This window comes from Brasilonema sennae CENA114, assembly GCF_006968745.1.
Lineage (GTDB): Bacteria > Cyanobacteriota > Cyanobacteriia > Cyanobacteriales > Nostocaceae > Brasilonema > Brasilonema sennae.
This window is the reverse complement of sequence record NZ_CP030118.1, coordinates 1,532,351-1,590,021: the sequence shown is the minus strand read 5'-3', so window position 1 is coordinate 1,590,021 and position 57,671 is coordinate 1,532,351. Positions and strand designations below refer to the sequence as shown.

At 42.7% G+C, this 57,671-nt stretch carries 48 protein-coding genes and 1 pseudogene (1 of these 49 cut by a window edge); 25 read left to right on the top strand and 24 right to left on the bottom strand.

Annotation, left to right across the window (positions count from 1 at the left end):
* Window positions 1–414: 414 nt before the first annotated feature.
* Window positions 415–1,611, bottom strand: a complete 1,197-nt coding sequence (dxr, locus tag DP114_RS06790; RefSeq protein WP_169263510.1) for a 1-deoxy-D-xylulose-5-phosphate reductoisomerase — start codon at window positions 1,609–1,611, stop codon at window positions 415–417.
* A gap of 100 nt (window positions 1,612–1,711) precedes the next feature.
* On the opposite strand from dxr, the pseudogene DP114_RS06785 reads away from it, so the two are divergent.
* The 3 genes and pseudogenes from DP114_RS06785 to DP114_RS06775 form a co-directional block, all read left to right on the top strand.
* Window positions 1,712–2,522, top strand: a pseudogene (locus DP114_RS06785) (hypothetical protein); the annotation flags it as partial.
* A 15-nt stretch (window positions 2,523–2,537) separates the two neighbouring features.
* A complete protein-coding gene (locus DP114_RS06780; protein WP_169263509.1) occupies window positions 2,538–3,953 on the top strand; it encodes a DUF2079 domain-containing protein in 1,416 nt (471 codons plus the stop codon).
* A gap of 865 nt (window positions 3,954–4,818) precedes the next feature.
* Complete coding sequence (locus DP114_RS06775; protein ID WP_171975750.1) at window positions 4,819–5,739, top strand: polysaccharide deacetylase family protein; 921 nt, start codon at window positions 4,819–4,821, stop codon at window positions 5,737–5,739.
* A gap of 613 nt (window positions 5,740–6,352) precedes the next feature.
* Here DP114_RS06775 and gltB read toward each other — a convergent pair.
* Complete coding sequence (gltB, locus tag DP114_RS06770) at window positions 6,353–11,065, bottom strand: glutamate synthase large subunit (protein ID WP_171975749.1); 4,713 nt, start codon at window positions 11,063–11,065, stop codon at window positions 6,353–6,355.
* Between the two features lie 907 nt (window positions 11,066–11,972).
* On the opposite strand from gltB, the gene DP114_RS06765 reads away from it, so the two are divergent.
* From DP114_RS06765 to DP114_RS06725, 9 genes are all read left to right on the top strand, one after another.
* Window positions 11,973–14,105, top strand: coding sequence for a phosphodiester glycosidase family protein (locus DP114_RS06765; protein ID WP_171975748.1), 2,133 nt, complete (start codon window positions 11,973–11,975; stop codon window positions 14,103–14,105).
* Between the two features lie 260 nt (window positions 14,106–14,365).
* Window positions 14,366–14,797: a phosphomannose isomerase type II C-terminal cupin domain gene (locus tag DP114_RS06760; RefSeq protein ID WP_171975747.1), complete on the top strand. Its 432-nt coding sequence runs from the start codon at window positions 14,366–14,368 to the stop codon at window positions 14,795–14,797.
* Between the two features lie 159 nt (window positions 14,798–14,956).
* On the top strand, window positions 14,957–15,343 hold the full coding sequence (locus DP114_RS06755) for a HesB/IscA family protein (RefSeq protein WP_169263505.1): 387 nt from the start codon (window positions 14,957–14,959) through the stop codon (window positions 15,341–15,343).
* A 96-nt stretch (window positions 15,344–15,439) separates the two neighbouring features.
* Complete coding sequence (gene rpsL / locus DP114_RS06750; RefSeq protein ID WP_169263504.1) at window positions 15,440–15,820, top strand: 30S ribosomal protein S12; 381 nt, start codon at window positions 15,440–15,442, stop codon at window positions 15,818–15,820.
* Window positions 15,821–16,722: 902 nt separating this feature from the next.
* The gene (rpsG, locus tag DP114_RS06745; RefSeq protein ID WP_169263503.1) at window positions 16,723–17,193 is read left to right on the top strand and encodes a 30S ribosomal protein S7; all 471 of its coding nucleotides are present in this window, start codon (window positions 16,723–16,725) and stop codon (window positions 17,191–17,193) included.
* A gap of 165 nt (window positions 17,194–17,358) precedes the next feature.
* Complete coding sequence (fusA, locus tag DP114_RS06740; RefSeq protein WP_169263502.1) at window positions 17,359–19,437, top strand: elongation factor G; 2,079 nt, start codon at window positions 17,359–17,361, stop codon at window positions 19,435–19,437.
* A gap of 22 nt (window positions 19,438–19,459) precedes the next feature.
* Window positions 19,460–20,689, top strand: a complete 1,230-nt coding sequence (gene tuf, locus DP114_RS06735; protein WP_169263501.1) for an elongation factor Tu — start codon at window positions 19,460–19,462, stop codon at window positions 20,687–20,689.
* A 197-nt stretch (window positions 20,690–20,886) separates the two neighbouring features.
* Window positions 20,887–21,204: a 30S ribosomal protein S10 gene (rpsJ, locus tag DP114_RS06730; protein ID WP_008232935.1), complete on the top strand. Its 318-nt coding sequence runs from the start codon at window positions 20,887–20,889 to the stop codon at window positions 21,202–21,204.
* A 252-nt stretch (window positions 21,205–21,456) separates the two neighbouring features.
* A complete protein-coding gene (locus DP114_RS06725) occupies window positions 21,457–22,107 on the top strand; it encodes an LON peptidase substrate-binding domain-containing protein (protein ID WP_169263500.1) in 651 nt (216 codons plus the stop codon).
* 56 nt (window positions 22,108–22,163) lie between these two features.
* Here the strand turns inward: DP114_RS06725 and pheA are convergent, their stop codons facing one another.
* Window positions 22,164–23,054 (bottom strand): prephenate dehydratase, encoded by an 891-nt coding sequence (gene pheA, locus DP114_RS06720; RefSeq protein WP_169263499.1) that lies wholly within the window; start codon window positions 23,052–23,054, stop codon window positions 22,164–22,166.
* Window positions 23,055–23,351: 297 nt separating this feature from the next.
* Between pheA and DP114_RS06715 the strand changes: the two genes are divergently transcribed.
* The gene (locus DP114_RS06715; protein WP_169263498.1) at window positions 23,352–23,939 is read left to right on the top strand and encodes a DUF1997 domain-containing protein; all 588 of its coding nucleotides are present in this window, start codon (window positions 23,352–23,354) and stop codon (window positions 23,937–23,939) included.
* 208 nt (window positions 23,940–24,147) lie between these two features.
* On the opposite strand, the gene DP114_RS06710 is transcribed toward DP114_RS06715, so the two are convergent.
* The 4 genes from DP114_RS06710 to DP114_RS06695 all read right to left on the bottom strand — a co-directional run bounded on the left by DP114_RS06710 (window position 24,148) and on the right by DP114_RS06695 (window position 31,045).
* Entirely contained in the window at window positions 24,148–24,831 is a 684-nt protein-coding gene (locus DP114_RS06710) for a ribonuclease HII (protein WP_171975746.1), read from the bottom strand.
* Window positions 24,832–24,838: 7 nt separating this feature from the next.
* Window positions 24,839–26,956, bottom strand: coding sequence for a ribonuclease E (rne, locus tag DP114_RS06705; protein ID WP_171975745.1), 2,118 nt, complete (start codon window positions 26,954–26,956; stop codon window positions 24,839–24,841).
* A gap of 902 nt (window positions 26,957–27,858) precedes the next feature.
* A complete protein-coding gene (locus DP114_RS06700) occupies window positions 27,859–30,579 on the bottom strand; it encodes a TIGR03936 family radical SAM-associated protein (protein ID WP_171975744.1) in 2,721 nt (906 codons plus the stop codon).
* An 88-nt stretch (window positions 30,580–30,667) separates the two neighbouring features.
* Window positions 30,668–31,045 carry an STAS domain-containing protein gene (locus tag DP114_RS06695; protein WP_169263494.1) on the bottom strand — a complete coding sequence of 126 codons (378 nt, stop codon included), beginning with the start codon at window positions 31,043–31,045 and terminating at the stop codon, window positions 30,668–30,670.
* A gap of 775 nt (window positions 31,046–31,820) precedes the next feature.
* Here DP114_RS06695 and DP114_RS06690 point away from each other — a divergent pair.
* On the top strand, window positions 31,821–32,027 hold the full coding sequence (locus DP114_RS06690; protein WP_169263493.1) for a hypothetical protein: 207 nt from the start codon (window positions 31,821–31,823) through the stop codon (window positions 32,025–32,027).
* Window positions 32,028–32,425: 398 nt separating this feature from the next.
* Here DP114_RS06690 and DP114_RS06685 read toward each other — a convergent pair whose 3' ends face one another.
* Entirely contained in the window at window positions 32,426–32,782 is a 357-nt protein-coding gene (locus DP114_RS06685) for a hypothetical protein (RefSeq protein WP_169263492.1), read from the bottom strand.
* A 203-nt stretch (window positions 32,783–32,985) separates the two neighbouring features.
* Between DP114_RS06685 and clpS the strand changes: the two genes are divergently transcribed.
* Window positions 32,986–33,267: an ATP-dependent Clp protease adapter ClpS gene (gene clpS / locus DP114_RS06680; RefSeq protein WP_169263491.1), complete on the top strand. Its 282-nt coding sequence runs from the start codon at window positions 32,986–32,988 to the stop codon at window positions 33,265–33,267.
* 14 nt (window positions 33,268–33,281) lie between these two features.
* On the top strand, window positions 33,282–34,106 hold the full coding sequence (locus tag DP114_RS06675) for a CPBP family intramembrane glutamic endopeptidase (RefSeq protein ID WP_171975743.1): 825 nt from the start codon (window positions 33,282–33,284) through the stop codon (window positions 34,104–34,106).
* 50 nt (window positions 34,107–34,156) lie between these two features.
* On the opposite strand, the gene DP114_RS06670 is transcribed toward DP114_RS06675, so the two are convergent.
* The 5 genes from DP114_RS06670 to DP114_RS06650 form a co-directional block, all read right to left on the bottom strand.
* Complete coding sequence (locus DP114_RS06670; RefSeq protein WP_169263489.1) at window positions 34,157–36,187, bottom strand: WG repeat-containing protein; 2,031 nt, start codon at window positions 36,185–36,187, stop codon at window positions 34,157–34,159.
* 99 nt (window positions 36,188–36,286) lie between these two features.
* The gene (locus tag DP114_RS06665) at window positions 36,287–36,688 is read right to left on the bottom strand and encodes a type II toxin-antitoxin system VapC family toxin (protein WP_171975742.1); all 402 of its coding nucleotides are present in this window, start codon (window positions 36,686–36,688) and stop codon (window positions 36,287–36,289) included.
* Window positions 36,688–36,852: a hypothetical protein gene (locus DP114_RS06660; RefSeq protein ID WP_246163079.1), complete on the bottom strand. Its 165-nt coding sequence runs from the start codon at window positions 36,850–36,852 to the stop codon at window positions 36,688–36,690. The genes DP114_RS06665 and DP114_RS06660 overlap by 1 nt, the downstream gene beginning before the upstream one ends.
* Window positions 36,853–36,929: 77 nt before the next feature.
* On the bottom strand, window positions 36,930–37,568 hold the full coding sequence (locus DP114_RS06655) for a pentapeptide repeat-containing protein (protein WP_169263488.1): 639 nt from the start codon (window positions 37,566–37,568) through the stop codon (window positions 36,930–36,932).
* A gap of 93 nt (window positions 37,569–37,661) precedes the next feature.
* The gene (locus DP114_RS06650; protein ID WP_171975741.1) at window positions 37,662–39,059 is read right to left on the bottom strand and encodes a DICT sensory domain-containing protein; all 1,398 of its coding nucleotides are present in this window, start codon (window positions 39,057–39,059) and stop codon (window positions 37,662–37,664) included.
* 363 nt (window positions 39,060–39,422) lie between these two features.
* On the opposite strand from DP114_RS06650, the gene DP114_RS06645 reads away from it, so the two are divergent.
* Window positions 39,423–41,318: a DUF3857 domain-containing protein gene (locus DP114_RS06645; RefSeq protein WP_171975740.1), complete on the top strand. Its 1,896-nt coding sequence runs from the start codon at window positions 39,423–39,425 to the stop codon at window positions 41,316–41,318.
* Between the two features lie 55 nt (window positions 41,319–41,373).
* Here the strand turns inward: DP114_RS06645 and DP114_RS06640 are convergent, their stop codons facing one another.
* Complete coding sequence (locus tag DP114_RS06640) at window positions 41,374–42,945, bottom strand: photosystem II high light acclimation radical SAM protein (RefSeq protein ID WP_211178287.1); 1,572 nt, start codon at window positions 42,943–42,945, stop codon at window positions 41,374–41,376.
* A gap of 847 nt (window positions 42,946–43,792) precedes the next feature.
* Here DP114_RS06640 and DP114_RS06635 point away from each other — a divergent pair.
* From DP114_RS06635 to DP114_RS06620, 4 genes are all read left to right on the top strand, one after another.
* Entirely contained in the window at window positions 43,793–44,185 is a 393-nt protein-coding gene (locus DP114_RS06635) for a DUF1830 domain-containing protein (protein ID WP_169263485.1), read from the top strand.
* 159 nt (window positions 44,186–44,344) lie between these two features.
* A complete protein-coding gene (locus tag DP114_RS06630) occupies window positions 44,345–44,782 on the top strand; it encodes a DUF4079 domain-containing protein (RefSeq protein WP_171978131.1) in 438 nt (145 codons plus the stop codon).
* 117 nt (window positions 44,783–44,899) lie between these two features.
* Entirely contained in the window at window positions 44,900–45,466 is a 567-nt protein-coding gene (locus tag DP114_RS06625) for a hypothetical protein (protein ID WP_169263484.1), read from the top strand.
* Between the two features lie 187 nt (window positions 45,467–45,653).
* On the top strand, window positions 45,654–46,433 hold the full coding sequence (locus DP114_RS06620) for an ABC transporter ATP-binding protein (protein WP_171978130.1): 780 nt from the start codon (window positions 45,654–45,656) through the stop codon (window positions 46,431–46,433).
* A 35-nt stretch (window positions 46,434–46,468) separates the two neighbouring features.
* Here DP114_RS06620 and DP114_RS06615 read toward each other — a convergent pair whose 3' ends face one another.
* Complete coding sequence (locus tag DP114_RS06615; RefSeq protein WP_169263483.1) at window positions 46,469–47,236, bottom strand: response regulator transcription factor; 768 nt, start codon at window positions 47,234–47,236, stop codon at window positions 46,469–46,471.
* A 562-nt stretch (window positions 47,237–47,798) separates the two neighbouring features.
* Between DP114_RS06615 and DP114_RS06610 the strand changes: the two genes are divergently transcribed.
* A complete protein-coding gene (locus DP114_RS06610; RefSeq protein WP_169156803.1) occupies window positions 47,799–48,041 on the top strand; it encodes a DUF6761 family protein in 243 nt (80 codons plus the stop codon).
* A 236-nt stretch (window positions 48,042–48,277) separates the two neighbouring features.
* On the opposite strand, the gene grxD is transcribed toward DP114_RS06610, so the two are convergent.
* From grxD to DP114_RS06575, 7 genes are all read right to left on the bottom strand, one after another.
* Window positions 48,278–48,601, bottom strand: coding sequence for a Grx4 family monothiol glutaredoxin (grxD, locus tag DP114_RS06605; protein WP_169263482.1), 324 nt, complete (start codon window positions 48,599–48,601; stop codon window positions 48,278–48,280).
* Between the two features lie 69 nt (window positions 48,602–48,670).
* The gene (locus DP114_RS06600) at window positions 48,671–48,922 is read right to left on the bottom strand and encodes a BolA family protein (RefSeq protein ID WP_169263481.1); all 252 of its coding nucleotides are present in this window, start codon (window positions 48,920–48,922) and stop codon (window positions 48,671–48,673) included.
* 363 nt (window positions 48,923–49,285) lie between these two features.
* A complete protein-coding gene (locus tag DP114_RS06595) occupies window positions 49,286–49,951 on the bottom strand; it encodes a hypothetical protein (protein ID WP_169263520.1) in 666 nt (221 codons plus the stop codon).
* Window positions 49,952–50,253: 302 nt separating this feature from the next.
* Window positions 50,254–51,027, bottom strand: coding sequence for a lysophospholipid acyltransferase family protein (locus tag DP114_RS06590; protein WP_169263480.1), 774 nt, complete (start codon window positions 51,025–51,027; stop codon window positions 50,254–50,256).
* 111 nt (window positions 51,028–51,138) lie between these two features.
* A complete protein-coding gene (tadA, locus tag DP114_RS06585) occupies window positions 51,139–51,624 on the bottom strand; it encodes a tRNA adenosine(34) deaminase TadA (protein WP_171975739.1) in 486 nt (161 codons plus the stop codon).
* 19 nt (window positions 51,625–51,643) lie between these two features.
* Window positions 51,644–51,958, bottom strand: coding sequence for a glutaredoxin 3 (gene grxC / locus DP114_RS06580; protein ID WP_171975738.1), 315 nt, complete (start codon window positions 51,956–51,958; stop codon window positions 51,644–51,646).
* Window positions 51,959–52,127: 169 nt separating this feature from the next.
* Window positions 52,128–52,355 carry a hypothetical protein gene (locus DP114_RS06575; RefSeq protein WP_169263477.1) on the bottom strand — a complete coding sequence of 76 codons (228 nt, stop codon included), beginning with the start codon at window positions 52,353–52,355 and terminating at the stop codon, window positions 52,128–52,130.
* 724 nt (window positions 52,356–53,079) lie between these two features.
* Between DP114_RS06575 and glpX the strand changes: the two genes are divergently transcribed.
* Both glpX and DP114_RS06565 read left to right on the top strand, forming a co-directional pair.
* Window positions 53,080–54,120 (top strand): class II fructose-bisphosphatase, encoded by a 1,041-nt coding sequence (gene glpX, locus DP114_RS06570; protein WP_171975737.1) that lies wholly within the window; start codon window positions 53,080–53,082, stop codon window positions 54,118–54,120.
* A 79-nt stretch (window positions 54,121–54,199) separates the two neighbouring features.
* On the top strand, window positions 54,200–55,486 hold the full coding sequence (locus DP114_RS06565; protein ID WP_169263475.1) for a glutamyl-tRNA reductase: 1,287 nt from the start codon (window positions 54,200–54,202) through the stop codon (window positions 55,484–55,486).
* Window positions 55,487–55,803: 317 nt separating this feature from the next.
* On the opposite strand, the gene DP114_RS06560 is transcribed toward DP114_RS06565, so the two are convergent.
* Together DP114_RS06560 and DP114_RS06555 are read right to left on the bottom strand one after the other, a co-directional pair.
* Window positions 55,804–55,947: a hypothetical protein gene (locus DP114_RS06560; RefSeq protein WP_169263474.1), complete on the bottom strand. Its 144-nt coding sequence runs from the start codon at window positions 55,945–55,947 to the stop codon at window positions 55,804–55,806.
* 55 nt (window positions 55,948–56,002) lie between these two features.
* Window positions 56,003–56,677 carry a hypothetical protein gene (locus tag DP114_RS06555; RefSeq protein WP_171975736.1) on the bottom strand — a complete coding sequence of 225 codons (675 nt, stop codon included), beginning with the start codon at window positions 56,675–56,677 and terminating at the stop codon, window positions 56,003–56,005.
* Between the two features lie 142 nt (window positions 56,678–56,819).
* On the opposite strand from DP114_RS06555, the gene DP114_RS06550 reads away from it, so the two are divergent.
* Window positions 56,820–57,671, top strand: the 5' portion of a protein-coding gene (locus DP114_RS06550; RefSeq protein ID WP_171975735.1) for a UPF0182 family protein. The gene runs 2,115 nt beyond the window's last position; only the first 852 of its 2,967 coding nucleotides appear in the window; its start codon is at window positions 56,820–56,822; the stop codon falls past the right edge of the window.

Genomic DNA, 57,671 nt, shown 5'->3' with positions numbered 1-57,671 from the left:
GAACCTCCACAGACAAAAAGCTCATCATTCCCCAGTACTGTTTTGCTGAGAATGTTGAGTTTACTTGAGCTTTTGCTGTAGTTGTTCTGGGTTCACTATACAATAAAAAGTTTTAAAAATTAGTATGCCGGAAAACCTTCTTTAAAAAAAATATTAAGTTTTTATTCTTGGTACATATAGGTTTTTAGCCAAACATATACGGAAAACTTATGGAATAAAAATAATTTATCTTTTTTTGTATAATAAAATATCAATGAATAACTAAATAGCGAAACTCATAAGCAACAAAACAACTATATGTTTATATTCTTATACATTATTATAAGTAAAAATTACGAATAAAAAAGTAGCGTTCAGGAGTAAGCTGAACGCTGGACAGAAATATAATCAAAACCTATGGTTGTGAGTCGTTTTTTATCGCAAAGATATTATGCGCGAATGATTTTCCAACTGTTGAGTTGCTTTTAAAACTTCTTGTCTTGCCCATTTGTCTGCTGTCAAAATGTCATCTAAAGAAGGATTTGCACGATTGTCACGTTCGTGGCGATCGCACACCCATTCGATACACCGAGGAATATCTAAAAACTGAATTTTTTCTTCTAAAAACAAAGCCACAGCTTGCTCATTGGCTGCATTTAACACAGCAGGCATGGAACCACCAGCCCGACCTGCTGCATAAGCTAATTTCATGCAAGGATACTTTTGATGATCTGGTTCACAAAAGCTTAAACTGCCGATTTTGACTAAATCTAGGCGTTCCCAGTTGGTGTAGATGCGATCGGGCCAAGACAAAGCATACAGTAAAGGTAAGTGCATATCCGGCCAACCAAGTTGGGCGAGAACAGAGGTGTCTTGTAGTTCAATCAGCGAGTGAATAATACTTTGGGGATGAATGACAATCTCAATATTCTCGTAATCCAACCCAAACAGGAAATGAGCCTCAATCACTTCTAGACCTTTATTCATTAAAGTCGCAGAATCGACAGTAATTTTACGCCCCATTGACCAGTTAGGATGCTTGATAGCATCAGCAACTGTGACTTCTGCTAACTTCTCTACTGCCCAGTCACGAAAAGCACCACCAGATGCAGTTAATAAAATTCGTCGTAAACCTCCATCTGGAAGACCTTGTAAACATTGAAATATAGCAGAATGTTCCGAATCTGCTGGCAGTAATTTCACACCGTGTTTTTTAATCAGAGGTAAAACAACCGGACCTCCAGCAATTAAGGTTTCTTTGTTTGCCAAGGCGATATCTTTACCAGCTTCAATGGCTGCAATGGTAGGTAGCAACCCAGCACAACCAACAATACCCGTAACAACGGTTTGGGCATCTCCGTAACGAGCAACTTCAATAACTCCAGCATCACCAGCCATTAAAATCGGCTGGGGAGCAACGTCTTTGATTGCTTCTTTGAGTTCTGGCAACTTCTCTTGTGAGCAGATAGCTACTATACTTGGTCGAAATTGCCGAATCTGAGAAGCCAACAAATCTACATTGTTTCCAGCCGCTAAGCCCACAATCCGGAATTGATCGGGGTATTGAGCGACAATGTCTAAAGTCTGAGTACCGATAGAACCAGTAGAACCAAGAAGAGTTATTGCTTTCACAATTTTTTCAGGATTGACAGACAACATTAATATAGATTGCTTGGTATACACAAATAAATTGATTTACCCTATATCCTTACGATGAAGTAGGTTGAAAGCCCCTACTTTTGGTTGGGAGGTGTTTGATGCATGGGATAATAGAAATTACCACGCCATTGTTACCACCGGATATGAATTTGTTAATGATGGCAAGTCACACATCCTTGCCTTCTTTCCCCTGTTTGCCTTAATCATTCGAGTTTTGATGAACTTGGGCTTGCCGTTTGAAGTGCCAGGAACATGACTCAACAATCTGGCTTTTTTGGCGGCGCTTTACTTTTTATACTTTTGGGTTAAGAAACAAGCCGGTGAAAGTGCAGCGCGGTGGCCAACAGCTGTCATTGCTTGGTGTCCATTATCGCTATTTGCAGGAGTCATTTACACTGAAGGGCTATACTTACTGTTAAGTACAGCAGCTTTGGCAGCTTTTGATAAACAACAGTATGGCTGGACTGCCTTTTGGGGTGCGATCGCAACAGCAACGCGTCCGACGGGATGGCATTGATCCCGGCGTTTGCCTTGGCAGCTTGGAAACAACACAAACCTTTTAAGTCTTTCTTTTGTGGATACTAGCAGGCGATCCATTGATTAACATAGTTGCTGTTTTCGGTAGTGCCTACTTATTATGGCAATTACGCGCTCAATTGACTCCAGTCACTGTTATCTATGGCTTCTGCGGTATAGGTTTGTTACTAGCATCTGGTGGTACCATCTCTTTAAGTCGTCTGGTCTACGGTATTGTGTCTCCAAGTGTCGCTCTCGGTGTATTATTATCTCGCTACCCTCGCTGGGGTTACCTAACGCTGTTGTTTTTTACTATCCTACTTGCAAGCTTTGCTGTTCGATTTGCCCAAAAACTTTGGGTAGGGTAAATGGAAAGTAGAGTCATGAAGAAAAAACTGATTTCGCCTAGTCTTATAAATTGGATGATTGGCGTGAGTGCCTTGATTTTATTTGGGTGTAGCACCTTAAGACATGAGCTTTTTCAATCAAATGCTTATGACTTAGGAATTTTTGACCAGGCAGTTTACTTAATTAGCCAAGGCCAATCACCTATTTCTTCTTTCCTTGGTTTCCACATTCTTGGTGATCATGCCGCTTTAATTTTTTATGTTTTAGCGTTATTTTACAAAATATACCCTAGTGTTTACTGGTTATTTGCAGTACAAGCAGTAGCCTTGGCTAATGGTGCTTTGCCTACATGGCATTTAGCGCGTCATGCTGGTCTTAGCTTAGGGCAAGCCATAGCAGTTGCTACAGTGTATTTACTGTATCCATTAGTGTTCAATATTAATCTGTTTGATTTTCACCCAGAAGTGATAGCTGTGCCAGCATTGTTATGGGCGGTTTTAGCGGCTAGACTGGAACGCACTGCCTGGTTTTGTTTATGTATCTTCCTGACGCTGGCATGTAAAGCTGTATTATCTATAACAGTCGCAGCAATGGGAGTCTGGCTATTGGTGTTTGAAAAGAAGCGACGATGCGGTGCGATCGCTCTTGTAAGCGGTATATGCTGGTTTGTAATCGCAACCAAAGTTGTCATCCCCTTTTTTGGTACCGAAGCGGCGTCAGTCGAACGTCACATTTCTCGGTATGCCTATTTGGGAAACTCTTTTCCAGATATTGCTAAAAATTTACTACTCAATCCAGGACTTGTGTTGGGACAGATTTTTTCATTAGATAACCTAGAATATCTGCTGTTTTTAGTAGCACCTGTGATTTGGGGACTTTCTGTGCAAGGAATGCAGCCTTTGATTGCTGCGGTTCCGACTTTGGGGATCAATCTTCTGAGTCAGTTCTCAACGCAAAAAAACTTGATCAACCAGTATTCTCTTCCAGCAGTTCCATTTCTTGTGTTAGCTGTTATTTCTAGCCTTGCGATAGGTCAGGGATGGTTACGCAACAAACGAAAAATTGTAATGTGGTCAATAGTTGCATTTTTAGCTTTAGCCAAATACGGCTACTTTTGGTCTATTTACTTAAATTCACTGGACACTTGGCAAGCCACACGACAAGCAGTTACTTTAGTTCAAACAAAAGGATCTGTTTTGACAACTGCTCAAATTGCCCCGCACTTAACACATAGACCAGTAGTCAAGTTAACAAGCGCCAAGTCACCACCTGCTAATTTGGCAGAGTTTGACTATATACTATTGAATCTAAGTCATCCTGGCTGGCTAAGTGATCGAGAGTTTGCGACTAACTTGGTAGAGTCTCTCAAAAAAACTCAGTTATTTGAGCTGCGCTACCACCAGGACGGCGTGCATTTGTTTGTAAAAGAAGTTTTCCGCAATGGCGTTTAACTAAGGTAAGTACAGGTGATTTCACCCTTACTGACATTATCTTTGAGTTAACTGCGGTATTTGTGGTAACCTTAGCTCTATCTAAACTTAGCTTCATAGAATTTTCTCAAAGATTTTTTCAGACAACTCAGGTTAGTTAAGTATATCTGATAACATCGTATTAACATAATAATATGCTTTAATAAGTACACATTTTTGATTGTTAAACATAATTGAGTTGTATCGGTTTTGATATTTTCCGTACTTTTACTGAAAACATAAATTTGAAAGTCGAATAACAATGAAGTAACAATCCAAACGATTTCGTGACTGTAGATTCACTACTAAAATGACTGAACTATTAGGAAGAACTGATAAATTATCTAGCCCAAACATCAGTATTTCCATAGCTGTACTGAGATAAATTATGATTCTCAGCAAACTCTGCGTTAAGAGAAAATATATATTTGACAATAAGAAACTTTATTTTGTTTCGGGCGTCTAGTATTTTTCATCGGGCTAATGATTGATAACAGAGAATATACTAAAAAAAGTAACATTTTTTTCTGTCTTCAATAAGCTTTAGCAGTAGAATATACAGTATTCTCTATGTAACTGATACTTCAAAATAGACAACGCAAAACATTATTTATGCCAAAGAATCATCATACTTATAATTATTACTAGATATGTTAGTTTAAAGCGAGATCATCCTGGTTTCCTCTAAAGCTGTATCATTTATCAGCATAATCTTTATATTTCTGTTAATCTATATTTAAAAATTTTGGATTATCAGAAAACACCTACGTATCTCTGATTGAGATAAAATGTGCTGTCGCACACTCTTAAACACATAACTCATGATTCCACCCCAAGGAGCTTTGACGTGGAAACTAACAAATCGTATGTTTGGTCACATGGAGTACTAATTGCCGTAGTTTGTTTTTGCGCCAGTTTAAGTGTTGGGTTGGTAATGCCTGTCAATTCTAACACTTCCAATGCTCAGAAAAAACAAGCCACGAACGTGAAAGATACAGGAGCAAAAGTAGAAACTCAACAGCGCATGGAAACATTCAAGGCGGGAATGCTAACAAGTTGGCAGGAAGAGGCAAAAACAAAGGGATTTTCCTATGATGTACCATCGCGCTTTAAAGGTGCAGTTGTTGAGAATGCAAAACTGAAGAAAGGGGAAAAAGTTATTGCACTTACCTTCGATGATGGTCCTTGGGCTGGCTCTACTCCAGAGGTACTGGATATTCTGAAAAAAAACAATATAAAGGCTACATTTTTCGTTGTTGGACAGATGCTGAAGACTTATCCAGAGCTAGGGAAACGGATTGTAGCAGAAGGTCACGTTATTGGCAATCATACTTGGCATCATTGGTATCACTATTTTAACCCACAAGCAGCTGCCTATGAAATTGAAAGCACAACAGACTTAATCTATCAAGTCACAGGTGCGAGAACCACTTTGTTTAGACCACCTGGCGGAATTATGCATAATGGGGTGGCTGCGTATGCTAAAAACAAAAATTACACTCTGGTTATGTGGTCTGCTGACTCCGTAGACTACAGTCGTCCTGCTGTACCAAAATTAATTAGGAATGTTATGAAAGAATCTAAACCAGGTGGAATTGTATTGATGCATGATGGTGGTGGGAATCGCTCCAGAACTCTAGAAGCATTACCAGAAATTATTAACAACTTTAGAAAGCAGGGCTATCGCTTTGTCACTATACCAGAACTGTTAGAAATGGAAGACCAAGAACTTCACTTGGCAGCAGCACAAAAGAATAATACTAAATAATTATTAGTCACTACTAACCACTAATAATAAGAAAGTTACTAGAAAGATAAAACTCGTTAGAAAACAACGTGTTCTTTGAATTTGGGTTCGGGTGAAAGTCCGTCCGCAAAAGCGTATCAGATACTCAAGGACAATTAAACTCGCCAGTGGTGAGTTGTATTGCTAGTTGATTGCAACTAACTTATCGGGTTATCTGATCGAGTTTGAACTGTTCAAGCGAGAACCAGATTTTGGCGTAGACGCCTGCGGCTTCAGGGATCGCGCCTGCGCGTCTTACTACGTAAAGTCGCTCACCACCACCCCAAATCGGAGATTCGGGGTAGCTTGTTTTTAAATCATAGGCTTAGCAGTATGGCGATAGCTAGCCCCTAAGGGGGCGCTGCGCAAACGCTGCTGCGCGGAGCGCAGATCGCCCACACTCCGGGGCACAAGCGCATGAATTCAAACTGCTAACTCGATTTTAAATTCATTATCCTTTGGCTGACATTACAAAAATGTAATCCAGAAAACAGGCGGGCTGTTATTTTGAGGGGGTGTTGCACACACAAACCCAAAAAAGTTTCTGTGTGCAAGTGGTGGAGTTAGACCTTCAATCACTGTGAAGGCGGGTTAACTAAACTGAACTAAGCTGTTTTTCCTCCACAGCTTGAGGATTAGCCTGTGGACTATCCGCTTCAGAAGGCGGAACTAATTGCCAGAACTTAGGCAAGAACTCCTGCCAATTTTCTATAATCATCCTCGCTTTTTGTGAATCAGTACGTTCAGCATGAGCTTTGATTAACTCTTTGAGTTGCTTTTCACCAACAGAGGTAATCACTCGTTGAAGTTTAACTATGTCTCGGTTGACTAACTCAGCAAACAAACCATCTTCATCCAAGAAGTACGCTAATCCCCCAGTCATCCCGGCTGCGACATTACGTCCCACCTTCCCGAGAACGACAACCACACCACCAGTCATGTACTCACAGCAGTGATCCCCAGCCCCCTCAATCACAGCTGTTCCATTGGAGTTACGGACAGCAAAACGTTCTCCAGCTAAACCTCTGGCAAATAAGACACCACCCGTTGCCCCATAGAGGCAAGTATTGCCAATAATCACATTTTGTGCTGGGTTATAAGTAGCATTTGCTGGGGGTTTGATGATGATCTCACCACCGTTCATTCCCTTACCAACGTAGTCGTTTGCCTCTCCTTCAAGAGTGAGAGTCATACCAGGAAGATTGAAAGCAGCAAAACTTTGCCCAACACTACCTTTAAAATTCAGGTGAATTTGTCCTTCAAAACCATTATCACCATACTTAGAAGCAATGAACCCTGCTAAGCGTGTACCAACAGTTCTGTCGGTATTAACCACCGTCAGTGTTTTGCTGACACAAGAGTGGTTAGAGATCGCAGCTTGAATGTCTGGATCAGCAAGCAATTGGTCATCCAAAACCACGCCGTTGCTGTGGACTTGCTCATGTACTAGCCAAGTGCGATTTTCTCTGGCGTTTGGTAATTGAAGTAAGCAGTCTAAATTCAGCGCAGTTGTCTTATTTATATGTACGTCTTCTCGAGCCTTCAACAAGTCAGCACGTCCAGTCAGTTCTGACAACGAACGGTAGCCAAGTTTTGCTAGGAGGCTACGGACTTCTTCAGCAATAAAGTAGAAGAAGTTGACAACGTGTTCTGGCATTCCGGTAAACCGCTTGCGCAGTTCTTCTTTTTGGGTGGCAACGCCCACAGGGCAAGTGTTCAAGTGACAAATCCGTGCCATAACGCAGCCTTCAGCAATCATGGCGATCGAACCAAAGCCAAATTCTTCTGCGCCCATCAATGCGCCCATAAGTACGTCCCAGCCACTCTTCAAGCCACCATCGACGCGCAAAATCACTCTGTCACGCAAGCTATTTTCCATCAGCACACGATGGACTTCAGTCAAGCCGAGTTCCCACGGAGAACCAGCGTGTTTAATTGAACTTAGTGGCGATGCTCCTGTACCGCCGTCGTGACCAGAGATTTGAATGATATCAGCGTTTGCCTTCGCCACACCAGCAGCGATGGTACCAATACCAATTTCTGCAACTAACTTCACTGATACTTGAGCTTTCGGGTTAATTTGGTGCAAGTCAAAAATCAGCTGCGCTAAGTCTTCGATGGAATAGATGTCGTGGTGCGGTGGTGGTGAAATCAGCGTCACTCCAGGCTTAGAACGCCGTAACATCGCAATGTAGGGGCTGACTTTTGGTCCTGGGAGCTGTCCACCTTCTCCTGGTTTTGCACCTTGGGCGATTTTGATTTCAATTTGTTTGGCGCTCATCAGGTACTCTGGCGTCACACCAAAGCGTCCTGACGCGACTTGCTTAATCGCACTTGTTGCCGTGTCACCGTTGTGCAATCCTTTTAAGTGCGGTAAGGTTGGCGAGTGACCTGTTTGGTCTACGTCATCCAGAACTTTGTAACGCACTGGATCTTCCCCACCTTCCCCAGAGTTAGATTTACCACCAAGGCGATTCATGGCGATCGCCAAAGTTTCATGGGCTTCCCGTGACAATGCTCCCAACGACATCCCACCAGTACAGAAGCGCTTGACAATATCACTGAGCGACTCGACTTCTTCAATGGAAATGGGTGAGCGATCGCTTTGGAAATCCAGCAAGTCACGCAACGCCGTTAGTGGTCTGTTTTGCAGGTACTTCTTATAAACTTCGTAATGGTCGTATTTCTTGCCATCAACAGCTTTGTGCAGTGCTTTTGCCAATTCTGGGCTGTTCATATGGTACTCACCGTTAGGACGGTATTTGACAAACCCCAGATTCTCTAGCTTTTTAGTTGTCAGTTCAGGGAAAGCTTTGCTGTGGAACGCCAGCACTTCTTGAGCGAGTTCACCAACGCTAATTCCACCGATGCGGGAAGTTGTCCCATTGAATCCCAACTCTAATAAATCCTGCCCAATGCCGATTGCTTCAAAAATTTGCGCTGCTTGATAGCTAGAGAGCAAGGAAATCCCCATTTTGGAGAGAATCTTGAGCAAACCAGCTTCTACTGCTTTGCGATAGTTGGCGATCGCCTGCTCTAAACTAATGTCAGTGATTTTACCCCCTTTCATAAACTGTTGGGTTTTCGGGTCAAACCACCAATCACGCACAGTCTCCAAAGCCATATACGGACAAACAGCACCTGCGCCGTAGCCAATCAGACATCCAAAGTGATGTGTACTCCAGCACTGTGCTGTCTCGATGACCAGGGATGTTTTCATCCGCAGTCCTTCACGGATCAGGTGATGGTGTACTGCACCCACCGCAAGTAGAGGCGGAATATAGGTGTATTCAGTATCAATGCCATTACTTATCCTGTCGCTGAGGATGACTATTTTAGCTCCTGCCCGCACCGATTCTGCGGCTTGTGCTTGCAAAGATTGCACTGCTGCTTTTAGTCCTTCTGGACCTGCAGCTATTTCAAAAATGGTAGATAATTCTGCTGTCGCAAATCCCGAAAGCTTAATAGCCTCCAATTCTGGCTCAAGCAGCACTGGTGAATCCAGCTTGATTCTGCGCGCATATTCTGGTTTTGGCTGTAGTATGTTACCTCGCTCACCCAGTTCTACTTTCAACGACATAACCAAGCTTTCTCTGAGGGGATCAATCGCAGGGTTTGTCACCTGAGCAAAGCGCTGTTTGAAATAGTCATAAAGCAAGTGGGGTTTTTCAGACAGTACTGCTAAGGGAATATCGTCCCCCATACAGAAAGTTGGCTCTTTACCTTCCATCGCCATTGGCTGAATCACCAATTCCACATCTTCTGTGGTGTAACCGAAGGCAATTTGGTGTCGCAGCAAGGCAAGTCTTTCGATTTTGTTTGTGGAATGTCCGTTACCATTGACGCCATTACCATTAACTGCTGAGGACTTACCATTGACTAAAGATTTGAGTTCTTGGCGGTATTGGCGTATCCATTCGCCGTATGGTTTGCTTTTGGCAATGCGCGCCTTGATCTCCCAATTCTTCAGCACCTCTTGAGTTTCTAAATCCACAGCAATCATTTGCCCAGGACCAAGTCTACCTTTTTCCAGGATGTTGGCTTCATCTATATTCACGACTCCTGCTTCAGAAGCCACGACTATGTAGTCATCCTTAGTAATGCAGTAACGAGCTGGTCTTAAGCCATTACGATCCAGTGTTGCGCCAACTTTGCGCCCATCGCTAAACACCAACAATGCTGGTCCATCCCATGCTTCTTGGAGACCACTGTAGTATTCGTAGAAATCAATAATCTCTGGGTAATCACGCAACTGTGGCTGATTCTGATAAGCCTCTGGAACCATAATCATCAAGGCTTCCAATGGGCTACGTTCTGAACGTACCAGCAACTCGAACACGTTGTCTAAAGTAGCTGAGTCGCTATTGTCTATGTAGACAAATGGCTTGAGTTGGTTGATGCGCTCGCTCCACACTGGATGATCCAAACTCGCTTCTCGTGCCATCATCCAGTTGATGTTACCTAAGAGAGTATTAATTTCGCCGTTATGTCCCAAAAGCCGCATCGGTTGAGCTAATGGCCATTTGGGCATGGTATTGGTACTAAAGCGGCGGTGATAGACAGCAAAAGCGCTTGTGTATGACGGATTTTTTAAATCGTGATAAAAGTCTCCCAATACTGCTGAACGCACCATGCCTTTGTAAACAATTGTGCGGCTAGACAAGGAACAGATATAAAAGTCTTCTGACCAGTTGCTGTTGATAGTATTGCGAATAACTTGACCAATTCGCCGACGGGTGATGTAGAGTTGACGTTCCAGTTCATCACCGCTTTTGTCTTGGGAGGCGAAGAAAATCTGTTCAATTTGAGGTTGATTTTCTCTTGCTTGTACCCCTAGTAATTTTGGTTGCACTGGGACTACTCGCCAGCCCAGTACAGTTAATTTTTCCGACTCTGCGATTTCCTCAACAACTGCACGCGCTGTTTGCGCTGCTTGTGGATCTTGCGGTAAAAATATCATCCCCACAGCAGTATTTTCAGTAGAGGGAAGTTGTATCCCGTGTACTGCCAAATCTTGCTGGAACAACGTCCAAGGAATCGCGGTCAATATTCCCGCGCCATCACCAGAGTCTTGATCTGCACTACAACCGCCTCGGTGTTCCAAGCAAGTCAAAGCAGCCAACGCTTTTTCTAGTATTTCGTGATTGGCATAGTTTTGGCGATGGGCAATAAAACCCACACCACAAGCATCTCGCTCTTCTACGAGCCATCTTTGTCCTTGATAGTTACACCCTTCGCCTCCGCTCAGGGTAAACCCTGAGGAAGTATTTAACGATGTCATTTCTTGATTCATCCGTTTTTTATTCATAGACTGTCCCTGAGGCATTGGTTACGAGTTTTACAACTTCATTTGTGGGAAAATTTTTGCTAAATCAGAATGAAGAGATATGGAGAAAAACAAAATGACTGAAAATTAGGGAAAAAAAATTTTAACTTCGGGTTGAAATTTGCTGAACCCGTGTTAAAATTATATCGTTATTTTTTTGTAGATACTGAGTGTAAGAGACGACTTTTGCCCCTGCAGTTTTTTGTTCTATAGTTCTATTCCTCAAATTTTTCAGATTTAAGGGCGAAGGCTAGTTTCCAGGTCTAGCCTTGTGTCGCTTGCCTGAAACACATATCAACATATGTCTTCACGACTTTTAAATCTACAATTATAGTTTCTTCGGTAACAAAATCAGCGTATTACACTATAGACTCATTTGACAATTCTATCGTTGCTAATTTTCGGTCTCCTTTTGTTTTTTAAAATTTTGAGGTTTTTATTGTCAATTGTGTTGCTAGCAGCATGACAACAGAGGCATTGCGACTTTAAGCGCTCCCTTTGAAAATGCCATCACTTTAGTTTTGCCAACCAAAGCAGCTGTCATATATCACGAGCACTCATGTCACTTAGCGCTTGTCCTAATTAATAGCTGTACTAAAACAAAATTTTTGATTGTTTTCAAGAGATAAAAAGCCCATATATACAATATCACATCCCGTTCGAGAGCAAAACTCATGTCATTCTTTTTTTTATTTTGACAACTGAAGTATTTAGCTTCTTTGTTAAAAGTGGGTGACGAGTACGAGGTAGTGGGTATATTAAGTTCTACAAAACTTTCCCGATACTCAAAAGCAACACCGTTACAAGGCACATGATTGTAACGAGAGCGAAAGCTATACCCTGAATTTAATACTTTAAGGAATTGTTTTCACCAAGTAAATTCCGAATTATGGGAGAAAGACCAACTTTAAAATGCCAACAACATTGCAGTGCTATTGTCAATAACAGCAATGGCAGGTATGTCATGGTTTTCGTGTCACCAATACTTGTGACACTACTGTGCTTCATAGCTACAGGTATGAATGCAAAAGCGCAGTTCTTGTTAAAAACTGACAAGGGGACAGACAAACACAGGGACATAGAGACTTCTCCTCGTTTCCTCGTCTCTCAACAGCAGTATGCTCAAAAAAAGCAACTTCAACAGGGGGGTACTTCCTCTGTGAGTTCTTTTGAGCAACCATTACCTCCACCTCCTGCTTTAAGCGGGGTAATTTCCTATGGTAACGAAATTTCTCTGAATGGTCGCATTTTTTCTGGAGCCTGGTTGCAGCAGCGCGAAAAAACAGGCTCGTTGAGTATTCGTCTGAGTGACGCAGCAGTTCGGCAATTATTCGGGGTAGATTTCTTAGATAGCAGCAATCCAAACAAGCAACCAATACAGTGGTTTTCATCTGATACGAAACCACTAGTGTTAAGTAGTGTATTAACCAGTGGATATCGATATTTAGACATTACGAATTTCGCAAAAACTGCCCAATGGCAGATGCAAGTCGTCAATAAGACGTTAGTAGTTACAACACCAAGCGCGAAAGTCACAAATATTTCTCAGGATAAGCAACAGTGGCGGGATCGCATTATCGTAGCTTTAGATCGCCCAACTCTTTGGCAAATCACACAAGGGCTACCAATCAAAAAACCTCAACTTCAAATAGAGGAAGAAGGAAACTCTTCTACACAACTTTCTTCATCACCTCCACGTTCTACCTCGCCACCAAATAGAGAGTGGATCATTACCCTTGATGGAGTAGCCAATCCAATGTTGGCACAACGTTACACTCCTTCAAATACAGTAGGGCAAGTAGGACAAGACAAATTAGTAACTCCCTCATCTCCAGCATTAATACAACAGGTAGAGGTAGTCAACAATCAAACGATAATCCATCTGGGGGTTCCCTTAGGTTTAACTCCTCGGATCCGCACTGTAGCTAACCCCAATCGTCTGATTATTGAAATTCGACCTGATGCGATGGTGGAAAAAAATATTACATGGGCACCAGGGTTGAATTGGCGACAGCGGTTTGTCAACTTAGGTAAAGAACGCTTTCCTGTTGTGTGGTTAGAAATTAATCCCCGTACCTCCGGAATAAAATTGAAACCTATCTCGACAACTCCTAACAGCTTGATAGGCACAGCTCCTTTGATTCAAACTGCACAACAATACTCAGCAGTCGCAGCAATTAACGGCGGTTATTTTAACCGTAATAATCAATTACCTCTGGGTGCAATTCGTCGGGATGGTGTGTGGTTATCAAGTCCAATTCTTAACCGAGGAGCGATCGCCTGGAATGATTCTGGACAATTTTACATTGGTCGTCTCAACTTAGTAGAAACTTTAGTCAGTAACAACAATGTCCAGTTGCCGATTTTGACTCTCAATAGTGGCTATGTTCAAAGCGGTATTGCCCGTTATAGCAGTGCATGGGGAGCAACCTACACTTCTCTCACTGACAATGAAATCATTATTGTTGTCCAGAAAAACCAGGTTATCAATCAGCTAACAGGAGGTAAAGCTGGTGAAATTGCCGTCCAAATACCACAAGATGGCTATTTATTAACATTACGCGGTAATACTACGAGCAATGCAGCTACTTTACCCGTTGGCTCGTCTATAAGAATAACGAGTTCCACTGGTCCTACAGCTTTTGGCAGTTACTCCCACATTGTAGGAGCAGGACCACTGCTACTGCAAAATCGTCAAATTGTCCTTGATGGCAAGAGCGAAAAATTTAGCAACGCCTTTATTAATCAAAAGGCTATTCGCAGTGGTATATGTACAACAACCACAGGAAATCTGATTATTGCGGCTGTACACAATCGTGTTGATGGTGGGGGACCTACCCTAGCAGAACATGCCCAACTCATGCAGCTTTTAGGCTGTGTTGATGCTCTTAATTTGGATGGTGGAAGTTCTACTAGTCTTTACTTGGGAGGACAATTGCTTGATCGTTCCCCTAATACTGTTGCTCGCGTTCACAACGGTATTGGTATATTCTTATCGCCGCCTGGAGTCCAGAGGAAGTAATGAATGCATTGGGGGATTTCCTTATTCCCTGTTCCCTCTTCTAACTTTAAAGTTGAGAATAAGTTGCCACGTGACTTGATGAAGACTTGGTGTAGACACACTAGTTTCAGAGGTGATCGATAACACTCCCCCACCTGATGCGTGTTATCTTTGCCAGAGGTGGCGTGGATTGCTCATCTCCACCAAGGCAACGTCACGCCCTGTCTTTTTCAATGATTCAAGAGTACTGAAAGTCTGTTGTGTCATAACATGAGGTAAATATGGCTCAAATTCAAGAAGCAACACAAACTAACACATTGCCCCTTCCGCCATCTGTCACGCCAAGAGGTGTCGCTGCAACTGAGCTTCGTCCTTGGGGTTCATTTACCGTCTTAGAAGAAGGCCGTGGATACAAAATAAAGCGTATTGAAGTTAAGCCTGGACACCGCCTCAGCTTGCAAATGCACCACCACCGTAGCGAACATTGGATTGTCGTTTGTGGTACAGCCAAGGTTGTCTGTGGTGATAATGAAGTTTTCCTCAGCAATAATCAGTCAACCTATGTACCCCAGTGTACAGCCCATCGATTAGAGAATCCTGGTGTGATTCCTTTGGTGTTAATTGAAGTTCAAAATGGGGAATATTTAGGAGAAGATGACATTGTCCGTTACCAGGATGACTATGCTCGGGCTGAACAAAAAAATCAACAATAGCCCTATCAAAGCACGAATTTAAAATCTGCTTGTTAGTCAGTTTCGGCTGAAATAAGCAGCAAGCGAAAGTTAGACAAAATATGCTATTTTGAAAAAACTCGGTTTCTTTAAGAAACCGAGTTTCTCATTAATAGGTTTTTAAATTGCTTTGCCGCTTATATGATCCAATTGAGTCCATCTGCCGCCAATGAAATCAGGCGATTAAAATCAAAACAACAGCCAAATGTCTTGTTTCGTTTGGCTGTTAAACCTGGAGGTTGCTCTGGATGGTACTATGATATGTCCTTTGATGAAGCGCTCAAAGCAGGCGATAAGCCAGAATCCAGCGCTTCTTCGGGTGATGCTGCTTTGGTGTTTCCCCAAAAGGACGAAAGCATTTTTGAGTGTTATGATATTGCGATTGTCATAGATGCCAAAAGCTTAAAACACGTCAACCAGTTGACTATAGACTATTCAGAGGATTTGATGGGTGGTGGCTTTCGCTTCTACAACTCCAGATCTCATGCAACTTGTGAATGTGGTAACTCTTTTTCTACAACTCAATAACTAATTGCCAAACAAGTTTGACACAAAAGCACAAAAAAAGATATAATTAGGATTTGTAAAAACTTAGACTATAGGCAGCTTCTCGCGCTGTAACTCATGCCAACCATACAGCAGCTCATACGTAACGAACGCGAACAAGCGCGTCAGAAAACCAAGTCCCCAGCTCTAAAACAGTGCCCTCAACGTCGGGGCGTTTGTACTAGAGTATATACGACCACACCGAAAAAGCCAAACTCAGCTCTACGTAAAGTCGCAAGGGTAAGGTTAACCTCTGGATTTGAAGTCACAGCTTACATTCCAGGCATTGGTCATAACTTACAAGAACACTCTGTTGTGATGATTCGCGGCGGTCGCGTTAAGGACTTACCAGGCGTGAGATACCACATTGTCCGTGGAACTTTAGATACAGCCGGAGTCAAAGACCGCAAGCAAGGTCGTTCCAAGTATGGAACTAAGCGCGCTAAAGCTACTAAATAGAATAGCTATGAGTCATCAATAGATCAGACACCAAAAGCCACTTTGTCCAACTTGGATAATTTCCTGAATGTGCAAGTGCTTTGGAGCGTAGTTTTCCCTACGTCCTGATAAGTCTAGAAATTGCCCGTAGCATCCCGTAAGCCTACGCTCAGGGCATAGCAATTGGCTTTGCTTAGTAAAACCAAGTACTATGTTCTGCTCAGTGATTCCGGACTCACGATACAGAGCTTTTTGACACAAATTTGAGTGAAATTTCGTTCTGCAAGAACAAGTCTTGCTCTTAAAAAGGAGTTTGTGTTTGCGCCAAACTTGGCCCAGAGTCGGGATAAAAGCGCGATACAATTTTCTGGTAACACCCATCGGTCGGTCAGGCAGACGAGGCGTGAAACTGGTACACAAAGTCTAGCAGGACTGTAAACGGTATCTGCCGATGTAAAGCTCAAAGTACGCGCTACTCCATACTCTCTGTCTTAAGGCCGTTGGTGGACGTTAAATCAAAAGACCTGCTAAATCGATCTGGGGGTGACGGGTAAAAATGCTAGTTTTGCTCGTCGAGTTTTCAGAGGATAAAGCAGGAAACTCCAGGAGATAACTCTTGGAATGGTTAACTAAACCTTCGGCACGTCTTTGACGAACAGCCTTCAAGCTCTTGAAAAAAGATGTAAAAAATAACACTCAGAAAAATCGTGTATTGCTTGTGGGAGTTGAATAAGTAGCGTCAGTCACAGTATATAATTTTGTCGCTTCCTGTTGTTAAGGACAGCATTTTTTGTCAGTCAGTGTAACTGAAATTGCAGTTACACATCACAAGAAAATTGAACGACGGGATTTAGCGTTGAAAAATGCCGGTGTTCGATAACATATAGCATGTAGTTTCCCGATTCAGAACTAAAGGTTTAAGTATGTCTCGTCGTGGTGTTATTAAAAAGCGTCCGGTTCCACCGGACTCTGTATACAACAGTCGCCTCATCAGCATGATAACAAGGCGAATAATGCGTCATGGCAAAAAATCTCTAGCCTCACGCATTGTTTATGCTGCTATGAAAACAATACAGGAACGGACTGGTGGCGATCCGTTGGAAACCTTTGAAAAAGCTGTGCGTAATGCGACGCCTTTAGTAGAAGTCAAAGCTCGTCGCGTTGGTGGAGCAACCTACCAAGTCCCAATGGAAGTGCGTGCGGAACGGGGTACAAGCTTAGCACTACGTTGGTTAGTACAGTTTTCAAGGGCAAGACCAGGTCGCACAATGGCAAGCAAACTGGCAAATGAATTAATGGATGCTGCAAACGAAAGCGGGAATGCGATTCGCAAACGTGAAGAAACGCATCGGATGGCAGAAGCAAACAAAGCCTTTGCTCATTATCGCTACTAATGCAAAGACGCGCTTTGGCGCGTCTCACATCGGGTGATATATCGTGACTGTAGCGTAATAAGAATGTATATTTACTTAGGAAAAGACGGTTTTCCGTAAGAGTATAATATCTTAACAAAGTGTAATATACAAGATATCATGAGGCGAAAACTATAGGAGGCAGCTGTGGCACGTACGAACCCGCTAGAGAAAGTACGCAATATAGGTATTGCGGCGCATATAGATGCGGGCAAAACAACGACAACAGAGAGAATATTATTTTACTCTGGGATAATTCATAAAATAGGTGAGGTTCATGAAGGAACCGCAGTAACCGACTGGATGGAACAAGAGCGAGAGCGGGGAATTACCATCACTGCTGCTGCTATTAGTACCACTTGGAAAAATCATCAAATAAACATTATTGATACTCCAGGACACGTAGACTTCACGATTGAAGTGGAACGTTCCATGCGGGTACTGGATGGTGTGATCACAGTTTTATGTTCTGTTGGTGGTGTGCAGCCTCAAACAGAAACCGTGTGGCGTCAGGCAGATCGCTATAAAGTGCCTCGCATTGTTTTTATCAACAAGATGGATCGCACCGGCGCAAACTTTTACAGGGTTTACGAGCAAGTGCGCGATCGCCTGCGGGCAAATGCGATTCCTATTCAGTTGCCTATTGGCAGTGAAATCGACTTCAAGGGTATTGTTGACCTGGTGCGGATGCGTGCATATATTTACAACAACGACCAGGGAACCGATATTCAGGAAACAGACATCCCTGAAGATATGGTGGATCTGGTTGAAGAGTACCGCGCCAAACTGATTGAAGCGGCAGCGGAAACTAGTGATGACTTGATGACCAAGTACTTCGAAGGTGAGGAACTGACCGAAGACGAAATCCATACTGCTCTGCGTGAAGGCACGGTGAAAGGTAAGATTGTGCCACTGCTTTGCGGCTCGGCATTCAAAAACAAAGGCGTACAGCTGCTGTTGGATGCAGTAGTAGATTACCTACCAGCACCAATCGATGTACCACCAATTCAAGGTACACTGCCAAATGGTGAAGCCGTCGAGCGCCATGCCGACGACAGTGAACCACTATCAGCTCTTGCCTTCAAGATTATGGCTGACCCCTACGGTCGCCTAACCTTCGTTCGCGTCTATTCTGGTGTTCTCAAGAAAGGCAGCTATGTCCTCAATGCTACTAAGAACAAGAAAGAACGGATTTCTCGCTTAGTAGTTTTGAGAGCAGATGACAGAATGGATGTAGATGAACTGCGCTCAGGCGATTTAGGAGCCGCGTTGGGATTGAAAGACACCTTGACAGGTGACACACTTTCTGATGATGGATCACCAGTGATTCTGGAATCCCTGTTCATTCCTGAGCCTGTGATCTCGGTGGCGGTTGAACCCAAAACCAAAAACGACATGGACAAACTGTCCAAGGCTCTACAATCTCTCTCAGAAGAAGACCCCACTTTCCGCGTCAACGTCGATCCGGAAACCAACCAAACCGTGATTGCAGGGATGGGAGAGCTACACCTGGAAATTCTGGTAGACCGGATGTTACGTGAATTCAAAGTGGAAGCAAACGTTGGTGCGCCACAAGTTGCTTACCGCGAAACAATTCGCAAGCATGTTAACAGAATTGAAGGTAAGTTCATCCGCCAAAGCGGTGGTAAAGGTCAGTACGGTCACGTTGTGATTGACTTGGAGCCAGGACAACCAGGAACCGGCTTTGAATTCGTCTCCAAAATTGTTGGTGGTACTGTACCTAAAGAGTACATTGGACCAGCAGAACAGGGAATGAAAGAAAGCTGCGAATCGGGTGTTCTTGCTGGATATCCACTGATTGATGTCAAAGCAACGCTGGTTGATGGATCGTACCACGATGTAGACTCTTCAGAAATGGCTTTCAAAATCGCTGGCTCAATGGCGATGAAAGAAGCTGTGATGAAAGCAGCACCCGTCCTGTTAGAGCCTATGATGAAAGTTGAGGTAGAAGTTCCCGAAAACTTCCTTGGGGATGTGATGGGCGACCTCAATTCGCGTCGTGGGCAAATTGAGGGGATGGGATCTGAGCAGGGTCTTGCCAAAGTAACTGCTAAAGTTCCATTGGCAGAAATGTTTGGCTACGCCACTGATATCAGATCAAAGACCCAAGGTCGGGGCATCTTTTCAATGGAGTTTAGCAACTATGAAGAAGTGCCTCGCAACGTGGCTGAGGCAATCATAGCTAAAAGCAAAGGGAACGGTTAGTTAGTAAAGGAAATTACCATTAATGGCACGCGCAAAGTTTGAAAGGAATAAACCCCACGTTAACATCGGTACGATTGGACACGTTGACCACGGTAAAACTACGTTAACGGCAGCCATCACCATGACCTTGGCAGCTATGGGTCAAGCTGTGGCTAAAGGCTACGACCAAATCGATAATGCACCAGAAGAAAAAGCACGGGGTATTACCATCAATACCGCTCACGTGGAGTATGAAACCGAGAAGCGGCACTATGCTCACGTGGACTGCCCCGGACATGCTGACTATGTGAAAAACATGATCACAGGTGCGGCTCAGATGGATGGAGCGATCCTCGTAGTAGCTGCTACCGATGGCCCTATGCCCCAAACCCGCGAACACATCCTGCTGGCAAAACAGGTTGGCGTTCCTAGTCTGGTCGTCTTCTTGAATAAAGAAGACTTGATGGATGACGAAGAACTCCTGGAACTAGTAGAACTAGAACTTCGAGAATTGCTATCTGACTACGATTTCCCTGGTGACGACATTCCTATTATCAAAGGCTCTGGTCTACAGGCGTTGGAAGCAATGACTGCTAACGCCAAGACACAGAAAGGTACCAATGATTGGGTAGATAAAATCTACGAACTGATGGATGCTGTAGATGCTTATATCCCCACTCCTGAGCGCGATGTAGATAAGCCCTTCTTGATGGCAGTAGAAGACGTGTTCTCGATCACAGGTCGTGGTACTGTAGCTACCGGACGTATTGAGCGGGGTAAAGTCAAAATCGGCGACAACGTAGAGTTAGTGGGTATTAGAAATACTCGCAGCACCACCGTAACCGGTATCGAGATGTTCAAGAAGAGTCTTGAAGAAGGTATGGCTGGTGATAATGCCGGAATACTGTTGCGCGGTATACAAAAAGCTGATATAGAACGGGGCATGGTTATTGCTAAGCCTGGTTCAATCACCCCTCACACACAATTTGAAGGTGAAGTGTACGTCTTAACAGAAAAAGAAGGCGGTCGCAAGACTCCATTTTTCCCAGGCTACCGCCCTCAGTTTTATGTGCGGACAACCGATGTGACTGGCACAATCAAACAGTTCACTGCTGACGATGGCAGTGCTGCCGAAATGGTGATGCCCGGAGACCGTATTAAGGTGAGTGTAGAACTTATCAACGCGATCGCTATTGAGCAAGGAATGCGCTTTGCAATTCGTGAAGGTGGTCGTACCATCGGTGCTGGTGTTGTTTCCAAAATCGTCAAGTAAGACCTTTGCACCTTAACTAAAAAAGGAGCAGAGATGGTATAATAGCCACTCTGCTCTTTTCGTGTCCATGAACGCGTTACAACAATCGCATACTCCAGACGCACTCCTTCAAGGGGTATTGGAAAGCTTGTTTACTAATCGTTCGTCTCTAGTCCTAATACCAAAATCACAACTCATCAGAACCTGGAAAATTTAAGATGGCAACTCTACAGCAGCAAAAGATTAGAATTCGTTTACAGGCTTTTGACCGCCGCTTGCTGGACACATCTTGCGAGAAGATTGTAGACACAGCAAACCGGACCAATGCGACAGCTATAGGACCAATTCCTTTACCTACAAAACGCCGAATCTACTGTGTGTTGCGATCGCCCCACGTAGATAAAGACTCACGAGAACATTTTGAAACCCGTACTCATCGTCGGATTATCGATATCTACCAACCTTCTTCTAAAACCATTGATGCCTTGATGAAACTAGATTTACCATCGGGTGTAGACATCGAAGTTAAGCTCTAATGTCAATTGATTATTTGCTAGTGCTTAGTTTACTTTGTAAAAACTAACAACCCTTCGGATATGCCCAGTGGGAACGCACTAGCTTACTAATAGCTAACAAAAGTGTTTTTGTATCAATCATAACAAAGCCCTGAACAATTATATTTCAGGGCTTTTTATTTGCATTAAAATCAAAATGATAGAATATAGAAAAAGTGCGGGAAAAAGCAGAGAAGAAAAGCTTTTTAAGATTAAATTTATACCAAGGTAACAATGACATCCTCTTCTAAAATTGCAGTTTGCGAACTACCTCTGTTCCCGTTACCAGAGGTAGTTCTATTTCCAACAAGACCCTTACCCCTGCACATTTTTGAATTTCGCTACCGAATTATGATGAATACAATTTTGGAGAGCGATCGCAGGTTCGGGGTTTTGATGGTAGATCCAATGAAAGGCACGATTGCTAACATTGGCTGCTGTGCAGAAATTGTTCATCATGAGAGACTACCAGATGACCGAATAAAGATGTGGACATTGGGTCAACAAAGATTTCGCCTTTTAAAGTATGTCCGTGAAAAGCCGTATCGAGTTGGCTTGGTTGAGTGGATTTCAGACAACTCTCCAACAAAAAATTTGCGACCTTTGGCTACTGATGTTGAACAATTACTCACAGATGTTGTGCGTCTGTCAGCTAAGTTAACTGAGCAAAACATAGAACTGCCAGAAGATTTGCCAAATTTACCAACAGAGTTATCTTACTGGGTAGCAAGTAATCTTTATGGTGTTGCTACAGAGCAACAGACATTGTTAGAAATGCAGGATACTGCTGCTCGTTTAGAACGGGAAGCAGAAATTCTCACTTCTACTCGTAACCACTTGGCAGCTCGTACCGTTCTCAAGGACACCTTCAATCAGAAGTTGTGAGTTGTGCTGGTTAGTCGTTAGTGGTTATTAGTCGTTAAATAAACAACAACTAAGTATTAACCACTAACTGCTTCACCAAGAGCGTTCATTGGTAAAACATTATAACTGCCAAGGATTTTTAATATCTCTGTATAGGAAGATATTTCTGCTAAAGCAGATTGTACGTGTGGTTGAGATGCGTCTGCTTCCAAATCAATAAAAAATAGGTATTCCCCAAGAGAACGCTTTGTTGGGCGAGATTCAATTTTACTGAGATTAATATTTAGACGAGCTAATACCTGTAGAGGTTTAGCCAATGCTCCTGGTATATTAGCAGGAACACTAAAAGCAATTGATGTGTAACGCGTACATTCTGAAACAGTGGGTTGGGAGATTGGTAAATGATTTTGACTGACCAGCCAAAAACGAGTACAATTTCCGGGATAGTCATTAATCTCGCTAGCTATTATTGGCAAGTTGTAGAGTTGCGCTGCCCGTTGGGATGAAATAGCTGCAGCAGTTAAGTCTTGCTTTAGTTGCAGTAGCGCCTCAGTGGTGGAATTCGTTGGAATTCGCTCTACACTGGGGAGAAACTTCTCCAACCACACTTGACATTGTGCTAAGCCTTGTGGGTGAGAATAAACTGTTTTGATATTTTCTAAGCTTTGAGCACAAGAAATTAATTTATGAGAAATGGGCATAACCAAAGCCAACTGAACTTGCAAACTATCTAGTTGCCATAATGTATCCAGTGTCATGGTCACACTGCCTTCAATAGAATTTTCCACAGGTACAACAGCCAATTGTGCCTCTTTTTGGGCAACGGCTCGTAATGTCTGAGCATTGCTGGGATAAGGGCATAACATAGCCTCAACTCCCGTACTTTTCGTCAACCAGTTGAGATAAAAAAGAGCGGCTTGTTCTGTGTAAGTACCTGGAGGTCCTAAGTGTGCAATCGATAGATTCATGAAGTTTAGTTTTGTGTGGATAGTTGACCACTCCCGAACCGCAACGCGAGCGTGAAGTCAGTTCACGTCCGCAATCAAGTGGAGGGAATGTTATTTATATTGAGTGTTGTGACTTGTTATCAGACATAATAAACTTCTTTCCACACAAATGAGTTATGACTGATGGCCCTTACGGGTTCGCGATAGGGGTTTCCCCACAGAGGCATGTGGCGTCCGCGCTGGCTCACTTACGACTTATGACGAACACAAATGTTTAAGAAAATATTACAATTATTTAACAGATATTTTAAAAAACTCATGTCTACTCGATTTACTGCCTATCAATCAATCGAAATTGCTGTTCCAGAACAGCCCATTCCAATTCAGCACTACTTACGTCAACCTCAACGCTTGGTTAACGCTTTAGTTGACCCTAGCCGTATCCAACAGCTTTCAGACGAAGTATTTCGGTTGAAAATGCGTCCTCTGAACTTTATGTCACTAAGTATTCAACCAACTGTAGACATGAGAGTCTGGGCTGAATCAAATGGAACAATTTATTTACGATCGCTAAATTGTGAAATCCTTGGTGTAGAGTATATCAACGAGCGCTTTACATTGAATTTGAAAGGGTATTTATTGCCAGAACCGCAAGTTACTAGCACGGTGATCAAAGGAAGAGCCGATTTAGAAGTGTTGCTAGATTTCCCCCCACCATTTTCCTATACACCTAAACCAATACTGGAAGCAACAGGCAATGGTTTGCTCAAAAGTGTTTTGCTGACAATTAAGCAAAGATTACTACATCAACTTTTAGGAGATTATTGCCGTTGGGTAACATTGCAAACGCGAGAAAAAGCGCTTGAGGATAAAAGTATGCCGCTCTTCAACCCAGAGCAATTATGAAGAAGTTTTAGTGTTTATGAATATAGAATTGTGATGAACTACAGATGTACATAGACCTATGCAGATGTCACGTTGTTGAGTGAAATCTCAATACGTTCGTAGAATCGGCTAGCTCCAAATATACACCTGTGGGCAAGTAAAAGGTGTCTGTGTTGATAGAAGCACCAAAGTAGATAAAGTAGTTGTGATCTACAACTATGGATAAGGTCTATTTAGCACAACTAAGTACCGTGATTTGACAAGGACGAAACGATTTACGATGTAATGGTGAAGATCCGTGCTGTTGCAGTGCCATCAGATGCCGCTGACTTCCATAACCCTTGTTGCGTTCCAAGTCATACATAGAATACTTAGAAGCGAGGCGAAGTATAAGGTCATCACGCCAAATTTTCGCAATAATGCTAGCAGAGGCAATAGCAATTGAGCGCTCATCTCCCTTGACTATCGTTTGTTGTGCCAGTGGCAAGTCTTTTACTAACTGATTGCCATCAATTAAACACAAAGCAGGCTGCACCTTTAACTTGAGAACAGCCCGCTTCATTGCTAGCATTGTTGCTTGAAGAATATTCGTCTGGTCAATCTCAGCTGTTGAAGCAAAACCAATTTTCCAGTCTATAGCCAGGGCACAGATTTGTTGCGCTAGCCGCACTCTTCGAGAACTGGATAGCTTTTTACTATCTTTAATTTCAACTGCTGTGAGTTGTGATAAAGCGCTATCTGGTAGTATCACTGCTGCTGCTACCACAGGACCAAACAGGGCACCTCGTCCCACTTCATCCACACCTGCAATCAGCCCTTGAGTACTTGACAGCATGGAAAAATCTAGCCACCTCATCTGTGTGTTGGGTGCTGACAACTTAGTAGAAGTGACAGTTCGCTCCGTCTTAATCATAAGTTTCTTAGTTTTCAGTATCAGTCTCCACAGAGGAAGAACGACGGCGACGGCGGCGCTTATCACTTAGACTGCTGGTTACTTCACTTTCATCTTCTGTCATTACGGGAAGATCCGAGACATCACCTGAGACATCACCTGAGACATCACCCGATACATCACCCGATACATCAGATGTCGTTTCTGGAATTGATTCGGTTGGTAGACTGGGTGTGACTACAGCGGTGACTCTAGCAGAGACAGGTGATTCTGAGGTTGATTCAGTTGGTGTTGCAGGACTGTGTCCAGGCAAGGTGACGTTGATAATAACAGATTTGGGATTTCTGACCTCCCGACTCAATTTTTCCAACGGAGAAACTCCCATCTGGGCGTAGACATCCTGTTCCTGAGACGACATTTCTACAGTTACAATCTCCGGTGGTTCTACCACTGGCTTGATTGGTTCTACCTTTGTCACCACTTTATGGCTACGTTCGATGACTCTGTCACTCCCCCAAGAAGGTTTGCTAATAGTGGGTGAAGAGACCTCTGATGGGGTGGGAAGTTCCGGCTCATCATCTATTTCCAAGTCTGGCTCGTTCAAAAACGCCAGAGGGTTATTAGTCCCAACCCGTGGCTCATCTTTGCCATTTCCCCCATTTAACCTTTCTATGCGCGTACTACGGCGGGTACGACGCTTTCTGCTATCAGTCATTTCTTGGTAGCTGGGATGATTGACTAGATTCAAAGTAGCCAAATCATTGTCACTCTCGTATGGTTCCCCATATCCTTCCAAGGTTTCCCGTGATTCAGTCGGTCGAGTTACTGGCAGACGTGGTTCTTTATAGGGCAAGGAAGATGCAAAACGGTCTGGTAATTCTGTTGGTGCGGCGAGGGGTCGGCTTTCAGTTTCTCCTGGTAAATGGACAATGTGCCCTAAACCGCCGCAGGTGGAACAAACTGTACCAAACAATTCGTAAATATTTTGACCTTGACGTTTGCGAGTGAGTTCTACTAAACCTAACTCAGTGAGTTGGGCAATCTGGGGACGAGCTTTGTCTGCTTTGAGTGCTTTGTTGAAATGTTCTAGAACATGCAGTTGATCACGCCGCGATTCCATATCAATAAAATCAACGACAATTACTCCTGCAACATTTCGCAACCGCAGCTGACGAGCAATTTCTGTGGCTGCTTCACAGTTTGTCCATAAAACAGTTTCTCTAGCTGTTGCCGATCGCGTGAATGAACCAGAGTTGACATCTATCACTGTTAATGCTTCTGTCGGCTCGATAATGATATAGCCTCCAGAAGGTAAGTCTACTCTGGGTTTGAGAGCTTCTTTAATTGCAGCATTAATACGGAAGTATTCTAAAATTGGTGCGCGATCACGGTGATGATCTATTAACACCCCTTGCGGTGTTTGTCCACCACTCCAGTTTTGCAAGTACTGTTTCACTCGCTTCAAGCCAGTACTGGAGTCTACCACAATTCTGTTTACATCTGCCCCGTACATATCCCTTAGCACGCGCTGGATGAAATCATCATCCCGATTTAAGAGCGCTGGCGGACGCGTTGATTGCCCTTCTTGCTGAATTGCTTCCCATTGCTTTTGCAGCAATTCTAAATCTTCAATAATCGCTTCTTCTGGTTTGCCTTCGGCTTCGGTACGAACTAACAAACCCATCCCTGCTGGTTTAATTAAAATTGCTAGCGCACGCAAACGATTACGTTCGCTTTCACTCCTAATCCGACGTGATAAATTGACTCCCCGACCGTATGGCATCAGTACAACGTAGCGTCCTGGCAAGGTAATGTTCCCGGTGAGCCTTGGTCCTTTAGTACCTGTTGGCTCTTTCATTACTTGCACTAATACTTTTTGCTGCGGTGTTAATAATTCTGTAATCGCCGCTGCTGTACGTCTGAGTCGTAGGGGACCTAAGTCAGTGACATGAATAAACCCATTTCGCTCTGGATCGCCTATATTAACAAAAGCCGCATCTATCCCAGGTAGTACATTCTCCACTACTCCTAAGTAGATATCACCGATTTGGTGATGTCCTGTGGCCACTACGAGTTCTTGTATTTGGTCTTCAGAAAATACTGCAGCAATTTGATGCTGTTCCGCGATGATAATTTGTTTTGGCATTCAATTATAGTCCTCAAAAACTGGCAGCATTAATAGACTTGGCAGTTTGTTATACCTCTGGCCGCTACAAGCCTGCTTATGCGCTGCGCTTAAAAATTGCGCTCACAAAAAACGAAACAAAGCTACTTAGGCGCTTAACTGCGTTGACAAGCCTGATCCATCCAGAACGGTTGCAATTAATTTAAGCAATTTAATGAACCGTCTGTGGTTAATTTTTGATGCAATACCCAATCGCTGGAAAGTGCGAAGTTCTGAGTTATGAGTTTTGACGAGCCACTACGCCCAAGGGCGCAGCTAATAAAAGTGCGAGGTTTCCCCCCCACCCTTGGAAACTGGCTTGCTCTAAGTAAGCGCTTATAGCAAGCGGCGTTTTATGAGTTGTTTACGCCTGTACGCCCTTGGGGGTTTTCAGCGTGTCCCTTTAGGACTTACAAAAAGCGCGTCTGTTGGAGGAGATACCCGTTCGCCTTTGGCGTGCCGTAGGCATAGGGTAAGTTCTGGGTCATTTACACTTCAACTCGCCACTCGTGACTTAACACTATCTCAACACTCGGTACTCGTTACTCGAACTACCTAAATTGTGGATTGGGCATTCAATTAATTTTAAAAATCATAGAATCAGAGAAGCCAGCAAGCCTATTGTAGGGGAAAAGCTGATTCACACAACCGAGATCAAAGAGAGTGTTATTAATCAGATGGGGTGTTTGTCTTAAATAAAAAACCCGCTAATCGTTTCACTCTAATATCTTTGCTTTTGCGCCCTGAGTATCAGGGTAGTGAATCAGTCCACTCAATGCAGCGCCAGAAAATTTCTCTTGATTCCATTCTAACGCAACCTTGTTAAAAATCAATTATCCTAAGGTGCTACTACAGGGCAATTACTAGCAAATTGCCCCGAAAAACTAAACTGCCAAAATCAGCCGATTCCGGTGAATTTGCAGCAGATTGAATTCTGTATCTGCTACTTGTTCTAGCATAAACAGGACTTGTTCGGGACGCAACAGCACCCCATCATGCCGACAGCTACCTACATATCGCAGGATAACTGCAGGTTCTTCCTGATGATCTCGGTGTTTTGGCAACTCTACTAATTCTAACTCAAATAAGCGATCGCGCAGATTTACCAACTGAATTTTGCCTGACTTGGTTGTGTGTTCCCACCAAAACTCATTTTTGGCTTTGATGGTTTCTACCCAATCTTGCCATTCTACAGGTGTGGCCGAAATAAGGCAACCCACAGTTATGAGATACTCACTAGCTTCCAGAGCTTGGTTTGCAGAACTTGCTTTTAAATCTAGCTCTTGAATCTGATATATGGGAATATCTAATGGCAGAGCATCAGCTAATTTTTGGCGAAAACTCTCCAAGTCAACTGGCTGTGTTAGCTCAAAATCTACAATTTCACCACTGCTGGTGGTTCCCAAAGGCAAAGCATGGGCGATAGAAATGCGAGGGGTTGGATGAAACCCACCAGTAAAAGAAATTGGCAAGCCGGCGCGGCGCACAGATCTATCAAATAAGCGCATCAAATCCAAGTGTCCGACTAAAGCCAAACCCCCTTGCTTGCCAAACCAGACACGCAGCCGTTGTGCTTTGGTCGTATTTGGGACAAACTCACCCGCAAATGCTGGGATAGAAGGCGGCTCTATCACAATATTATGACCAAAGTCAGTGCCACACACGCCACAGTGAGAACAACTTTCAAAAGAGCAATCTGGCACAGTTGCTGCATCTAAAGCGCGTTGCAAATCTTCCTTAAGCCATTTTTTCTCTATACCAGTGTTAATGTGGTCCCAAGGCAGGGGTGAATCAAGGCTAGGGATCCAGGCAGTCAATGCTTGGTTTTCTTTTTTGCTCGTTTCCTCCTTTTCTTTCTCCTTGTCTGCTGTTGTTGCAAACAAGTTCCACTCGCCCTTCTCCACTTGGCGATATTTCCAATCTAAACCAGCTTCCAAGATGGCTTGTTCCCAAGCAATGAAAGCTTTTTCTACACTTTCAAACCAAGAATCCATGCCTGCACCTAATTCCCAAGCACGGCGCAATACTGAACCTAGGTGGCGATCGCCTCGTCCGATAAAATCTTCCATTGCTGAAATGCGGACATCAGTGAAATTCACCTTCACGTCCTTGAAACGGCGGAATGCTTGGCGCAGTAACTCTTGCTTGCGCTTAAACTCAGCAGTGGAAACAGAGTGCCACTGAAAAGGTGTATGAGGCTTGGGCGTAAAGTTAGAGATTGTTAAGTTAAATGACAGTGGTCTTCTGCCTTTGGCTCGACACTCCCTTTTTAACCAGCTTACCGTTTCTGCTATGCCTAAAACATCAGCATCAGTTTCACCTGGCAAGCCAATCATAAAATAAAGTTTAATTTTGTCCCAGCCTTGTTCCCAAGCTGTTTTTACACCCCGCAGTAGTTCTTCGTTCGTCAAACCCTTGTTAACTATATCTCGCATTCTTTGAGTTCCGGCTTCTGGAGCAAAAGTCAGTCCTCCTTGCCGCACACCACCAAGGATGTTGGCAATATTTTCATCAAATCTATCAACTCGTTGGCTTGGTAAAGTAAGAGAAATATTCTCATCTTTGAGCCTATTCTTGATTTCCATCCCCACTGCTGGTAAGGATAAATAATCAGAACAGCTTAAGGACAGTAAAGAAAACTCATTGTAACCTGTTTGCCGCATTCCCGAATCTATTGCTTCCACTACCTTTTGTGGCTCTACATCTCGTGCTGGTCGAGTCAGCATTCCTGGTTGGCAGAAGCGACAGCCACGAGTACAACCACGCCTAATTTCAATTGTCAGGCGGTCATGGACTGGCTCGATATAGGGAACTAACCCGATAGAATAGGCTGGCATTGGGCTTGCTATCCGCCGCACAATTTGTTTTGGGACATCTGGGTGGTTAGGATGAACTGACCCATCCTCTGCCATATCATAAAACAAAGGAACATAGACGCCTGGTATCTGCGCTAAATCCAGCAACAATTCTTTACGACTCAGTCCTGCTTTTTTACCTTCTTCCAAAACTAAGCCGATTTCTGGCAACAGTTCCTCACCATCTCCTAAGGCGAAAAAGTCGAAGAACTCAGCATACGGTTCCGGATTGGATGTAGCTGTCTGTCCCCCTGCAAAAATCAGAGGGTAACTAAAGGAGAAGGGTGTACGGGGGGACGACGAGGAAGTAACGTCCTCGTTATCTGATTTTGTCTCCACCTCTAGACGTTCTTGCCAAGTTAGGGGAATTCCAGCTAAGTCCAACATTTCTAAAATGTTGGTTGCTCCGAGTTCATAACTGAGGCTAAAGCCTAGAATGTCAAATTCGCTTAGTGATCGCTTAGATTCTACGGCGAACAATGGTGTCTTTGTTGCTCGTAGTTTTATTGCTAGATCTGATCCTGGTAGGTAAGCGCGATCGCATAACTGACGCGGCTGAGCGTTCAGTATATTATAAAGGATAATGTGTCCTAAATTCGATGCGCCCACTTCATAAATTTCCGGGTATGTTAGAACCCAATGGATTTCTGCCGTATACCAAGGCTTATGAATTGCTAAGAGCTCGTTACCTAAGTAACGAGCTGGTTTTACTATATCCGATGTGATTAACTTTTCAACTGCAACATTCACTGTGCTATCTTTTAGCTACCTTAATTACAGCTACTCACTTCTAACATTAGCATTTTAATGGTGTTTCAACAGAGCCACTGATTTTTCCTTAAGACTTTTTTTGACATGAGTTCGTTTTCACTGATTGGATCGCAAAGCAAGCTGCTTCAAATGCCGCTTTCCCTTCAAATATCTCAAAAACCCTATCTAACTGAGTCATTTCAAATATAATTCTCAAGCATGGTGAAATAGAGCACAGGCTAAAGCTCCGTCCTAGTTTCTGAGATAGCTTAAGTGCAGACACTAATGCCATCAAGCCAGCACTGTCAACAGATTCCACAAACTCTAAGTCTACGAGTAACAAACAAACCCCGTCTTGTGAGAGTGCTTTGGTTATATTTGTTTCAAATTCTAAAGCGTTTGTGGCATTTAGGCAACCTTGAGGACTAATAACAGTTATTTTTGGATAGTCTAGTAGTACTTGCATCGTTTTAAAGTTATTGAACTTTAAGGTTAGATGTATTTGACCATAAACTTTTTTTTCTCACATCGACCATTCGTCTTAGTTATCTTTGCTGAATCTTTATTGCTATAGAGTTACTGTTTAAAGATTCTCAAAAACCCTAGTGTAACTGTGTTTCAATATACTTTTTTTTTATATTTAGGAAAATATAATCTTCACAAATTGCCGTAGAGGCGATGATAAACAGCTAATTACACCTAGAAATTTTATTTATCATACTTCGATTGAATTGCAAGAGGAAACGTTAACCTTACAACAGCCACTTCGTTGATAAACCTATCTTAAAAATAAGACACACAAAAAACCCCCGCAGTGAGCGAAAAGTTCCTTTGTGGAATATCCAAACCCTCCTGTTGTTCAAAGCAGCATCTTTCCATGAGGTGCGCAACTGTTTTGGTACAACAGATCAGGATTTTTATCTGCCTGATCACTCGTACTGAACAACTGCGGTGCCTTTTTACTTTATGAACTGCTTTGACGTCACGATTAGTCGGGTTAAAATACCCCCATGACTTAATTTTGCTGTGTGGGTTAAAACGTAGATGTGTACAACCTTACTTACTTGCCTCTTTCCCTTTTGAGCAAGAAGTCTGCTGATAATTGGCAGATAGTTGAAGCAGCAATGAGCTATGTTTCCAGATTTTTGTGATCTTGATCGCTTACACAGACAGTTTGAGATCACTCTTTATATCAAATGATACCATAGATAATGATTACCTATAAACTGGGTGTAATCAGAATGACAACAAAATACTCTATTCGTCGATTAGTAGAAAAAGCTCTTGATATAAAAAAGTTGACTCCTGAAATAGAAAATGAAATCAACTCAGAATTGACACAACTGGGTTATATTTCAGACGTTGACTATGAAGCTTTAGAACTTTTAATGGCAGAGATGGATGCTGGTCGTGTTCAATTAGTTCCAAGCGCAGGTTGTTTCTTCTAAGTGGTTGGATTGATAGCTTTTTACTGAAATTAAGTAAACACTATAGTAGTCACCGAACTTCAATAGCAGAAAAAATAGAAACTACAGTAACGGTAGTACCAATAATTACACTGAAATATTGTCACTACTGATACTTTTTCTAAAGGTTAAATACACCTATTGCACGAATAGTGGAAAAATAGAAAAGAACAGGTCGAGCAGTACTGATGACCTCTGAACAGTTCAAAGAACTACAACCATGTGAGTTTCAACGGTTGAGTGCTGTAGGAGAAAGCTTTTTTCGGACAGTCCTGAGTGCTTTCTTCACAACGGATGCACGAAGCAATTCAACGTATGAAAGATGCAGGTATTCGTTATCAGTCCTGAATTCTCAAGACGAGTTTTGACTCATTTGCACTTCAACACTCAGAACTTTCTTTTTGTGCTTGCCAAATTTCGTGAATAAACTGATTGAGTTGTTGCTTAGCATCTAAAATCTGTCCTGGTTTTGGTTGTTTTGCCAAAACCTCACTTAAAAAACCTATGACTTCTGTGTCTAAGGCAGGTTGAAATAAATTGATAGACCAAAGCAGATCAGAAGCATCTCGCAGATCAATGATCTGCGGGATTTCTTGAGTGAAGGCGACTAGCAGCCAAGGACGTACCCAACACAACTGACGGGAAACGACTACTTGAATGACTTCTGCGTACAGCCTCCTGTCGCTATGCTCTAAATACACAATTTGTCCTGCTTTAAACTCCACACTCATGTTCATGCAGTTTAGGCGCATTTTTATCAATTCTAAGAGAATAAGGTGTCAACACACAGCAAAGCCATGCAGCTATCAACCCAGAAGCGCAAAAATTTTGACTTACACCACATTTGTATGAGTATGCTATAAAATGGATAAATAAGTGTTAAGCAATATTTTGACAAATATTCTGCTGTACTAATTCAGCCAAAAAAGAGTAAAGAGCCGTGTCTGTCGAAACTTTACAGAAGAATTCAACATCCCGCAAGCTAGCGCCTCGGTATCGCGTTTTGCTTCATAACGATAACCACAACTCTATGGAGCATGTGGTACAAGTTCTATTAACTACAGTGCCAAACCTTACCCAGCCTCAAGCTGTTAGCATTATGATGGAAGCGCATAGCAATGGTTTTGCCTTAGTTATTACTTGCGCTCAAGAACACGCTGAGTTCTATTGCGAAACCTTGAAAAATCATGGTTTGACCAGCACAATTGAGCCTGAGGAATAGTTGGGCTATTTGAATTGAAAAAAGTTTTACTCCGTTTACGCCAACGCCCTGCCCCAATAAGGCTGGGCGCTTTTATATTAACTTTGGTGGGAATATGGTTGCCCATAGCCGTACCTATTTATTTGTTGGTAGATGATTCCAATTTAGTCACTATCTTGACTATGGTACCGCTGGCAATTGGATTTTTCGTGCTTCTCCCTATATGGAACAAATATGTATACCAGCAGCGACAGATATTTCGGCACTATGGTTTAGAAAGAACACGCCTCAATAAAGTGGAACTGGTGCGCGGCTTGGCTATTGGGCTGATTACCATTCTGATTCTATTTAGTTTAGAAGGACTCCTGGGTTGGTTGGTGTGGCAAAAACCCAATATTTTTTTGCTCAGAGTCGTTTTAGAAGGGTTAATTACCAGTTTGGGTGTGGCATTTGCAGAGGAATTGTTTTTCAGGGGGTGGATATTGGATGAACTGCAGCGGGATTATACCCCCCCTGTCGTACTTTGGACAGATGCCACCATTTTTGCGATCGCCCACTTTATTAAACCACTGCCAGAAGTCATTCGCACCTCCCCGCAATTTTTTGGCTTATTGTTGCTAGGGTTAACACTGGTATGGGCGAAGCGGGGTTCCAGGGGACGCCTAGGTTTACCGATTGGTTTACATGGTGGTTTAGTTTGGGGATACTACATTATTAATGTTGGGGGATTGATGAAATATTCTCGTCAAGTTCCCGACTGGGTGACGGGCGTGAATGATAATCCTTTGGCAGGAGTGATAGGGTTGGTGTTTTTGGGTGGGCTGGCGTTGTGGATGAGGGGGCGGGCAGTGAAAATTTGAATAATTAAAAATGGAGTTTTGCTGGGTTACGGACAAAGTACTAACGCACCTTACTTTAAGGGATTGCGAATATAGCCTCTGTTATTGTTAATATTTACCCACGCCAATGTTTCGGAAAAATTTCCGGCCTTATCAAATTGTGGTTGAATGACGAAGTTGCCATTCTTGTCGATGTAACCCCACTTGCTGCCAGTCTTTACTGCCGCTAGCCCTTCGGAAAACTTCCCAACCTCATCAAATTGCGCCTTGACTACGAGGTTTCCCGTTTTGTCAATGTAACCCCAGTTGCTACCAATCTTTACACCTGCCAGACCTTCAAAAAAATTCCAGGCTTGATCAAATTGCGCCTTGACTACGAGGTTTCCCGTTTTGTCGATGTGACCCCACTTGCCACCAATCTTTACGCCTGCCAGACCTTCATTAAATATATATACCTGATCAAATTGTGGTTGAATTACGAAGTTTCCCGTTTTGTCGATGTAACCCCACTTGCCACCAATCTTTACGCCTGCCAGATCTTCATTAAATTTATATACCTGATCAAATTGTGCCTTGACTACGAAGTTTCCCGTTTTGTCGATGTAACCGTACTTGCCGCCAGTCTTTACTCCTGCCAACCCTTCGGAAAAGTCTTGAGCCTCAGGAAATTTTCGTTCAATGACAAAACGTCCTGTCTTGTCTATATAACCCCAAGTGCGAGCAACTCGTACCCGCGCCAGCCCTTGGGAAAACTTTTGAGCACGATCTTTGGCATACTGTGGCGGAATCACAAAGCGTCCAGTTTTGTCTATATAGCCTCCGTTCTGACCAGAAATCCACACTACTGCCAGTCCTTCAGAAAAGTTATCAGCGTCGTCAAATTGCGGTCGAATGACTTCGGTACCGTTCTTGTCGATATAGCCGTACTTACCGTCAATGTTTACCTTCGCCAGCTCATCGGAAAAATAGCTAACTCCTTCAAATCGTGGCTCAATCGCCCAGTTAATATTCTGTGGCGATGCACTCGGCGTTGTTGATGGAGATGTTGTCGGTAGCGCAGAGGCTATTGGTGTTGGAGAAGCTGTTACAGGTTGCGAAGATGGAGATGGAGAGCGATTTAGTAGAATAACAGTAGCAATGACTCCTATTCCTAGTCCGCCCAGTCCAATTAAACCTCCCCACAGAAATGATTGAGGAATTTGTGACGTGACACGAGCAACTCTATTAAACTGTTGGGACTGCTGTGGGGTTTGTTGCTGTGGGATTTGTTGCTGTGGCGCTAAAGCATTTACTGCTTGTAAAGCTTCAGATGCTGACTGGTAGCGCTGACTAAAGTGGTAGCCCACCATTTTGTTTAAAACTTCTTCTAACTTCTTGTTGACTTGTGCATAATGACTCCACATCAGTTCACCTGTTGTAGAGTCTTGGAGAAACTGTTGAGGAAGTAACCCTGTGAGCGCTTGGATAGCAACCATTCCTGCGGCATATACATCGCTACATAATTTGGGGTCACGATTAGCTTGTTCATTCGGCATATAGCCAGGAGTACCAATAGCAATGGTAGACCTTACGACACCTTGAGTGTTCTTTGCTAAAGTTCCAATCTCTTTGACTGCACCAAAGTCAATGAGAACAATCTTGCCATCTGTTCGGCGGCGGATTAAATTTTTAGGCTTGATATCTCGGTGAATAATATTCCGTTGATGGACAACCGCCAATACTTCCAAGATTTCCTGCAACAATTGAAGGACTTCGTTTTCACTAAAACGCTTGCCAGGACTGAGTTCTTTGCTGAGATCATGCCCATCAACAAATTCCTGAACCAGATAGAATTCCCCATTTTCTTCAAAGTGGGCAAAAAGGTTTGGGATTTTGTCATGCTGACCTAATAAGTACTGAACTTGTGCTTCTGTTTCAAACAAACGTCTGGCAATGGATAAAAGATCTGGATCGAGGCTTGGCGGTTTCAGGTGTTTTACGACACATTGAGGATGCTTGGGTAAATCCCTGTCTCTCGCTAAGTAAGTGTCGCCAAATCCTCCGCTTCCTATGTGTGCAACAATTTGATAGCGATGACGCAGGATTGTTCCTTGGACAAGCATACAGCTGATGGAAGTGCGTTATACATTCACGTCTATTCTGGCACAATTACCACAATTAAACAGTAGAATGCCTTATAAGACTATATTTCTTGACTTCCATCACCAAATAGTGTTCCTGCTGGATAGTTTAATTTTGCAGTCCCGACTAATCACTGGCACTCCCAGATACAAAGCTGTAGCAGCAATAATGCGATCTGGTAAATCTGGCACTTGTGTGCGCTCAACTAAACGCAAAGCTTGGGCTATATGTCGATCAAATGGAACTTCTGCTAATACAGCATCAGTTGTGTCAACAACTGCAAGCAGTCTCTCAAGCGTCAGTGCAGAAATACGTCCTTTCTCGCTTAAGTAGACAATCTCAGCTAGAGTAATTGAGGAGAAAGCAACTTGATCGCCAGCAGATGCAATTTGTGCGATCATACTTCTTGCAGTAATCGAGAGTCGCGCATCAGCAAAAATATACCAGATCACTGTGTGAGTATCAGCGACAGCACGCAGCATTAAATGTCCTCCCGTGGGAAGTTAGCCCATTCCTGACTGCGGGCTGCATCAATTTCGGATTCTGAAGGTGCTTGTCCCAAATCAGCACATAAACCCCACAATGATTTGCGGGGTGTAGGCGGGTTGTCGATTAACTCGCGTTCTATTTCAGGAGCAATTTGCACCAATCAAACGCACCTTGTCCACTGTTGAAAGCTGCAATGCTTGCTTAAGAACTTCCTGTAGACTCATAAGTTTTTCCTTACGAAACTCTCTCAACCGATGTCCCTACCAAACACGCTCTCTCCAAATTCACACCATTTAAATTAGCCCCATCTAATTCAGCACAAAGTAAATTAGCACCCGTCAAATTCGCACCAGCAAGATTGGCTTTGCGCAAGTCAGTTTCTTCCAAATTCGCCTCACTTAACAACGCACCTTGCAAATCAGCGCGACTCAAGTCTGCACCTTTAAGATTCGCCCCAGTCAAATTCGCGCCTCGCAAGTCAGCACCTCGAAAGTCAACACCTTGCAAGTTGACATTCATCAAATTGGCACCACTCAAGAAAGCACCTGCAAGGGAGACTTCACTCAGTCTTGCTCCCATTAAATTAGCACCACGCAAATTTCCACCTCGTAAGTCAGCGCCTGTCAAATCTGCTTGCATCAAGTTCGCTCCCATAAGGTTCGCCCGCAAGTCAGTTTCTACGAGGTTGGCTCCCATCAAATTTGCACCTTCTAAATGTCCACCTTCGAGTTTGGAACCTGTAAAAATTGTGCCAACAAGGTGAGCACCAGCAAGATTAACGCGACTTAAATCAGCGTTTGATAAATCTTCGTCCTCTAAATTTGTTCCTGGCAGATTTTTGAGTTTTCCTAATCGAATTTCTTCTATGTTCATATAAATTATGGATTATCAAGATAATTACATTTTGCACACAGACACAAAGGTACAAAGAGTTTCTCAGCGTCTGTGAGCTTTTGTATCAAATGATTATTTGTCGTAAGTGCGAATCTGCTCACTAGTTTTGCTTTCGCTATCTAACCTGCTATTGAGTAGCCACATACTAGTGCTAGCTTTAGGTGTCATCACAGGTACATCCAGTCCCTGTTGTAAACCCATGACTAATAAAGCCAATGTATCTACAAGTTTAGGATCAAAGCGATAGGATTGCAGTTGCCTGCACTCTTCTAAAGCTTGAGCAAATATCTCCTCGCGACTTAACTGAGACATTTCTTTGTGATTCAGCCGCCATTGGAAATCCGCGACTAATGCGAGAATTCTCGACTCCAAAGGAATTTCATCTCCAACTAACCGGGCTGGTTCACCTGTACCATCCCAGTACTCAGTTTGATGTGTAATAATTTGGGCGATCGCTCGCAATTGTGGCATAGTTCGCAGAACTTGCGCTCCTGGTACCAAAGGACAACTCAAGGCACAAGTGGGTGCATCTTCTTGGTAGCGTGTAGAAGTTCCACCAGAAAGAACGCTTTCTACTCTTTGCAATGGATCTATACGGTGCAGCAAAGCTGCAAGACGCAAACGTTTCATCTGCCATGCAGGAATATCCAAAAGTTGCCCCATTGTTTCTGCTAGCGCTACCACTTGTGCGGCTGCCATTGGATTGGTAGTATCAGTAGCATCAATAATTTGCGCCATCCGTAAAAATGCTTGGATTTCGTTGGAAACCAGGTTACCGTCCAAGGCTTGATGGCGAGTTGCTGTAGGCACGGAAATGTTCACTTGCCCTGTTTGGAGGTACTCTACTACCCGAGAAACCACTGCACTCAAGTCTTCTGGTGTTGCAAGACGCGACTGAATTGCCTGTTTATGTGCCTTGAGTTTTTGTGCCAGTTCTGGGTTATATTCTCCGATATGGGAAATTGCCAATTCTGCTGTTTCTTTGACTAACTCTGGCTCAAATGTCCACAAGCCGTAGAATTTCCGCTCTACATCTGATGCAGGTACTCCGCTAGAACCATAATCAGCAACTGAAAGTTCTTGACAAATTACCATTGCTGTGTATCCTGGTGCGAGAATAATCAAGTGCCATTCCTCCGCCACTGGATCAGTTGAATCTAATCCTACCAGGTTCACATTGGGCAACTGGCTTGTGGGATGTTCAGCAAAGCCTGTATCCAGGGAAGCCATGATCGCGATTTGACCGGATTTTTTAGCAATATCTGCATATCTTTCGGCTTCTTGCAAATACCATTTTCCTTGTTGGAAGGCTGTGATGACTAAAGGTGTACTGTCGTCAGTTAAAATGTGGTCTTCCAGAGCATGACACAAGGAAACCAAGGTGTTTTTGTAGTAAACGCCGTATTGAATTGGTCTTTTACTATGGCGATGAGCTGCTTCTAGCTTTTGTAAAATTGAGCCTTCTAACATGGTATTTAATCAAATGAAACGCAAAGACGCTAAGCAACGACAAAGGAGAAAGTTTTGAGTTTTGAATTTGATCTGAAGTTTGCGCCAATTATTTTTTAGTTTACTGTTTAAAGGCTACGCTACGCCAATGCACTGAGGGCTACAATGGTGATTTTGTGATCAGTGTGCCGCAAGCCGTAGGCATAGGGATTGGTATGCGCTGTGCCCTTACAAAGAACAGGATTTCAGACAACTGAAGATACTGTATTACTATTGACAAGTTTATCACCATAAAAAATACGAAAATTCCTGATGAAATTTGTCACAACAATACTAGTACTAAATATTACTTTAATTAGCAGAATTTTCTTAAGCATAGTGCCTATGAAAGCCTATGGCACTGAGGTTAGACAGCTTTTAAGTTTCCAAACTCTTAACAGGAAGGTTCAAACTCCAGTTAAAACAGCAGGCACTACCACGGAAAAACAGCCAACCACTCCACCGGCTAAACCAGTGGTTGAAAATGCCAGAATGGACAACTATGAAAATCACTACCAAGTCAATCTCGACTACACCTATACAGAAGTGATTGCCCAACGGATGACTTTGCTAACTCGACAGGGAATTGAAGATTGGCAGCGGGCAAACCAGAGTTATTCTCCTGACACTCAATCATTGGAATTAGTTGAGGCTTATGTGATTCAACCGAATGGGGAAAAAGTCAAAGTCACTGAAGAAAATATTTTCACCCGCCCAAGCCAGGAATCACAGGATGCACCCGGATTTTCCAACAGTATGACAACAACTGTGGTGTTTCCAAAACTGATGGTAGGTAGCCAAACCTTCGTTAAATGGAAACTGACTCAGAAAAAGCCATCAATTGACTTCAGTGATATAGAGACTCCATCATTTCGAGAGTCATCGGTTAAGGAAACCGTGCAAATCTCCATACCAACTTCACTCAAACTGCGCTGGAAAAAGCGGGGTGCTTATGTGGTGAGTGATAAAATTCAAGGCGATCGCAGGATAATTACGGCTGTGATTGCCAACCAGCCAGCCCGTCAGTCTGAAAATGACATGGTTGATCCTACAGATGTTGATTCTGTCTTTGTGTTTTCCAATCTTGATAGTTGGGAGGAACTGGGTAAAATCGTTTGGCGGGATTGGCACGACAAGGCTGTGGTGACACCAGAGATTAAAAGGCTGGCAGACAAAATTACGGGAGACAAACAAGGCATTGAAGCGACACGGTTAATCTATAACTGGGTTGCTCAAAATATTAAATATGTCGCCGTTTACCTGACAGAATCTGCAGGCTACATACCCCATACTTCCACAGCAATTTTGCGAAATGGTTATGGAGATTGTAAAGATTATGTGCTTTTAATGCAAACCTTGCTAAAAGCGAAAGGTATTAATTCTGTGCCTGTGTTAGTTAACTGGGGTTCGATATATCAAACAGTTCCATTACCAACAAGTTCTCAGTTTAATCATGCAATTATTTATCTACCTGATTACAAGATTTTTGCAAATCCGACTGATAATTATGCATCTTTTGGACAACTGGATGTTTCTTTACGCAATAAATTTGTAGTGATGGCAACACAAAAAGGTCTCACTGCATACACGCCAAAATCCATTGCTAATCAAAATCGCTATTCCATGACTAGTACAATCACAATTGCTAACGATGGAAGCATCAACGGGCAAAGTGAAGTGCAATACTTCGGAAGTTTCAACACTCCATCTCGGCGCTACTTTGCTTCCGATAAACCAGAGCAAATTGTCAATCAACTCCTCGCTGCAACTCCTGAAGGGGGTAGTGGTACGCTAGAAACTAGTGACCTGAATAATCTGGAGCAACCTGTGACAGTCAAGGGCAAATGGCTAAGCCCTTATGCTGTAAGTATAGACAAACAAATTTATTTTAGTACGCCTTTTGGGGTTAGCACGATAAATCCACAATCGCTGCGCGGATTTATCACATTTAATAAGCGTTCGTATCCCCTGGTTGTGGGAGCAGGGAATGGAAGTTGGGAGTACAAAATTATACTACCTACTGGATATAAAATCAGTCATTTACCTGAAAATAGAAGCTTCTCAAACGCTGCTGGAGAATACAAATGCCGTTATGAAGTAGGCAACGGATACATTCGAGTTCAGCGCAATTTAACGTTCCAAAAGGATGTTTATAGTGCTCAAGAATATCCAGCGTTCCAAGATTTGATTTACAAGATAATTAATGATGCACGCAGTGTGATGGTTTTAGAAAAATTTTAAAAACACTATGTTCCCCCGCAAGCTGGAAATAGGAAGAGTTAACGGGGGACAAAAGTTATGATACTGCAAGCAATTTTTTCTCTTTCACCTCAAGGGGGGCACAAAGTGCTTCCTCTAAATCAGCACAGCCGACTCTTTCCTCTAAAATTTTCATAACTTCGCGTCCGAAGTCGTTGGGGTTCCGTCGCCATGCTTCTAAGCAGACTTCACCAAAGAAGGAACCGAGAGGTTCGGGATTCCAGAGAAGTTTTCTAGCGTTCCAGGGCATATGGCTCATTGGATTGTACCCCTGTTTAACGATTCCTTCTTTAAAGGCATACTCTTCTAAATGGGTATGAGGTTGTAGCCCAATGAAGAAGATCGCAGGTTCAACTTTGTCAGCACCAAAAATTTTTTCTAATTCGCGGTGGTAGGCGATCGTTTGGCGAATAGTTTCGGGGCGTTCGTCAATAACGTTAAAGGAGTAGTTGACAGAGACTAAGTCGTTAAATCCAGCAGCTTTTAAGTCGCGACAGTTTTGTAAAACTGTTCGCAGGTTATAGCCCATGCGCATCTTACGAACAAGTTCTTGAGAACCACTGGTAATACCAATTTCAAAGTAGTTCATCCCTGTTTTCACCATCAACTCACACGTCTTTGGTGCGAGGTTGTCAGCGCGGATGTATGCTGCCCAGTGAATATCTGTCATTCCGGAATCGACGATTTTCTGTAGCAGTTCCTCTGCATCTTCGATAAATTTTCGGGCGGGGATGAATTGGGCATCGGTAAACCAGAAGTTACGTATGCCCCGATTGTAAAGTTGTCGCATTTCGGCAACAACTTCATCCGCAGGATTGATACGTACCTGTTTACCTTCTACAACCGTGTAAACGCAATAGCAGCAGTTATGGGGACAACCACGTTTGGTTTGCACACCGATGTAGAAATCTCCTTCCTGTAGGTAATAACTAAACTCGGACCAAATGCTTTCGATATAGTCGTAGTTACAAGCAGTTTTTTGTACTGGAGTGGGTTGTTCGTGGATTAGGCGTGTACGTGGTTGAGATTCTCCCACTGTATAGCAACGCTCTGAAGTAATATCTGTTCGAGTTAAAAGTTTTTCTAGCAGGGTTTCGCCCTCACCCACAGAAACAATTGTCCCCTTTGGTAGACTTTTACCAAGCTGTTCGTAAAATACACTCACAGCACCACCACCCACAACGACGCGGATATCTGGATGATATTTTTGGGCACGTTTCAAACCACGTTTGATTAATCCGAGGTTACGCCACAATTCCCCATAGTAACTTGTCAGCATCCGTAAGCCGCCAAAAGCACCGTGTAATTTCACTAGGGGGTTTTTGGCATAGAAAATTTCAAAGGAATATTGTAATGGGTTACCACCACGTCCACCCACAGGAGCATAAATTTGGATATCTCGCCACGAATACACTAGTAGTGTGGGTTTGAATTCATCGATACACTGATCCAGAGCACTGGCATAATCTAAAGGCGGTACTGTCCCCAAATCAAAAATCCGCTGTTCAATTGTGGGAAACAGCTTGTGAACGTGATCTGCAAGATAAACTACCCCAATAGGAAAGATGGGGTTACAAGGAAGGCGAACATACAGAATTCGATTGTCCATCACAAATTTTCTAACTTCTATCTTGCTGTTTTCAACGGAAGGCGAGAACAATATCTTTTAAAGAAGTGTTTATTTTGTTTTTGTCCTATATCTTAATATTACTTGACATTCACCCAGATTATTGATTATTCTATTGTGTTTCTTGAAAGCAGCGCCACGGGTGGCGATTGCCTACGGCAGAGCTACGCTTAACGCCTCTATTTTTGGATTCATATTGAATCTAAAATTCACACCACCCGCGATGAATGCAAAAAACACTTTTTTCACGCCAAATACCTAGGTCGGGAGAGCCTCATCAAGTACTGGCTCAACGGACAGGTGCCTCAAGTCGGGAGACCCTTTCGGCAGTTCCTCATGCGGGAAACCCCCAAGACCAGACTGCCTCACCCCGGCACTGTCCTCCCCTACACCCCTACACCCCTACACCCCTGTATTTCTTGAAAGCAGTGAAAATTAGGTGAGCACATTTTGCTGTCATATTTCTAGTATCTGAGGTGAGATTCTATAATTTTTTTTCATACATCATATAGCTTTACAACAACACCAGTTATCTTTGGTAAGTGATGATCCATATACCTTATTTGTGGTTTAGAAAATTAGCGAAAACACGTCAATCACAAAAATTGTGATTTTTTAGTGAACCAGGAAACATTATATTTGTGGGAGCATAATGTACAATTGCGTAAAAGGCATAGATTTTTACAAATTTTTCATAAACTCGCACATCTTAAGATAGAAATAATCTAGAAAACTTCAGTTGGTAGTCGGGGTTACAGCAACTGGGGATCAGCCAGTGCTAGGTTTGCTGGTGTAATATAAAATAGTGGCGTAAAATTCCTCAGCAGTTATGGCTCAAATATTAGATCCTCTACCTCCTGAGCAATCGGGAAAACTGTTTTGTTGTTACGTAAATGCCACAAGTAAAATACAGGTGGCTCGCATCTCCAATATTCCTAACTGGTACTTTGAACGGGTTGTTTTTCCTGGACAAAGGTTAGTTTTTGAAGCACCAAAACAAGCTCAACTTGAAATTCACACCGGCATGATGGCAAGTGCAATTTTATCGGATAAAATTCCGTGCGATCGCCTTGCAATCAGTGAACCTAACAGTTTTTTGTTTGACACAGATTCAGGATCAGTTATGGACCCTATCAATAAAAAACCAATTGTGCACATTAATACAATAACCGGAGATTTAATAAAATCCTTACAAGTCGCTGGTTTAGTATCCGTTGATTAAGAAAACAAATTTTGCTTAGTTTGAGGGTTGCTGAGTTCAGCAACCCTCTTTTGTTTTGTGTTTAACGTAGTTCGACGGAATTCCCCATCCCTGAGTGCGGCGGGGATGGAATGTCCTCATCGCCTCCATCACTCGACTGTGCCATCTACAATGTTTACTATGAGCCTACCTTCTTTTCTTTGGCTGTGGAGAATAGCAGCATGGTCGATGGGTTTATCGCTACTAGCTTATTTACTGTTAGCGATAACCGGTGTTTGGATGTTTCGTGCCAGAAGACTACAGCAAGAAGAACCTAGCTGGCTGCATTCTTTTCACTATATGATTGGCAGTTGCATGGTAAGTTTAGTGCTGCTTCTGCTACTGATTGGCATTATTGGCACTTTAGGTCACTTTGGTTCTTTGGGACACTCGCCACATCTGATTGCTGGTTTGACAGCAGTGGTGCTGGTTTTGCTGTCTGCTGGAAGTGCATTGCTGATCAATGCTAGACGACTTTGGGCTAGACGTATCCACATAAGTGCTAATATTGTCTTGTTTTTTGGCTTTGCTTGGGTATCGTTAACAGGCTGGAGTGTCGTACAAAAGTACTTACCATAATTAATTGCAAATGACGCGATCGCTTCACGATTAATTTGCCAACGAATATCTGGAAGAAAAACTCTGACCTTATTTCCAGCTAATATTAATTTAAAGCACAATAATCATGATGGAGCCGTGACAGCAAACTCAGCCGATACTTCATCTTCTATTTTTCGACTATCTCCTTTAATTAGGATCACACTTTTGGGTCTATATGTGGCACTTACCACACCCTTACCTTTCCTCTCACAGGTAACAGCAGCACCCGTACCACCAGTTTTGTTATGGGTGGGTATTATCATCGGTTTTATTGGTCTGTATGCAGCGTTGAGTGAACGTGTAATTGTAGATGACCAGGGAATTCAGCTAACTTATCCTCAGTGGGTGCCACGTTTTTTCCGCAAAGGCTGGTCTTTACCTTGGTCTCAAGTAAAAGAGTTAAAACCCCGCACAACTGGTCAAGGAGGAATCGTTTACTACTTTTTGACTCACGAAGGAAAAGCTTACTTGCTACCAATGCGTGTGGTTGGGTTTGCCCGTTTGGTGAAATTTGTGCAACAGAAGACACAGGTAGATACGACAGATGTCTATCCCTTAGCACAACCGTGGATGTATTTAATTTTACTTTTTATGACGCTATTGCTGCTATTGGTTGATGGTTGGACAATCACCACAGCGTTAGCACAAGGCAACATAAATTAGAGTTTCACCTAAAGTAGGCAATCGAGAATTTACAGTACGGCGGATGTAACGAATAAGTTATCAAGGGCACAACCCAAAGACTAACTATTTGCTACATCCGTTATCTGCGGCTTGCTAAATTGGAGTGAGACTAAAAGGACAATTACCACAACAAAGGTTAAATTTGGAAATTCAACAAGACACGCAGATGGGGAAACTTAGCCTCAAAACACAACTGCGACTAGAACAAGTCAGTCTTTTTGCCAGCCTGAAAACCCAGAGTCATGATAACCAATTGGGATATCCAATATTACAGGATATTTCCTTTGAGATATTTGAGGGGGAACGCGTTGCTATTGTTGGACCATCTGGTGCAGGAAAAACTTATTTATTACGCTTGCTGAACCGTTTAAGTGAACCCACAAGCGGTAAAATTTATCTGGAAAATCAGGAGTATTCGCAAATTCCTGTGTTGCAGCTACGCTCCATAATAACACTCGTATCCCAAGAACCGAAGCTATTAGGAATGACAGTAAAAGAAGCTTTGGCTTATCCTCTGGTTTTGCGTGGTTTACCCAAACAAACAATTCAGCAACGCGTCAGTCACTGGATAGAACAGTTGCAAATTCCGGATGAATGGTTAACGCGGACTGAGGTGCAGCTTTCTTTGGGTCAAAGACAGCTTGTGGCAATCGCCCGTGCTTTAGTCATTCAACCAAAAATTTTATTGTTAGATGAACCAACCTCTGCCTTAGATATAAAGCAGGCTGAGCATCTGATGGAAATTTTAAGCCAGTTGGCTCAAAATTATCAAACAACAGTTGTTATGGTCAATCACCAGCTAGAGCTAGCTGAGAAGTTTTGTACACGGCTTTTATGCTTACAACAAGGTCGCTTACTTGTCAATCAAGAAGCGTCTGAAATAAGTTGGGTTAACTTAAGAGAAAAGTTAACCCAAGCAAAAGCCCAAAACGAATTTGAATTTTGAATTAGCGAATTATTTACTCCTTTTGTTCCTGTGTTTCAGCGCTGAGTACTAAGCATAGAACGTTGATTACTGAATCTTTCTTTAGGTAACTTTGTTGACGAGTTTGGAATATTAGCATTTAAAACTTCCGTGTTAAATCTGTATCCTACATTACGGATAGTTTGAATGAAACTAGGTTGGCGGGGATCTAGTTCTACTTTTTTCCGTAATGATAAAACATGAGTATCAATGGTGCGTGGATTATCTATAGCATCAGGCCAAGCGCGGCGTAACAGTTCTGATCGACTTAAAGGAACTCCTCCTGCTTGCGCCAAAACGTAAAGTAAACTGAATTCCTGAGGTGTCAAGTCGATAAACTCCCCGAGGATACGAACGCGACGTTGTACCAAATCAATTTGCAAAGTACCATAGTCTAAGTAAGCTGGTGCAACAGGTGTGCGCTTACGGCGAATAAGTGCCTCAACCCGTGCAAGAAATTCCTGCATCCCAAAAGGTTTGCAGAGGTAGTCATCTGATCCCGCTTTTAAACCAGCCACAATATCAGCCTCATTATTACGGGCAGATAGCATTAGAATCAGAGGCTGTTGTTGACGATGTAACCAACGGGAGAATTCAATACCATCACCATCAGGTAAGTCGGCATCCAGAATAACCAATGTCGGTTGATGGCTTAAAAACACTTCTCTAGCTTGGTAAATACTTGCAGCTTGATGCACCCGATAGTCCAGTTGTTGCAGGTGCCAACCAAGCAATGACCTCAGATGGGGATTTCCCTCAATGATTTCAATACAAACCGAACCCACGGTGGCAAGACCCCTTAGCGTGCATAAATTTCAAGGTAACAAAGCCTATGTCTTAGGTTTTGTAATCCTTGTTACCTCAACTGTTATTAGATTCATATTTACTAATATCAATACAGGAAAAGCGTTTAATTAACGCGTTGTCCAAAGCCAAGTTAGTAATAATCTTAAATTTTTGTTAGACTGAGTGAAAACGCTTTTGATTACAAACTCTGCTCTCGATATGGGTGCCATTTACCGAGGAAGTCTCACTAAAATGAGCTAACCTCTGCAAAAAAAGTTTTTTGCTTTGCGGTGGAAACACATTCGATGTGGCTCTACAGATTGGTACTCACATTCCCCACATCAGTGAAGTTATTGGTTGAGGCAATTATAACCAATAGCTTAGCTGATAATCATATTTCCAGTTTTATGGAATAGGATCGAGATAGTCTGTAGCCGCTCGAGATTTTTCCATTAGGGGGAGATATCGTCTTTTAGTTAATGCCAAACTGAAAGTGAGACTTTCCTTAGGTACTCGAATAAATTACAATCCTCTATTCCAGATAGTTTTCCAACAGCAGTTATGCTCCAAGACACACAAACCATCCGCTATTACCAAAGACTCACTGACGCCTTCGTCGAGTTATGGAATCGCGGTTATCGCATGGATGATATGCGGATGTATTTGGATGGCTATATAGCCGCACTGCAACACGGTAACGCTATTGAACCGTATCTGATTCATCGCTTAGAAGAGGAGGCTAATCGCTACTTGCACGATGTTTCAAACTTCACAATGACGCAACCACAACTGGATTACTATTAATATATTGCTTTTGTTAGCAATAGTACCAGTACCTTAACGCAGATAATTATAACATACTTAATTATCTGCGTGGCCGTGATGAGAACTTTTGGAAATACTTCTTTACAATTGAGAACGAAGCAGTTCTAAGTAATTAGTTGTGAATAATGAGTGAACTGATGAGTCAGATCACTCATTACTCAATACTCAGCACCTAGGACTGTCTTTATTAAGAACTAACTGCAATATGCTTCATTTCAGGAAGCAAGTGCTACTTCCACTATTTGCTGCAATTCGCCTTTTTGGTACTGTTCAATAAGGACGTCCGAACCACCAACGAATTCACCGTTGATATAGACTTGGGGAATTGTTGGCCAGTTAGAATACTCTTTAATTCCTTGACGGATTTCGTAGTCAGCCAAAACATCCACCGTCTCGAAAGGAACTCCCAACGTATTTAGGATTTGTACCACGTTGTTAGAAAAACCACATTGGGGCATTAACTTGGTTCCTTTCATGAAAACCAAGATCTTGTTTTGTTTTACTAAATGATCAATTCGCTCTTTAAGTTCTGGCGTCATGGTCTTTTTGTTTCCTGATTTGCTTTTAGTCTACTTCTTGGTGTTGTCTTTCGCCTTGGATCATTAGTACTAATGATTATTTTCCCAAGCATCGGGAGTATATGTTTTTAGTGCTAAGGCATGGATCGCTTCACTTGACATAGCTTGCTTAAGCGCACCATAGACTAATTGGTGCTGTTGTACTAGTCCTTTATTTGCAAACTGCGATGAAACGACTGTCACTTGATAGTGATCACCGCCTCCAGTCAAGTCCTGGACTTGAACTTGGGCGTCTGGCAGTTGTATCTTGATCATTTCTTCTACTTGCTGCGGACTCATCATCGCAATTCCTAATCATTTCAAAGCTTAATAGGGATTGTAACTCCCGCATTTGGGCAATTTAAAATCTATCTTAATAGAGACTTATAGTAAGTTGCAGTCAAAGAGGTAACTTGTCGTGAAAAGCGAACGAAATACAGTTAAGCGTGCCTTATGAGGAGGTACTACGAGTGGCGCTGAACGTGCACGTTAGCGCTTGGCAGGCGGCGAGATTATAAGGCTTGACCAAAGAATAACATCCTCAAAACCCAACTCGGTATCAAACATCAAAACTTCTCACCACCGCCAATAATCTCATCTTATCATTTCGATGAATGACAAGTGGGGATTAGGGGCAGTAGTGAGCAAAGGACAAAGGTAATTCGATTATTTCTTTTGAGGGTTCTTTGGAGGGTTCTTTGGAGGATTTTTTTGAGGGGAAGAAGAGGAAGCATCAGAGGGCGAGGAGGAAGCGCTACCAGCCCCTGTAGAAAACGGAGCATCCACAAAGCCCAATTCCAATAACTGCTGATATGCTTTCTTACCTAAATCACGTGTGGGGTTTTGACTCTTAACTATTTGAACAAGTAACGGTACAGCTAATTCTGGCTTATTTTGCGCTCTATGTACCAATGCTAGCTGGTAGGTTGCTTCATCTCGCATTTGGGCTGTTTCTAGCGCCTTTTTTCGTTGAGCATCAGCAACTCTATTGTCAATTCCAGAAAAACTAGAATTTAATTCTTGATAGAAATTAGACAGTTGATTAAACACAGATCGTGCTTCTTGAAGTTTCTTTGCTGCGGTGTCGTAGTTTTGAGAAGAAACTGCATTACTTGCCTCTGCCATGAGACGCTTCCCTCCGTCAAGGCTCAAAAGGCTGTTATTTTGCGCTGTGGGACGAAGGTTATTTGGATCGTTCGGATCAATGGGTTGTTGTTGGTTAGATCCAGTGGGTAACTGTACTTGAGCATGAACAGGTGATAACAGACCCAGCGTTGCTATCACTGCTAAGGAAGTGAAGCGAAATATAAGAATGGTTGCAGACGAGTTCATGAGGTCATTTAAAGAGGTAACTAAAAAAACAGTTATGGAAACTTGGGGTATCTTAACTCTGTTTTGAACTTTGGCAAAACAAAGTCTCATATTCAGTTTCCCTGATTTAGACTGAACATCAATGAAATCAGGTTCCCAAAGCTTTCTGGATAGTACCTAAATTGCTCCTATGAACGAACGCAAAAATTCCTCTGATTTTTCAAGGAGGAATGGTAATTGCTTGATGGGACTAAAAGAAGATTTAGAAATTGACTCAATTACCCCTAAGCTCAGCAGATTTTGTCACGAAGTGTACATGAGCGTTAACTATTCGCAATTTCTGCAAATGCACGAGGAGTGATGTATGATTCCTGATGGCTAAATTTTTGGAGAGCCATAGTTAAATCACCAGTAAGACGCTTGGCATCTTGTTTTAAGGAGCTTTTAGTGTAATTTGCTACATCTATTGCGTTTCCAATCTGAAGACTTACATTCGTACCCCATGTAGGGTAAGGTTCGCTGTAATTAATGTTGATGGGTATAATTTTTATGCCTAACCCAGGATGACTAGATTCAGCACTCAAAGCCAGACGAGCAATTCCTGGCTTTAATGGGTGAAGATTCGTATCGCGAAAAATGCCCCCCTCTGGGAAAATCACTAACATTTCGCCCGACTTAAGAAGTTCAATACTATGACGGAGAGTTGTGATTGAGGGACGTTGAAGATCTACAGAGAACCCCCCTAAACGTCGAACAAACCAGCCTTGTAACCCTTGGCATTCAGTAATCGTGACCATGAATCGCAAATCTCGTCCAGTTACACAACGACCAGCTGCATACGATAATAGCAGCGAATCCCAACGTGTTCGATGTGTGGGAGCTAGAATAACAGGACCAGTTTGAGGAAGATTTTCTTGTCCAGTGACTTTAATTTCTCCAAAGAAAAATGGAAGAACAACATGACCTCCCAAGAAATACATTAAGGGACTTAACCAAGGAGAAATCTGAGAAGTTGTTATTTGAGCCACCTTAGCACTTTCTGGCGTAGTAGCAGGATGATCACACGGAGTATCAGAGCAAGAGTTTAAGGAAATCATGACAGTGGCTACTGGCTGTTAGGTTGAATACATTCAAGACTTTGCTAGTTACACCGTAGATTTTCTTCCGTTACTTGTGTAGCACCCCCTGGACAGTTTTATCTCTGTCCGTTAGTTAGAAATATGTCGCCGTCTAGCAAACCAAGCTTGCAACTGCTGACGACAGGAGTATTCTAAAATACCCCCAAACACACGCAGGCGGTGATTAGAAGCAGGGCTATCGGGGATATTGGCAACGGTACGAATCGCACCACTTTTGGGGTCATCCACTCCATAGACTAAAAGTTTTAGACGTGCGTGTACGATCGCACCTGCACACATCGGACACGGTTCTAGAGTGACGTAAAGGGTGCATTGGTTAAGACGCCAAGTTCGTAAGTTTTGAGCTGCTGCTCTAATTGCAATAATTTCTGCGTGAGCCGTAGGATCATTGTCACGTTCTTTTCTGTTTTCTCCTTCTGCAATCAAACTTCCAGACGAATCAATAACAACAGCACCTACAGGAACTTCATCTGCATCACCCGCTATTTGTGCTAAGTCTAAGGCGCGACTCATCCATTGCCGATGTATAAGATATTGTGAGTAATCGAGAGACATATTCTGATTGCGGAACCAGCTAAACAGCCGACTGACTAAGAAGGGGGTCTAATTGAGCTTGCGTGTCTAGCTGATAAAGGTCATCACAACCACCGATGTGCTGATTGTTAATAAAAATTTGTGGTACGCTGCGGCGTCCATTGGCACGTTCTGCCATCTTTACTCTGGCTGCTTCGTTACCATCGATTTTGTATTCCGTGAATTTTACTCCTTTCCACCACAACAGCATCTTAGCGCGAATGCAATATGGGCAAGTTTGCCAGGTGTAGATTTCAACATTGGCTTTTATGCGCTCAGGATGGCGACCTAGTAGAGTGTTAAGAGAGTTCAGCATAATGTTTTTAAAGTTTTTTGTGAATCATTACCATCTATTATTTAGCCTAATTCATGGTAGGCACAACAGAGCGCTTGGGTGCAGGGGGATAGGGGTGTCTTACAAAGGTAGGGGGTGGAGGTGTAGGAAACCAGGAGCTTTTTGTGTTGCCTAACCTTACAGAGTTTTTTTACTTGGTTTCGTTTTTTTCTAGGATAAGTTCATTCTCTAAAATCAAACTATAAGGCCAGGTCAAAGCTTCCAGAAAGCAAGCAATCATTGTGACTTTTTTTGCTGTCCAAATTATGGGAAAATTTGCGTATTCGTCTAATTCTCTGAATTTTGGTCTAAATCCAACCCATTGAATAATAACACCCAAAAGATAAGAAAATAATGCGATTGATATTTCAATTGACATAAAAATTTTTCTCCGTTCTTTAAAATGGTTTTCTTTCAGAAATTTTTTTTAGTGTTTTGTTTGACAGCAATAGTCTAAAGATACGTTGGAATGCAATTAGGAACAAAGTTCATTCCAAAAGTCAAGTAAAACTATTACAAACAGCAAAGTGGTGTTCACTTGCCAGACTTTCACTCCTAGGTCATAAAATCAGTTGCCGATATGTAGATACAACGAAACTCAGCTAAATTTAGGTAAAGTTCCTAGAAAGTTCTGATGAAATATTCCAGCATTCTTAACCAGAGGCAGAGCCTCTATATTCTCGTTACCAGGCTCAGCCTAGTAACGAGGGTTGAGAAGTCGAGCCTCTGGTGTAATAGGGTTGACTGAAAACATTTATGCGTTGAGGCAGGCAGTTTTTGAGCGCTTGGGAGAGAAAAAGACTGATCACCAACTGTATTGGTCTAGAGATACCTTTGAGTGCAACTTGGTATAAACTTGATTGCAAAAGTCAAGTGAAATTATCAAAAAAACATAATTTTGTGTAAAGTTTTTGGTATATGATCTGGGTAATAAAATGTGTCGTTTAGTGCTATGGCAAGTAAGAAGAAGCAAAACTTAACATAGAGGATAGTGATACTATTTTCCATAAGTATCCCCACAGGTATCCGCCCTTTGGTAGACTTGAAAACTGAAACAGGTTTCTAGAACGACGCAAAATCAAGCAACCGAGAGGGCAGAGTTTGTGGAAAATACACTTGGGTTAGAAATTATTGAAGTTGTTGAGCAAGCCGCGATCGCATCCGCACGCTGGATGGGAAAAGGCGAAAAAAATACCGCTGACGAAGTGGCTGTAGAAGCCATGCGGGAACGGATGAATAAAATTTATATGCGTGGTCGGATCGTGATTGGGGAAGGCGAACGCGATGACGCGCCCATGCTTTATATCGGGGAAGAAGTTGGTATTTGTAGCCAGCCAGATGCCAAAGATTTTTGTAATCCTGATGAACTGATTGAAATTGATATCGCTGTTGACCCGTGTGAAGGTACTAACCTTGTAGCTTATGGTCAACCAGGCTCAATGGCTGTTTTGGCAATTTCCCAAAAAGGTGGTTTGTTTGCCGCCCCTGACTTCTACATGAAGAAAATAGCAGCTCCCCCAGCGGCTAAGGGCAAGGTGGACATCAACAAATCTGCCACTGAAAACCTGAAGATTCTTTCTGAGTGTCTAGATAGAGGCATCGACGAACTTGTTGTCGTGGTGATGAAGCGTGAACGCCACAACGACTTGATCAAAGAAATCCGAGAGGCAGGAGCAAGAGTTCAACTCATTTCTGATGGTGACGTGGGCGCAGCCATATCCTGTGGTTTTGCTGGAACCAACATTCATGCCCTGATGGGAATTGGTGCTGCCCCAGAAGGCGTTATTTCCGCCGCTGCAATGCGTGCTTTGGGTGGTCACTTCCAAGGTCAACTCATTTACGATCCAGCGATCGTCAAGACTGGTTTGATTGGCGAAAGCAAGGAAGCTAACCTTGACCGGCTGAAGTCTATGAATATCACTGACCCCGATAAGGTTTACGATGCTCATGAACTCGCATCTGGTGAAACTGTGTTATTTGCTGCTTGTGGGATTACCACTGGTAACCTCATGCAAGGCGTCCGCTTCTTCGCAGGAGGCGCAAGAACTCAAAGCTTGGTAATTTCTAACCAATCGCGTACTGCCCGATTTGTGGACACTATCCACATGTTTGATAAACAACCTAAGGAATTGCAATTGCACTAATTTTTGAAAAAGGGAAAAGGGGTTACCCTTTTCCCTTTACCCTATTCCCAATTCTCAATTAGTAACTAAGATTTAGCAAATGAATATAGCAGTGGTGGGGTTAAGCCATAAAACAGCCCCGGTAGAAGTTCGGGAAAAGTTGAGTGTTCCAGAACCACAAATTGAAGGTGCGATCGCGCACTTGCTCAGCTATCCTCATATTGAAGAAGTCGCAATACTAAGCACTTGTAACCGCTTGGAAATTTACGTTGTTGCTCAAGAAACCGAACAGGGAATTCGGGAAGTGACTCAGTTTCTTTCTGAACACAGTAAACTACCAGTCATATCTTTACGGCAAGATTTGTTTGTTTTACTCCATCAAGATGCAGTGATGCATTTGATGCGTGTTGCTTCTGGTTTAGATAGCCTGGTTTTGGGAGAAGGTCAAATTCTGGCTCAAGTGAAACACACTCACAAACTAGGGCAGCAGTTCAACGGTATAAAAACAGTTTTAAATCGCTTATTTAAACAAGCCATTACAGCAGGCAAACGGGTTCGCACCGAAACCAGCATTGGCACTGGCGCTGTCTCCATCAGTTCGGCGGCTGTGGAGTTAGCGCAGATGAAATTGGTAAATTTAACGGCATCTCGGGTGGCAATTTTAGGTGCTGGCAAAATGTCACGGTTGCTAGTACAACACCTACTATCCAAAGGCGCTGATCAAATTTGCATCTTAAATCGCTCTCTAGGACGAGCGCAGGAATTGGCAAAGCACTTCCCCGGACAACCAATCAAAACTTGCTTGCTTTCGGAAATGATGAGCGTGATTACCGAAAGTGATTTAGTGTTTACAAGCACATCTTCTCTAGAGCCGATTATTGACCGCACTAAATTAGAGATGGTTTTGGAACCCAGGCAACCTTTGATGTTGATTGATATTTCCGTACCACGTAACGTTCATGCTGATGTTAACGGATTGGCAAACGTACAGGCGTTTAATGTGGATGATTTAAAGGCAGTCGTTGCACAAAACCAAGAAAGTCGCCGCAAAATGGCGCAGGAAGCAGAAGGACTCTTAGAACAGGAGACGGAAGCTTTTGATGTTTGGTGGCGATCGCTCGAAACAGTCACCACAATTAGTTGTTTGCGAAATAAAGTTGAAACTATCCGCGAACAAGAACTAGAAAAAGCATTGTCGAGATTAGGTTCAGAATTCGGCGAAAAACATCAAGAAGTCATCGAAGCCTTGACACGAGGCATTGTTAACAAAATTTTACACGACCCAATGGTGCAGCTGCGAGCTCAGCAAGATGTTGAAGCAAGACGCAGGTGTATGCAAACTTTACAAATGTTATTTAACTTAGAGGCGGGCGAGCAAGTCGTATAGCTAGCAGTACCTGGTAGAGGTGATAATTTTCTATTTTGCAGCCAACTTCTGCACTCAATAGCTTACCCGTTTCGGCCTCAAAGATATGAAACGCGATATCGCATTTTTCAAACAACGCCTACCTTCAGTTGGCACTCCTTCGGGGAAGATGGCGGTTACTTAGTAAATTTGGCGATCAGGACTTATGGTATAGATGATTTCATCCGTGAACTATCGCACCGCATAAGCGGGTGAGGAATTCCACCGAACTGGGTTAAAGAGTGCATAACACCAGTTCACCCATCCCTAAATAAATAAAGATGGCACGCATGTACCCACTATCCTTGGGTGGGAATTCCTCGCACATCTTGTTCATAGTAGTTGTAAGCCCCTACAATCAGATATAGTTGTGGGGGTTTTTTTGTGTCCATCTTGTGCCAAGCAGCAGCCAATAAAGCAACATTCCGATGAGTTGAAGTCACAAACCCATACAGGTGCTAAGTATTTCAGATCGTAGCTTTGTTCTCGCTCTCACATTTAGTAACTATTTGCTATTTGTTTCGTTTTAGACTCTATTAAAGTGCGATTGAAAGCAGCAGCCAAACCAATTGTTGCGAGTACACCTATGCCAAACAGAGGAGAAGGTTCGGGAATAGGTTTGGCTCCAGTAGCACTATAGCAATTTGCAGACAAGGAACTTCCATCAGGTACATTGCCATCAAAAACAAATGAGACACCTGGAGTTCTTGTATTTTCTATAAAAGCTTGTGTGGCACCACCTGGGTAGCAAACATTAGGAGGTTGAGGACCTGCAATACCAATGTAGACATCTAAACCAGCTGGTAGAGTTACTGTTTCTCTCAATTGCGCTAAATTAGGAGGAGGTCCGAAGTATTGAGCTAAAGCCAACTCTTGAATGACATCTAATGTCGTTTTACCATTACTACTGTCATAAAAATTACTTGTTAAATATCTACCAAATTTATAGGTGTTATCATTATTGTAATAGCGATAATAAGTTGTTTCTTGGGTAAGCGTTTGTTTTGTACATTCAGAGTTCAAGAACGACGCAATAACGGTAGCTTGATCTGAAATGGAGTCTGGAACCGGACAAGCAGCCGATGCGCGAATCTGTCCAGCCACAATAACTAAGGGGGAAAGACCGATAAATGTCAGTCCACTTAACCAAGCACCACAGTTTTGCTTTATCATCAAAAAATTGTTTTTTAATTTTCAGGTTGAATTTTTCAGAATTTTATCAACCTTGTTGCTTTTGTGTCAATTGAAGATGTGAAATGATAGGAATTATTAAGTTCCACAAAATCAACGCTTGTTAGACGTTCGTCATAAATCAATGGTTGGTGTCTTATTCAAACAAGGGTATCGACTAATTATCGTGCTGTTGGGGCTATGGCTGTTTTTTAATTTAACTTGCCACCTAGGAGCAGAAATTTTCTGGTTTAGTGAAGTTGGATATTTACGAGAATTTTTGTTGCGCTTGTTAACGCAACTAATAGTGTGGGCAGTTGTCTTTTTCACCTCAGTAGGTTTTTTATTCAGCAATTTTCTTGTCACCTCAAGGTTGAAGTATTCCCCAAGCAGACAAAGGGACGAAACAATTCAAAATGGACTGCGTCCCGCTGCGCTAACAAAATTCCAAATTCCAAATCTAAAAATTCCGACTTCGCACCTCGCCACTGAAAAGTCACAACTCGGATTGCGCTTGCTCTTGCCAGTGGTGATCACATTGAGTACTAGCGCGGGGTTAGTATTTATTTACTATGCTCAGCAAGCGTTAAATGTGTGGTTTCCAAATGTTCAATTACCCACCACTAAGTTGCCATTGACACCTTCGTTACAGCAGGTGTTGCAGCGAATGCAAATACAGCAAATTAACATCCCAATCGTGCAGTCAATTTTGCTGTTGGTATTGACAATTGCGATTGTGATTAATTATGAGTTTTGCTTGAGGGCGATCGCACTCCTGATCTGTTTGCTGCTGAGTTTTGTGTTATCAACACATTGGGTAACCGTTCTAGAGTATTTTCATAGCACTAGTTTTAACCGCACAGAGCCGCTATTTCACAAAGATATTAGCTTTTATGTATTTATTTTGCCAATTTGGGAATCGTTGGCATTTTGGTTATTGGGACTATTTCTCTTTACTGTCTGCGCAGTAACGCTCATTTACTTGTGTTCGGCAAAT

What these genes read in the sequence shown, in the direction of transcription:
- DP114_RS06645 (WP_171975740.1), top strand. Translation starts at nt 39,423, where the DNA reads ATGAAAGCCTATGGCACTGAGGTTAGACAGCTTTTAAGTTTCCAAACT.
- DP114_RS06710 (WP_171975746.1), bottom strand. Translation starts at nt 24,831, where the DNA reads ATGATTAAGACGGAGCGAACTGTCACTTCTACTAAGTTGTCAGCACCC.
- DP114_RS06620 (WP_171978130.1), top strand. Translation starts at nt 45,654, where the DNA reads ATGGGGAAACTTAGCCTCAAAACACAACTGCGACTAGAACAAGTCAGT.
- DP114_RS06715 (WP_169263498.1), top strand. Translation starts at nt 23,352, where the DNA reads ATGTCTACTCGATTTACTGCCTATCAATCAATCGAAATTGCTGTTCCA.
- DP114_RS06760 (WP_171975747.1), top strand. Translation starts at nt 14,366, where the DNA reads ATGGCTCAAATTCAAGAAGCAACACAAACTAACACATTGCCCCTTCCG.
- DP114_RS06780 (WP_169263509.1), top strand. Translation starts at nt 2,538, where the DNA reads ATGAAGAAAAAACTGATTTCGCCTAGTCTTATAAATTGGATGATTGGC.
- DP114_RS06600 (WP_169263481.1), bottom strand. Translation starts at nt 48,922, where the DNA reads ATGATGAGTCCGCAGCAAGTAGAAGAAATGATCAAGATACAACTGCCA.
- grxC (WP_171975738.1), bottom strand. Translation starts at nt 51,958, where the DNA reads ATGCTGAACTCTCTTAACACTCTACTAGGTCGCCATCCTGAGCGCATA.
- gltB (WP_171975749.1), bottom strand. Translation starts at nt 11,065, where the DNA reads ATGAATAAAAAACGGATGAATCAAGAAATGACATCGTTAAATACTTCC.
- DP114_RS06695 (WP_169263494.1), bottom strand. Translation starts at nt 31,045, where the DNA reads ATGCAAGTACTACTAGACTATCCAAAAATAACTGTTATTAGTCCTCAA.
- DP114_RS06650 (WP_171975741.1), bottom strand. Translation starts at nt 39,059, where the DNA reads ATGTTAGAAGGCTCAATTTTACAAAAGCTAGAAGCAGCTCATCGCCAT.
- DP114_RS06685 (WP_169263492.1), bottom strand. Translation starts at nt 32,782, where the DNA reads ATGAACATGAGTGTGGAGTTTAAAGCAGGACAAATTGTGTATTTAGAG.
- DP114_RS06565 (WP_169263475.1), top strand. Translation starts at nt 54,200, where the DNA reads ATGAATATAGCAGTGGTGGGGTTAAGCCATAAAACAGCCCCGGTAGAA.
- DP114_RS06765 (WP_171975748.1), top strand. Translation starts at nt 11,973, where the DNA reads ATGGGAGAAAGACCAACTTTAAAATGCCAACAACATTGCAGTGCTATT.
- DP114_RS06635 (WP_169263485.1), top strand. Translation starts at nt 43,793, where the DNA reads ATGGCTCAAATATTAGATCCTCTACCTCCTGAGCAATCGGGAAAACTG.
- DP114_RS06575 (WP_169263477.1), bottom strand. Translation starts at nt 52,355, where the DNA reads ATGTCAATTGAAATATCAATCGCATTATTTTCTTATCTTTTGGGTGTT.
- DP114_RS06655 (WP_169263488.1), bottom strand. Translation starts at nt 37,568, where the DNA reads ATGAACATAGAAGAAATTCGATTAGGAAAACTCAAAAATCTGCCAGGA.
- DP114_RS06630 (WP_171978131.1), top strand. Translation starts at nt 44,345, where the DNA reads ATGAGCCTACCTTCTTTTCTTTGGCTGTGGAGAATAGCAGCATGGTCG.
- DP114_RS06755 (WP_169263505.1), top strand. Translation starts at nt 14,957, where the DNA reads ATGATCCAATTGAGTCCATCTGCCGCCAATGAAATCAGGCGATTAAAA.
- DP114_RS06555 (WP_171975736.1), bottom strand. Translation starts at nt 56,677, where the DNA reads ATGATAAAGCAAAACTGTGGTGCTTGGTTAAGTGGACTGACATTTATC.
- rpsG (WP_169263503.1), top strand. Translation starts at nt 16,723, where the DNA reads ATGTCTCGTCGTGGTGTTATTAAAAAGCGTCCGGTTCCACCGGACTCT.
- tadA (WP_171975739.1), bottom strand. Translation starts at nt 51,624, where the DNA reads ATGTCTCTCGATTACTCACAATATCTTATACATCGGCAATGGATGAGT.
- rne (WP_171975745.1), bottom strand. Translation starts at nt 26,956, where the DNA reads ATGCCAAAACAAATTATCATCGCGGAACAGCATCAAATTGCTGCAGTA.
- pheA (WP_169263499.1), bottom strand. Translation starts at nt 23,054, where the DNA reads ATGAATCTATCGATTGCACACTTAGGACCTCCAGGTACTTACACAGAA.
- DP114_RS06640 (WP_211178287.1), bottom strand. Translation starts at nt 42,945, where the DNA reads ATGGACAATCGAATTCTGTATGTTCGCCTTCCTTGTAACCCCATCTTT.
- rpsL (WP_169263504.1), top strand. Translation starts at nt 15,440, where the DNA reads ATGCCAACCATACAGCAGCTCATACGTAACGAACGCGAACAAGCGCGT.
- grxD (WP_169263482.1), bottom strand. Translation starts at nt 48,601, where the DNA reads ATGACGCCAGAACTTAAAGAGCGAATTGATCATTTAGTAAAACAAAAC.
- rpsJ (WP_008232935.1), top strand. Translation starts at nt 20,887, where the DNA reads ATGGCAACTCTACAGCAGCAAAAGATTAGAATTCGTTTACAGGCTTTT.
- tuf (WP_169263501.1), top strand. Translation starts at nt 19,460, where the DNA reads ATGGCACGCGCAAAGTTTGAAAGGAATAAACCCCACGTTAACATCGGT.
- DP114_RS06725 (WP_169263500.1), top strand. Translation starts at nt 21,457, where the DNA reads ATGACATCCTCTTCTAAAATTGCAGTTTGCGAACTACCTCTGTTCCCG.
- DP114_RS06610 (WP_169156803.1), top strand. Translation starts at nt 47,799, where the DNA reads ATGCTCCAAGACACACAAACCATCCGCTATTACCAAAGACTCACTGAC.
- DP114_RS06590 (WP_169263480.1), bottom strand. Translation starts at nt 51,027, where the DNA reads ATGATTTCCTTAAACTCTTGCTCTGATACTCCGTGTGATCATCCTGCT.
- DP114_RS06595 (WP_169263520.1), bottom strand. Translation starts at nt 49,951, where the DNA reads ATGAACTCGTCTGCAACCATTCTTATATTTCGCTTCACTTCCTTAGCA.
- DP114_RS06665 (WP_171975742.1), bottom strand. Translation starts at nt 36,688, where the DNA reads ATGCTGCGTGCTGTCGCTGATACTCACACAGTGATCTGGTATATTTTT.
- DP114_RS06690 (WP_169263493.1), top strand. Translation starts at nt 31,821, where the DNA reads ATGACAACAAAATACTCTATTCGTCGATTAGTAGAAAAAGCTCTTGAT.
- DP114_RS06670 (WP_169263489.1), bottom strand. Translation starts at nt 36,187, where the DNA reads ATGCTTGTCCAAGGAACAATCCTGCGTCATCGCTATCAAATTGTTGCA.